Below are 54,669 nucleotides of genomic sequence, written 5' to 3'. Positions count from 1 at the left end.
TGCTCAGGAATATGGGCGCGCTGCAGGCGCGGCTGGCCGGACCGCTCCTGGCCGAGGAACGTACCGCGCACTGGCAGGACGGCCGGGTCGTCGGCAGGCTGCGGCGCGGGATCGGGGCGATCACGCTCTCCGAGACGCCCGTCACCCCGGACCGGGCGCAGGGGCGGGCCGCCGTCGTCCGGATGCTGCGCACCGAGGGTCTGGGGCCACTGGGGGTCTCAGAGGCGGCCGACACCCTGCGCCGGCGGCTGGCCCTGGTGCACCGGGTGCTGGGTGAGCCGTGGCCGGACGTCTCGGACGCGGCCCTGGCCGAGGACTGGGAGGCGTGGCTGGCGCCCGAGGTGGAGAGGCTGGCCGTCGGGGCGAGGACCGGTTCCGTGCACCTGGCCGAGGCCCTGCGGCGTCTGCTGCCGTGGCCCGATGCCGTCCGCCTCGACGAGCTCGTCCCCGAGCGGCTCCCGGTGCCCAGCGGCCGGACCGCCGCCGTGCGGTACCCGGCGGTGGGCGCCGGCGGGGAGGACGGTGACTCCGGCGCGCCCGTGGTGGCGGTCAAGCTGCAGGAGTGCTTCGGGCTGGCCGAGACCCCGCGGCTCGTGGACGGGCGGGTGCCGGTGGTGTTCCACCTGCTCTCCCCGGCGGGCCGGCCGCTGGCGGTGACCGGGGACCTGGCCTCGTTCTGGTCCGGACCCTACGCCCAGGTGAGGGCCGAGATGCGCGGACGGTACCCCAAGCATCCCTGGCCCGAGGACCCGTGGACGGCACCGGCCACCGCCAGGACGCGGAACCGCGGTTGAGGGCCCCCCGTGCCGTACCCTGTGGACTGATGAGTTTCGAACTCCCCTCCTCCGTGGACGTCCTCGTGGTGGGCGGCGGCCCGGCCGGGCTGTCCGCGGCCCTGTGGCTGGGCCGCTACCAGCGCTCCACCCTCGTGGTGGACGCGGGCCGGCCCCGGAACCGCCGTGCCGACCTGGCCCACGGGATCCCGGGCCGGGACCCGGTGGCCCCGGACGAGCTGCTGGCCGACATGCGCGCCGAGGTGGAACGGTATCCGGAGGTGTGCCTGCGATCCGGCACGGTCACCGACCTGCGGGGGAGTGCCGAGGCCGGGTTCACCGCCGTGATCGACGGGGCCCACCGGGTGACGGCCTCCCGGGTGGTACTGGCCGCCGGGGTGAGCGACCGGTTCCCCCGGGTGGAGGGGTTCGAGGAGCACTACGCGATCGACGTCCACCACTGCCCGGCCTGTGACGGGTTCGAGATCCGGGGCCAGGACGTCGTGGTGCTCGGCGCCGGGGACCAGGTGCCGGCCTTCGCCTCCGAGCTGCTGGACTGGGCGGCCACCGTGCGGATCGTCACCGACACCGCCGGTGAGTCCTTCGGCACCGACCAGCGCCGCAGCCTGGCGGAGCACGGCATCGAGGTGTTCGACGGGCCGGCGAGCGCCTTGGTCGGCGAGCCCGGCGAACTGGCCGGCGTGCTGCTGGAGGACGGGACGTGCGTGCCCGGGGCGTCGGTGTTCTTCTCCTACGCCCACCGCCCGCACCACGACCTCGCCGTGGGACTGGGATGCGAACTGGACGACGGCGGGCACCTGGTCGTCAATGGCTTCCAGCTCACCACCGTGGACGGGGTCTACGCCGCCGGTGACCTCACTCCGGGACTGCAGCTCGTGGTCATCGCCATGGGCCAGGGTGTCTCCGCCGGCGTCGCGTGCGCCACCTCGTTGCGAGGTATCGCCACCGAGGCCGGGCCGTGTCCGGCACCTCCCACGCGTCGATTCGCCCCCTTGCCCTAGCCGAGGACCGCAGCCACACACAGCCCCCCGCAGGGGGCCGCGGCCTCATCGGTGCTCGGTGGGCGGAACCGTTTCAGTCCCGCCCCGGGCCCGGGGCGGCCGTCCGTGGCCGGGGGTCCTGGGCACCCGAGTCGATCCAGTACCGCCGGATCCGGCGCTCGCCGACCGTCCGGATGTCCTCGAGCACGCCGCCGTTGGCCTCGATCACGGCCGCCGACCCGGCGTTGTCCTCGTCGCAGGTCACCAGGACGCGCTCCACCCCGAGCCCGGCCAGCCGCCGCACGGACTGGCGCAGGATCTCCGTGGCGTGACCGCGGCGGCGGTGCTCCGGGGCGACCGCGTAACCCACGTGGCCGTTGATCTCGAGCAGCTGCTCGTTCAGCTCGTGCCGAATGGACACCCGGCCCACCGGCACCCCGTCCACCTCGGCCACGAGGAAGTCCGAGCGCACCCACCCGGGCCTCAGGTCCTCCCCGGCGGCCTCCTTGCGCAGCGTCTCCAGCACCTCGTCCCAGGTGCCCTCCACCAACAGGATCTCGAAGCCGTCCGGCAGCACCTGCCCGTGCATCCGGCGCAGGGCCGCCTCGTCGTCGTGCCGCGGGGGCCGGAGGATCAGTGGCATGGCACCGATTCTCCCACCCGGGCCCGACCCTCGTGCCGCGCGTCCGGTCCTGGCCACGGGGCGCGGGCGGGACACCCGGATTGAAGCGGGACACGGGCGATGGCTACGCTCACCCCATGACCCGCTCCCGCGCCTTCGCCCAGGTCGACGTCTTCTCCGCCACGCCCTATGGGGGCAACCCCGTGGCCGTGATCCTCGAGGCCGACGGCCTCGGCGAGGAGGAGATGGCGCGGATCGCCCGCTGGACCAACCTGTCCGAGACCACCTTCGTCCTGCCGCCGACCGCGCCGGGTGCCGACTACCGCCTCCGGATCTTCACCCCCGGAGGGGAGCTGCCCTTCGCCGGACACCCCACGCTGGGCTCGGCCCACGCCTGGCTGGAGCACGGCGGCACGCCGCAGGACCCCGGCCGGATCGTCCAGGAGTGCGCCGCCGGCCTGGTCACCCTGAGGAACGACGGCGGCACGCTCGCCTTCCAGGCGCCGCCCACCCTCCGCTCCGGTGATCTCGACCCGGCGGACCTGGAGCGCGCCACCGCGGCCCTCGGGGTCGGCCCGGACCAGGTGCTCGCCCACCAGTGGGTGGACAACGGACCGGGCTGGGCCGTCGTCGTGCTCCCGGACGCGCAGGCCGTGCTGGGGATCGAACCGGATCTGAGCCTGATCCCGGACCTCAAGCTCGGGGTCATCGGCGCGTACCCGGCCGGGTCCCGGTGCGCCTTCGAGATCCGGGCGTTCGTCCCGGACATCGGCGTGAGCGAGGACCCGGTGACCGGCAGCCTCAACGCCTCGGTGGCCCAGTGGATGCTCCGCACCGGGGCGGTCAGCGGGCGCTACCGGGTCTCGCAGGGCACCGTGCTGGGACGCACGGGCGAGGTGGAGATCACCTGCACCGAGGACGGCGAGGTCTGGGTCGGCGGGGCGACCGCCACGTGCTTCGCCGGCACCGCGCTCGCCTGAGGCTCCCGGACGCCGGGGACCGTCAGGCCACCGGCTAGCCCTCCGGCAGCACCCAGGTGTGCACCGGGTGACCGGTCCGCATGTGCCTGCCGTACTCCTGCACCAGCCGCGCCAGGGCCTTGCCCCGGGACAGCCCGGACTCCTCGAACCGGCCCAGCGAGCGGGTCATCCAGGTGGCGCCGTTCTGGCCGGTGCGGATCCGCCCGGTCAGCACCTCCAGGTACCGGTCCGCCACCGCGGGGTCCACGTCCAGCATCTCCAGGCCCCGACGGGCGGAGGGCAGCAGGTACCGGTCCAGCAGCTCGGTCACCGGCACGTCCCCGTAGCCGGGCCAGTAGACCGAGGCGTTGAGCCCGTGCCGGGCGCAGTCGTAGAAGTTGGTCCGTGCCACCGAGAAGGACATCCGCTCCCAGGGGGACTCCTCGGTGTCCACGAGGTACTTGACCAGGCCGAAGAAGAACGCCGCGTTGGCCACCATGTCCACCACCGTGGGACCGGCCGGCAGCAACCGGTTCTCCACCCGCAGGTTGGCCGGCCGCGCGGGCACGGTGCCGGCCTCCGTGGTCGACTCGTCGCGGCCCGGGTCGTAGATGGGGCGGTTCCAGCGGTACACGGTGCCGTTGTGCAGCAGCATCTCCGGCAGGGCCGGCGCCCCCGAGTCCAGCGGGCCGGTGTCCGACGCCCGCTCCGGCAGCAGGGCGGGGAAGAAGGCGATGTTCTCCTCGAACAGGTCCTCGATCCCGTCGATCCAGCGCTCCCCGAACCAGACCCGGGGGCGCACGCCCTGCCGGGCCAGCTCCGGTGCCCGGGTGTCCACGGCCTGCTGGAACACCGGGATCCGGCTCTCCGTCCACAGCTTGGCGCCCAGGAACAGCGGCGAGTTCGCGGAGAGCGCCACCTGCGGACCGGCCATGGCCTGGGCGGCGTTCCACACCGGCCCGAACTTCTCCCGGGTCACCTCCAGGTGCAGCTGCATGGAGGTGCAGGTCGACTCGGCGGCGATGTCCTTGGCGTAGTAGGAGAGGTGCTCGGGACCGTCGATGTCGATCAGGATGTCCTCGCCGCGGGCCTCGAGCACCGCGGTGTTCAGCGCCGCGTAGCGGTTGCCCTCGCTGATCCAGCGCTCACCGGAGAGGTCGTCGCCGTCGATGGTGGGCAGGATCCCCACGGTGTACAGGTGCGCCCCGGCACGCACGGCCCGGTCGTCCGCCCGGACCAGCTCCGCCCGCAGGGACTCCTCCAGGTCCGTGAGCCCGTGGCCGTGGATGGTCAGGGAGGGGTGGTTCAGCTCGATGTTGTAGCGGCCCAGCTCGGTCTGGAAGGCCGGGTCGTCGATGGCCGCGAGCACCTCGTGGTTGAGCGGTGCCGGCTGGAACTCCTCGTCCACGAGGTTCAGCTCCAGCTCCAGGCCGATGCGCCCGGCCCCCGCGAAGTCCTCCGTGGCCAGATAGGCCTTCAGCTCCTCGAGGGACGCCTCCAGGCGCTCCCGGTAGCGCGTCCGATCGGAACGGGTGTACGTACTCGACTCGACCTCGGTGCCCATGCCCTGAAGCGTAGGGCATCGGCCCCGCGCCAGCACCGCCACCACACCACCGGTGCGCCGGACGCCCGCCCCGGCCGGGGGAGGAGCCGGCCGTTCCGCGGGGCCGGCGCGCGCCCGCGTGGCCACGGACATGCCATGTGGGACGGGGGTCGGTGGGCGGGTGCTCGCGGAGCATGTCTTGGGAAAACTCCCAGTTCATGCATAGGCTTCCCTCCAGACGGTCCCCCGTGGCACGGTGGAACCGGTTCCCCCTGGGAGCCCTTCCGCTCAGCCGGGTGAGCCGTAGAGGTGGAACCGGACCGGAGGTGCGCGACTGATGAGGCAGGCCCGAGGGAATGGCGGTGCCGCCCGCCGAACGGCGGGGATGGCGATGATGGCCTCGGCGGCGCTGCTGCTCGCAGGGTGCGGCCCGGCGGAGGAGACCCCGGTCCTGACCTGGTACACGAACCCGGACGACGGCGGCCAGGCCGCGATCGCGCAGAAGTGCTCCGATGCGGCCGGAGGCGCCTACCGGATCGAGACCTCCATCCTGCCCAACGACGCCGCCTCCCAGCGCGAGCAGCTGACCCGCCGCCTGGCGGCCGGCGACACCTCGATGGACATCATGTCCCTGGACCCGCCGTTCATCCCGGAACTGGCCGAGCCCGGTTTCCTGGCGGTGCCGCCGTCGGAGGTGGCCGAGGCGACCACGCAGGACACCCTCGAGGGGGCCCTGGCCGGGGCCACGTGGCGGGACACCTTGGTGACCGTCCCGTTCTGGGCCAACACCCAGTTGCTCTGGTACCGCAAGTCGGTGGTCGAGGAGGCCGGGCTGGACATGGACGGCCCCGTGACCTGGGACCAGATGCTCCAGGTCGCCCGGGACCAGGACAAGGAACTGGGCGTGCAGGGCGCCCGGGCCGAGGCCATGACGGTCTGGCTCAACGCCTTGATCGAGTCCGGCGGCGGGCAGATCATCGAGAACCCGGAGGCGCCGGCGGACGAGGTCGAGATCGGCCTGGACAGCGACGCCGGCCGGAAGGCCGCCGAGATCATCTCCACCATCGGCACGGAGGGCCTGGGCGGCCCGGGCCTGGCCACCCAGCAGGAGAACGAGGCCATGCTGCTGTTCCAGGGGGACAGCGGCTCGTTCATGGTGAACTGGCCGTTCGTCTGGCCCGCCACCAACGCCTCGGCGGAGGACGGGTCGGTCCCGGCCGACCTGCCGGAGGACATCGGCTGGGCCGTCTACCCGAGGACGTCCGAGGACACGGAACCCGCCCCGCCGCTGGGAGGCATCAACCTGGGCGTGGGCGCCGCCTCGCAGCAGCAGGACCTGGCCTGGGACGCGATCGAGTGCATCGTCTCACCGGAGAACCAGACCGAGTACTTCGTCACCAACGGCAACCCGCCCTCCAGCGCGAGCGCGTTCGACGACCCCTCCGTGCGGGAGCGGTTCCCCATGGCGGAGACCATCCGTGAGTCACTGGAACTGGCCGCGCCCCGGCCGCAGACGCCGTACTACAACGAGGTCTCCACCGCGATCCAGCAGCGGTACACGCCGCCGGCCAGCGTGGACCCGGAGACCACCCCGGCCGAGACCGGCCAATTCATCCAGGAAGTGCTGCGAGGGGAGTCGCTGCTGTGAGCTCTATTCCCACGACCGTGCCCGCCGTCGACACCGAGGCGCCCGGCGACACGTCCACCGGCCGGGGGCGGCGGAAGGCCCCCAGGTCGGAACGGGCCAGGGCCGAGGCCCGGTTGGGCTGGTGGCTGGCCGGGCCCGCGTTCTTCATCATGGTCGCCGTCATCTTCTACCCGGTCCTCCAGGCCTTCTGGGACTCGTTGTTCAGCTACCGCCTCACGGCGCCCGAGGAACGCGAGTTCGTGGGCCTGTCCAACTACGGGGTCATCTTCAGCGACCCGGTGTTCTGGAGCGCCCTGGGCGTCACGACGCTGATCACCGTGGTCACCGTGTTCGTCGAGCTGATCCTGGGCTTCATCCTGGCCATGGTCATGCACAAGGCGATCAAGTCCACCCGTGGCCTGGTCCGCACCGTGATCCTGGTGCCCTACGGCATCATCACCGTGGTCTCGGCCTTCGCCTGGTACTACATGTTCAGCATCGACTCCGGCTACATCAACAACTGGTTCAGCTGGGTGCCCGGTTTCGACGGCCAGCTCAACTGGTTCGCCCAGGGCGGTTCGGCGCTGTTCGTCATCATGTTCTCGGAGATCTGGAAGACCACCCCGTTCATCTCGCTGCTGCTGCTGGCCGGCCTGGCCCAGGTCCCCGACGACCTCTCCGAGGCGGCCGCGGTGGACGGGGCCAGCTGGTGGCAGCGGTTGTGGCGGGTCATCCTGCCGAACATGAAGGCGGCCATCATGGTGGCCGTGCTCTTCCGGGCGCTGGACGCGTTCCGGGTCTTCGACTCGATCTTCATCATGACCAATGGCGCCTATGGTACCGAGGTCCTCTCCCTGCTCGCCTATCGCACCTCGATCGGGCGACTCGAGATCGGCCTCGGTTCGGCCATCTCGGTCGTGCTGTTCCTCCTGGTCGGACTGCTGGCACTGATCGCAGTGAAGGGCTTCAACGTTGACCTGGCAGGCGGACGGGGAGGACGCAAGTGAGCACCGAGACACTCACCCCGGAAGAGGTCGAGGGGCAGCGGCGTGCCCGGCGGGCCAAGCGCAACACCTCCATCGGCTGGTGGGTCATCACCATCGTCGTGGCCGTGTGGTGCCTGTTCCCGGTGGCCTCCATCCTGGCGACCAGCTTCAAGACCCCGGGGGAGTTGTCCAACGGGAAGTTCCTGCCGGACAACCCCTCGACCAGCAACTACGAGGAGATCCTGGTGGGTGACTCTCAGGAGCTGTTCCTGAGCGCCCTGTGGAACTCGATCGGCATCTCGATCATCGCCACCCTGATCGCCGTGGTCCTGGCCACCCTGTGCGCCTACGCGATCGCCCGGCTCGACTTCCCCGGCAAGAAGATCGTCCTGACGGTCTCCCTGATGGTGTCCATGTTCCCGGTGATCTCGCTGGTCACCCCGCTGTTCAACCTGTGGCGCAGCATCGGGCTGTACGACACCTGGCCCGGCCTGATCATCCCCTACCTGTCCCTGACGCTGCCGATCGCCATCTGGACCCTGGCGGCGTTCTTCCAGCAGATCCCCTGGGAGCTGGAGCAGGCGGCCCAGGTGGACGGGGCCACCCCGCTGCAGGCGTTCCGCAAGGTGATCGTGCCGCTGGCGGCGCCGGGGGTGTTCACGACGGCGATCATCGCGTTCTTCATCGCCTGGAACGACTTCGTCTACGGCATCTCACTGACCTCCACGGAAGCGGCCCGTCCGGTTCCGGCGGCACTGGCGTTCTTCACCGGTGCCTCGCAGTTCGAATCGCCCACCGGTGCGATCTCGGCTGCGGCAATCATCGTCACCATTCCCGTGGTGCTGCTGGTCATGCTCTTCCAGAAGCAGATCGTCGCAGGCCTGACCTCGGGCGCGGTCAAGGGCTGAGCGCAGGAAACGAAAGGGAATCCACATGGCCTCCATCACCCTCAAGAACATCGTCAAGAAGTATGACGACGGCTTCCCGGCCGTGAACAACGTGTCCCTGGACATCGCCGACGGGGAGTTCGTCATCCTCGTGGGCCCGTCCGGTTGCGGGAAGTCGACCCTGCTGCGGATGATCGTCGGGCTGGAGGACATCACCTCCGGCGAACTGCAGATCAACGGCCGGCGGATGAACGAGGCCGCCCCCAAGGACCGCAACCTGGCGATGGTGTTCCAGAACTACGCGCTCTACCCGCACCTGACGGTGTACGAGAACATCGCCTTCCCGCTGCGCCTGGCCAAGGACACCAACGGTGGGGGATCGGTGGACGAGAAGGTCCAGCGGGCGGCCAAGATGCTCGAACTCACCGAGCACCTGGACCGCAAGCCGGCGAACCTCTCCGGCGGCCAGCGCCAGCGCGTGGCGATGGGACGGGCGATCGTGCGGGAGGCGGACGCGTTCCTGTTCGACGAGCCGCTGTCCAACCTCGATGCCAAGCTCCGCGGCCAGATGCGGGCCGAGATCGCCCAGCTGCAGCGCTCGCTCGGTGTCACGAGCGTCTACGTCACGCACGACCAGACGGAGGCGATGACCCTGGGGGACCGGGTGGCGGTGCTTAAGAAGGGCATCCTGCAGCAGGTCGCCAGCCCGCGCGAGCTGTACGAACAGCCGGTCAACCTCTTCGTGGCCGGTTTCATCGGGTCCCCGTCCATGAACTTCCTGCCTGCCACGATCACGGAGGGCTCCGGCGGGACCGTGCTCTCGACCCCGATCGGTGACATCCCCATCCCGGCCGACCGGGCGGCCGTGGCCCAGGGCAAGGACCTGGTCCTGGTCGGCGTCCGGCCCGAGTTCTTCGAGGACGCGACGCTGGTGGACGAGGCCAAGATGTCCAAGGGCTCTGTGTTCACCGCTGAACTGTCGCACCTGGAGTGGCTGGGACACGAGCAGTACGGGTACATCGAGTTCGAGCCCGACGAGAAGGTGCGCCGCCTGCTGTCCGACCTGGCCGCGGACATGGACGCCGACGAATTGCGCCCGCAGGTCGTCACGACCCTCTCCGCCGAGTCGAGGGTGCGACCGGGGCGGCCCGTCGAGCTCTGGGTGGACACCTCGCGGATCCACATCTTCGACCCCGAGTCCGGGGAGAACCTCACCCGGGACGCGGAGGCCGGCGCGGAACTCACGCGGATGGCGGCCGAGGAACGCGAGCGGGAGTTGGCGGCCGCGAGGGAGCGGGACGCGCAGAAGGCCTGACCGGCCTGCCGGGGCCGCGGATCGCGTCCCCGGCAGGTCCCTGGCCCCGAGGGCCTGGGCCCGCCAGGACCGGTTCGGTGGGGCCCCGTCAGGCGGTGGCGTCGCGGTGCTTCGCCGCCAGTTCCACGTAGGTGGCGGAGTTGGTGCCCAGGGAGGCGACCTCCTCGTCCGTCAGTTCGCGGCGGACCTTGGCGGGCACTCCGGCCACGAGTGAGCGCGGGGGGACCACGGTCCCCTCGAGCACCAGGGCGCCGGCGGCCACCAGCGACTGGGTGCCGATGACCGACCCGTTCATGATGGTGGCGGACATGCCCACCAGGCAGCCGTCCTCGACCGTGGCCCCGTGGACGACGGCGGAGTGGCCCACCGAGATGTCGTGGCCCAGCGTGCAGGGGAAGCCGGCGTCGGCGTGCAGGACCACGTTGTCCTGCAGGTTCGTCCTCTCGCCCACGCGGATCGGGGCGCTGTCCCCGCGGGCGGACACGCCGTAGAAGGCGGAGGACTGCGGACCCATCGCCACGTCCCCGGAGAGGGTGGCGGTGGGGGCCAGGAAGACGGACTCGTGGACGGACGGCGTGGCGCCGGCGATCGTGATCAGGTGTGCCATGTCACCAGAGTAACCATGTCGTCCCCGCCGGGGGCGCCGAGGGGCCACGCCCCCCAGCGCCGCACGGACCGGGTCATTGTCTCTGGTCAGTCGAAGACGACGGTGCGGTTGCCGTCGAGCAGGACGCGGTGCTCGGCGTGCCAGCGCACGGCCCGGCACAGCGTGGAGCCCTCGACCTCGCGGCCGAGGTTGACGAAGTCGCGGGCGGACTGGGCGTGGGTGACGCGCTGGACCGTCTGGTCGATGATGGGGCCCTCGTCCAGGTCCGGGGTGACGTAGTGGGCGGTGGCGCCGATGAGCTTGACGCCGCGTTCGTGGGCCTGGTGGTAGGGCCGGGCGCCCTTGAAGGAGGGCAGGAAGGAGTGGTGGATGTTGATGGCCTTGCCGCCGAGCCGGCGGCACAGGTCGTCGGAGAGCACCTGCATGTAGCGGGCCAGCACCACGAGCTCGATGTCGTAGATGCGCACGAGCTCCATGAGCTTGCGCTCGGCCTCGGCCTTGTTGTCCGTCCCGTCCTCGTTCTTCACCAGCGGGATGTGCACGTAGGGGATGCCGTAGAAGTACGCCATCGGCTGCAGTTCGAGGTGGTTGGAGACGATCACCGGGATGTCGATCGGCAGCGTGCCGGTCCGGTGCTGGAACAGCAGGTCGTTGAGGGTGCGCCCGTCCTTGGAGCACATGACCAGGGTGCGGGTCTTCCGGGAGGCCTCCCACAGGCCCAGCTCCATGTCGAACTGCTCCTCGACGGGCGCCAGGGCCTCGCGGACCCGCTCCAGCGGCTCGCCGGTGTTGAACTCCACCCGCATGAAGAAGCTGCCGGACTCGGGGGAGTCGAACTGCTTGGACTCGGTGATGTCAGCATCCACCGACAACAGGGCGCCCGAGACGGCGTGGACGATGCCTCGGGTGTTGGTGCAGGACAGCGTCAACACCATCTTGCTCGGGGACGCAGTCGACTGAGAAGCGCTCATGCTCGGATCCTATACCTATCGTCATAGTGGTGTACACCACATATCGGCGTGTAGGGGAAGGGTACTCCGGACGGGGAGGACGCGAAGGCAACGCCCGAGTAGGGGCGGGTCTGTGGCGGGAGAGGAGGGGAAGCGCTCAGGCATGGGGCTGGGCTGCCGCCTGTGGCACAGTGGGCCGCATGAGGTCACCGACGGCCCCGCCGCGGTGACGGACGCCGGGCGGAGGCCCTGCCCGGTGTCGTCCCGGCCCCTGCAGAAGGACACGTCATGAACGACCAGCAGATCCTCTGGCTCATCATCGCCCTGGTGGTGCTCATCCTGATCGTGGTGATCGTCGTCATCGCGGGGAACCGCCGGCGCGCCCGCAAGCGCCAGGCTGACCGGCAGGAGGCGGAGCGGATCCGCCAGCAGGCCGTGCGCCAACAGGAACTGGCGGCAGCGGAGGCGCGCGCGGCGGAGTCCGTGCAGCGCGAGGCCGAGACCGCCGAGGAACGCGCGCGCCAGTTGCGTGCCGAGGCCGAGGAGCGGCAGCAGGAGGCCGATTCCGCGGCCAGCGCGCTGGAGGCGCAGCTGCGGGAGGCGGACCGGAAGGACCCGTCCGTGGACACCGATCGGGAGGGCCGGCGCCGGGATGGCTCGGACCCGCTCGAGGAGCTGGGGGAGCGGGACCGGCCCGGCTCGCACGCCGGCGTCCTGCCGGCGGAGCACGACGACGCCCGCGTGCCGGACGCGGACGGCGAGCCCCCGGCGAGGCGGGACGACGTCGCGGGAGACCCCGTGACCGCACCGCCGCAGGGTCGCCACGCTGCCCCCGTGGCGGCGGATCGGCCCACCCAGTCGCAGCCCGACGTCGTACAGGACGTGGACAACTGGTCTGCGGGAGACGGGGAGACGGTCGTCGACCGCCCGGCCGAGGAGCCGCGATCGGTCGAGGACGCCCGCCCGGAGGCGGACACCCGCCCGGAGGCGGACGCCCGCCCGGAGGTGGACACCCGCCCGGAGGTGGACACGCGCCCGGTCGAGGACGTCCGGCCGGAGGCGGACACGCGCCCGGGTGAGGAGGCTCCCCCGGTCGAGGAGACGCGCCCGAGGGGTGAGGCAGGCCGCGCCGACGAGCCCGTGAGCGGTGAGGAGGGCCAGGCCGGCGACGCGCACGAAGCGGACGAGGCCGACGCGCGCGACGACGGTCGCGGCGGGAGCCACGCCGCCGGACGGTGAGCCGCTGACGGATCGTAGACCGTCCCGGGCCGCCGGGCGACCGCCGAGGAACGACCGCCAAGGAGCACGGCGGGGCATGCCACCGACCGTCGGTCCACGACGAAGGGCTGGCACCTGCCCACGGCAGGTACCAGCCCTTGTCTTGTACGGCTCATGTCCGGCCCGGCGGGACCGTCCGGTCCCGGTGGGTCACGCCGGCGATGCCGTCCCGGGCCGCCGCGGCGCCCCGGGGGTCAGCGGTGACCGCGGGATCAGCGCGCGGAGGCCCCGACCGTCTCGCCCGCGTCGACGCCCATGCCCGGGACGGTGGCCCCGTCCAGGTTCGACTTGACGGCGTCCTCGATGCGCTGGCCGATGGTGGCGTCCACGTTCTTCCAGTACTGGAAGGCGTTGGACAGCACGGGCTCCTGGACGCCGTCCAGGGCTCCGGCGACGGTCTGCACGAAGCGGTCGCGCTGGGCGTCGTCGAACACCTCGTTCAGCAGGGTCCGGGGCTGGCCGAAGTCGTCGTCCTCGGTGTGCAGGGCGTAGGCCGACCGGACGAGCTCGCCGTCGTTCTCCCAGCTGACGTCCACGGCACCGGTCTCGTCCGACCACGAGCTGCCGAAGGAGTTCGGGGCGTACACCGGGCGGGCGCCGGAGTGGTCGTACCACATGTTGCCCTCGAAGTTGTAGGTGTGCACCTCGTTGACCGGCTTGTTGACCGGCAGCTGCTGGAAGTTGGTGCCGATGCGGTAGCGCTGTGCGTCCTGGTAGGCGAAGTTGCGGCCCAGCAGCATCTTGTCCGGGCTCATGCCCATGCCCGGCACCATGTTGGCCGGGGAGAACGCCGCCTGCTCGATCTCGGCGAAGTGGTTCGTCGGGTTCTCGTTCAGGGTCATGGTGCCGACCTTGATCCGCGGGTAGTCCTTCTTGGACCAGGTCTTGGTCAGGTCGAAGGGGTTGAACCGGTAGGTCTTGGCCTCCTCGTACGGCATGACCTGGACGTACAGGTCCCACTGCGGGAACTCGCCGCGCTTGATGGCCTCGAACAGGTCCTGGCGGTGGTACTCGGCGTTGGCGCCGGCCAGCTGCTCGGCCTCCTCGTTCGAGAGGGACTCCACGCCCTGGCGGGACTCGAAGTGGTACTTCACCCAGAACTTCTCACCGGCCTCGTTGACCCACATGTAGGTGTGGGAGCCGTAGCCGTTCATGTGGCGCCAGGTGCTGGGCAGGCCGCGGTCGCCCATGAGGTAGGTGACCTGGTGGGCCGACTCCGGGTTGTTGGTCCAGAAGTCCCACTGCATGGTGCCGTCGCGCAGGCCGGAGTCCGGCAGGCGCTTCTGCGAGCGGATGAAGTGCGGGAACTTCATGGGGTCGCGCACGAAGAAGACCGGGGTGTTGTTGCCGACGAGGTCGAAGTTGCCCTCCTCGGTGTAGAACTTCAGGGCGAAGCCGCGCACATCACGCCAGGTGTCCGGGGAGCCCAGCTCGCCGGCGACGGTGGAGAAGCGGGCCAGCATGCGGACCTTGGCGCCCTTCTGGAACAGGGCTGCCTTGGTGTAGCCGCTGACGTCCTCGGTGGTCTCGAAGACACCGAAGGCGCCGGAGCCCTTGGCGTGCGGCCGACGCTCGGGCACGTTCATCCGGTTGAAGTGCTGCAGCGTCTCCACGAGGTGGCTGTCGTGCAGCACGATGGGGCCGTTGCTGCCGACGGTCAGCGAGTTGCGGTCGCTGACGGCGGGGATGCCGGCCTGGGTGGTCGAACCCGTTGCATGCGGAGTGGTTTCCGTCATCACGTTCTCCTTGGTCGGGGATGGTGGGTTGGGTGGGTGAAGGTCCGGTCAGCCCTGGTGGGCGTCCCGGGGGCTTGGGGTGCCGGCGGCACCGGCGTCCTGGGCGGCGCAGTCGGCGCAGAGTCCCTGGTAGACGACGTCGGCCACCCGGATGGCCATGCCGTGCGCGTCCGCGGGGGTCAGGCACGGTGCGTGCCCGACGGCGCAGGCGACGTCCTCGATGCGACCGCACCCCGTGCACACGGCATGGTGGTGGTTGTCCGCCACCCGGGTCTCGTAGCGCGCCGGGGAGTTGGCCAGGTCCAGCTGGCGCAGCAGTCCCGCGTCCGTCAGGGAGTGCAGCACGGTGTAGACCGACTGCACGGTGATCTCCGGCAGGGACTGCCGCACGGCCGCCAGCACCTGGTCCGCCGTGGCGTGCGGGGTACGCTCCAGGGCGTCCAGGACGGCCAGTCGCTGCTTGGTGACCCGCAGGCCGGACGAGCGCACCCGCCCAGCCCAGGGCAGGGAGGCGGCACCGTGTGCGGTGCTCTCCTCCGGTGCCCGGACAGGCTCTCGCCGGCTCGCTGAACTCATGGCCCCCACTATGCCATATTCTGAGTTACTCATAAATAGGACCGCCGGTGAACCGGTGATGAACGGCCGGGACGCCCTCAGAGACAGGCCGCGGCCTGGACCGCCGCACGGCGGCCGGCCCGGGTGGCGCCGATCGTGGAGGCCGACGCGCCGTAACCGACCAGGAACAGCCCGGGCATCTTCGCCACCGTCACGCCGTCGCGCTCCATCCGCACGCCTCCGCCGCGCTCGCGGACGTGCAGCGGGGACAGGTGATCCAGGGAGGCGCGGAACCCCGTGGCCCACAGGATCGTGTCCACCGACGTCTCCCAGGTGGTCAGCGGGTCCTCCGCGGACACGGCCGTGCAGGCCCGGCCGGTCAGCGCGGGCACCCGGTCCAGCCCACCGGAGGCCAAGCCCCCGGGCGCCAGCAGGCGGTCGGCGACGTCGCCCTGGGAGGGGACCCGGCCGCCGTCGGGACCCGGCCCGTCCAGCACGGCGCCACCCGGGGTGATGCGGCGCAACGGTCCCCGGCTGACGAGCACGCCCGCGGCGATCCCCGCCAGGTACTGGTCGGTGACGGGCAGCCCGGTCGCGGCGACCACGGACAGCGGCGGCAGGCCCATGGTGGTGCGGGCGGACACGGAGGACTCCACGTCCACGCCCCACGAGGCGTCGAGGAACCGGTCCGTCCAGTCCGGGGCGCGGCGCGTGGTCCAGACCGTGGTGGCGCCGGCCTCGTGCAACTGCAGCAGGAACTGCAGGGCCGAGGTGCCACCACCGACCACCAGCACGCTCCGGCCGGTGAAGTCCTGGGCCGCCGTGAACCCGCGCGTGTGCAGTTGACGGCCGGTGAACTCGGCGATGCCCGGGTAGTAGGGCACGTACGGGCTGTCCCAGGTGCCGGTCGCATTGATCACGGTCCGGGCGCGCCACTGCCGTCCGTCGGCCGCGGTGACGGTGAAGACCCCCTGGAGGTGGTCCACGCTCCGCACGTCCACCGGCCGGATCACGGGCAGCGCCAGCTGTTGCTCGTAGGCGCCGTAGTACCGGGACACCACGCGACTGGCCGGTTCCCGGGGATCGGGCGTGCCCAGCGGCATCCCGGGCAGGTCATGGATCCCGTGTGCGGCGTCGAAGGTCAGTGCGTCCCAGCGGTGTCGCCACGCCCCTCCCGGACCGTCGTTGGCGTCCAGCACCACGAACCCGGTGCCGGGCTCCACCCGCTTGCGGAGCAGCTGCCCGGCCGCGCTCAGGCCCGCCTGGCCGGCTCCGATCACGACGGCGTCGAGCAGCTCTTCGGTGGAGGTCACGTCCCGCAGTATTGCAGGCGGTCAGCGCCCGTCACCACGCTACGATGGGGCGCAGGCCGCGACTGGCGCAGGTGGACCACCACCGGGAAGCGGCGCTGCGTGGTGCCGACGCCGTCGGCCCCGACCGGCGACCGGACCGCCCGCCTGGGTCCGGGCGCCAGACCAGAATCCCCAGACCATGCCAGCAGGAGCTTCTCGTGACCCAGCCGAACACCACGACGTCCGCGTCCCTCAGCAACCGTCCCCTGACCGACGTCGACCCCGAGATCGCGGCCGTCCTGGACCAGGAGCTGGGCCGCCAGCGGGACACCCTGGAGATGATCGCCTCCGAGAACTTCGTGCCGCGCGCCATCCTCGAGACCCAGGGCTCGGTGCTGACGAACAAGTACGCCGAGGGGTACCCCGGACGGCGGTACTACGGCGGCTGTGAGTACGTGGACGTGGCCGAGAACCTGGCGATCGAGCGGGCCAAGGCCCTCTTCGGCGCCGAGCACGTCAACGTCCAGCCGCACGCCGGCGCCCAAGCCAACGTGGCCCTGATGACCGCCCTCATGCAGCCCGGGGACACCCTGATGGGCCTGTCGCTGGCCCACGGCGGCCACCTGACCCACGGGATGAAGCTGAACTTCTCCGGCAAGAACTACAACATCGCCGCCTACGAGGTGGAACCGGACACCTACCGGATCGACATGGACAAGGTCCGCGAGAAGGCGATCGAGGCCAAGCCGGCCGTCATCGTGGCGGGCTGGTCCGCCTACTCCCGCCAGCTGGACTTCGAGGCGTTCCGCTCCATCGCGGACGAGGTGGGGGCCAAGCTCTGGGTGGACATGGCCCACTTCGCCGGGCTGGTCGCCGCGGGACTGCACCCGAACCCGGTGCCCCACGCCGACGTCGTGACCTCCACCGCGCACAAGACCCTCGCCGGGCCCCGCTCGGGCTTCATCCTCTGCAGGGAGGAGTACCGCAAGAAGATCGACTCGGCCGTGTTCCCGGGTCAGCAGGGCGGCCCGCTGATGCACGCGATCGCGGGCAAGGCCGTGGCCTTCAAGATCGCCGCCTCCGAGGAGTTCGCCGAGCGCCAGCGCCGCACCATCGAGGGCGCCCAGATCCTGGCCGAGCGCCTGATGGGGGCCGACGTCACCGAGCACGGGGTCTCCGTGCTGACCGGTGGCACCGACGTGCACCTGATCCTGGTGGACCTGCGCCACGCAGAGCTCGACGGCCGCCAGGCCGAGGACCTGCTCCACGAGGTCGGCATCACCGTCAACCGCAACTCCATCCCGTGGGACCCGCGCCCGCCGATGACCACCTCCGGCCTGCGCATCGGCACCCCGGCCCTGGCCACCCGCGGCTTCGGGACCGAGGAGTTCGCCGAGGTGGCGGACATCGTCGCCCAGGCCCTCAAGCCGGGCCCGGACCTGGAGGCCCTGAAGGCCCGCGTGCAGAAGCTCGCCACCGACTTCCCCCTGTACGAGGGCCTCGAAGGCTGGTGACACGTCCCCACCGCATCACTATGGTGATAGATATATCTTCGGCCGACCCCCGCAAGGAAGCGTGATCCAGCCATGACCGCACAGAAGCTCGACGGCCGCGCCACGGCCGCCGCCATCAAGGAGGACCTCACCCGGCGGGTGGAGGTCCTGCGCGGGCAGGGCATCGTGCCCGGTCTGGGCACCATCCTGGTGGGCGAGGACCCGGGTTCCCAGTCCTACGTGGGGGGCAAGCACCGCGACTGCGCCGAGGTGGGCGTGGCCTCCATCCGGAAGGACCTGCCCGCCTCGACCACCGAGGAGGAGCTCCTGGCCGTGGTCGAGGAACTCAACGCGGACGAGGCCTGCACCGGGTACATCGTGCAGCTGCCGCTGCCCAAGCACATCGACACCGACCGCATCCTCGAGGCGATCGACCCGGCCAAGGACGCCGACGGGCTGCATCCGATGAACCTGGGGCGCCTGGTGGCCTCGGTCGGCGGGGAGCTGGACTCGCCGTTGCCGTGCACCCCCAAGGGCTGCGTGGAGCTGCTGAAGCACTACGGCATCGATCTCAACGGCAAGGTGGTCCTGGTGATCGGCCGCGGTGTGACCATCGGCCGACCCGCCGGGCTCGTGCTGACCCGCCGTGACGTCAACGCCACCGTGGTGCTGGCCCACACCGGCACGAAGGACCTCAAGGCCGAACTGGCCCGCGCGGACGTCATCATCGCCGCGGCCGGGGTGGCCCACATGGTCCGGCCGGAGGACGTCAAGGACGGGGTGATCGTGCTGGACGTGGGCGTCTCCCGCGTCGAGGGCGAGGACGGCAAGGCCCGGATCACCGGCGACGTGGACCCCGGCGTGGCCGAGAAGGCGTCCTGGATGGCCCCGAACCCCGGCGGTGTCGGCCCGATGACCCGGGTGATGCTGCTGGCCAACGTGGTCGAGGCCGCCGAGCGCGCCGCGGCCGCCGGCGGCTGGACGGAGCCCGAGCGGGACTGAACCGCGCGGGGCGCCGGCGGGAGCATTCTTCATGCCCCGATGGACTGGTCATCCCGGCAGGACATGGTGATGCGTCCATCCTGCGATGAATCCGGGCGAACACGCCGAAGGCCGGCCCACCCCTGACGGGGAGGGCCGGCCTTCGGCGTCGTCCCGGCCGGGCCGGGGGGCGGGTTCAGGCGGAGACCTTCTGCGGCGCCGGAGCCGGGCCGAAGACCGTGGCGCCGGTCTCCTGCTCGGCCTGGTTGTGGATGGACAGGTCGATGCCCCGGCGGTCGCGCACGAGGCTCACGGCCGCCAGCGCCACAAGGACCGCCACCAGGAGGTAGACGGAGATCGCCGTGGAGCCGCCCGTCCGTTCCAGGAGGGCCTGGGCGATCATCGGGGCGAAGGCGCCACCGAGGATCGCGCCGATCGCATACGAGATGGACACCCCGGAGAAGCGCACCGAGGCCGGGAACAGCTCGGAGTACAGCGCCGCCTGGGGGCCGTAGGTCAGGCCGGTGCCGATGCAGACCAGGAACAGGGCCAGGTACAGCATGCCCAGCTCGCCGGTGTTGATCAGCCAGAACAGCGGGAAGACGCACAGGGCCAGCCACGCGTAGCCGATCTGGTAGGTCAGCTTGCGGCCGATCCGGTCCGAGAGCAGGCCGGCTGCCAGGGTCGAGCAGAACCACACGGCGGCGGCGAACGTCATCGCCACCAGCACGTCGGTGGAGTCCAGGCCGACGGCCTCGCCCGTCGCGTAGGACGGGATGAACCCGCCCGTCGACATGTAGCCGACGGCGTTGTTCCCGACGAAGACCAGGGCCGCGATGAGCACCAGGTGCCAGTGCTTGCGGAACAGCTCGACGACGGGCACGGACTCGCGCTGCTTGGCCTCGGCGATCTCCTGGAACACGGGGGACTCGTCCACGGCGACCCGCACCAGGTAGCCGACGGCGATGAGCACGATCGAGGCGATGAACGGCCAGCGCCAGCCCCATTCCACGAAGGCAGCACCGGGGGAGACCACACCGGTCATCAGCGCCGTCACGCCGGTGGCCAGGAGCAGGCCCAGGGGCACGCCGAGCTGCGGGACGGCACCGGCCAGGCCGCGACGCTCGGCGGGGGCGTGCTCCACGGCCATGAGGACCGCACCGCCCCATTCGCCGCCGGCGGAGATGCCCTGCAGGACGCGCAGCAACAGGAGCAGCAGCGGCGCGGCGATGCCGATCGCCTCGAAGGTGGGCAGCAGGCCGATCAGCGTGGTGGCCCCGCCCATCATGACCAGGGTGACCACGAGGATCACCTTCCGGCCGAGCTTGTCCCCGTAGTGGCCCGCCAGGAACGCCCCGAGGGGACGGAAGAGGAAGGAGATGCCGACCGAGGCGAAGGTGATGATCTGGCTGAAGCCCGCGCCCGCAGGGGCGAAGAACAGGTCACCGAACACCAGCGCGGCGATGGTGGCGTAGATGAAGAAGTCGTACCACTCGACGGTGGTGCCGACCAGGGTGGCCGCGGCGACCCGCCGCTGATTGGCACGGGGCCTGGTCATGGTGCTGGAAGCTGTCACGTCTGGAAACCTCGGTGGTGGATGTTCAGGTGGCCGGCCTCGTGGACCGGTGGCGGGGGCCGTGAGACCCGTCACGCCGACCCACAGATCGTATATGATCCTGGTCTCGCAGGAGTGAGACCCCTGTCACCGTCGTGTCATGAGGCCGCGATGCAGGACCGCGGCGCGTTGGGCCGCCGCCCCGGCGCCCGGGACGATGCCGAGCGGCCACCCGCTGGTCTAGGATCGCGCAGGTGAGACGTGAGTCCCGTGACGCCCGTCGCGCGGGGTCGGTGGCGGTGACCGGCGTGCCCGCGGGGCCTCCTGCCGCCGTGATCGAGGCCCGGGGGCTGGTCAAGCGCTACGGGGACTTCACCGCCGTGGACGGCATCGACTTCGCCGTGCGCCCGGGGGAGTCCTTCGGACTGCTCGGCCCCAACGGGGCGGGCAAGTCCACGGTCATGCGGATGATCGGCGGCGTCTCCCAGCGCACGGCCGGGACCCTGTCCATCATGGGCCTGGACCCGGAGCGCAAGGGCCCGGAGGTGCGGGCGCACCTGGGTGTGGTGCCGCAGCGGGACAACCTGGACGAGGAGCTCACGGTCCGGGACAACCTGATCGTCTACGGCCGGTACTTCGGCCTGCCGTACTCCTACCTGCGGCCCAAGGCCATGGAGCTGCTGGAGTTCGCCCAGCTCACGGACCGTGCGGACACGAAGGTCGACGACCTCTCCGGCGGCATGAAGCGCCGCCTGGTGATCGCCCGCGGACTGGTCAACGAGCCGCGGATCCTGCTGCTGGACGAACCCACCACCGGACTGGACCCGCAGGCACGGCACATCCTCTGGGACCGGCTGTTCCGGCTCAAGGAGCAGGGCACCACGCTGGTGCTCACCACGCACTACATGGACGAGGCCGAGCAGCTGTGCGACCGGCTGATCGTGGTGGACCGGGGGCGGATCATGGCCGAGGGGTCCCCGGCCCAGCTCATCCGCCGGCACTCCAGCCGGGAGGTGCTCGAGGTGCGGTTCGGCGCGGACCGCAACGCCGCGGTCGCGGCCCGGCTGGAGCGCGAACTGCCCGGCCGCCCCACCGTGACGGGTGCCCCGCTGGCGGACCGGATCGAGTCCCTGCCGGACCGGGTCCTGGTCTACGCCCGCGATGGCGAGGCGGCGCTGGAGGCGGTCGCCGGCCTGGGCCTGGAACCGGTCACCTCCCTGGTGCGCCGGTCCTCCCTGGAGGACGTGTTCCTCACCCTGACAGGTCGGAGCCTCGTTGACTGAGCCGCCCGCCCCGGTACGGCAGCCCGGGGGGACGGCGGACCCCGAGGCCGTCCTCGTGGAACGGGTCCATCGCAGCGGGAGGCTGCCCCTGACACCGGCCGAGTCCGCCGCCCGGGCGCGCCGGACCGGGCCCTGGTACTACGCCGAGCACTACCTGCGGACCATGCGCAAGTACGGCGCGGTGATCGTGTTCGAGGCGCTGGGCGAGCCGCTGGTCTACCTGCTCGCCATGGGCGTGGGCCTGGCCTCGCTGATCGACGGGGGCGAGCAGGTCCTGGACGGCGTCGGCTACGCGGCGTTCATCGCCCCGGCCCTACTGGCCGCGGGCACCCTGATGGCCGCCGCGGTCGAGTTCACCTACCCGGTCATGGACGGCTTCACGTGGCACCGGCTCTACTACGCCCCGCAGGCCTCGCCGCTGCAGCCCTGGCAGATCGCGGCCGGCCACGTCCTCGCCGTGCTGCTGCGCTTCGTGGTCCAGTCGGCGCTGTTCCTGGTGGTCATGCTCGCCTTCGGGGTGGTGAGCAGTCCCTGGGGCTGGGTCCAGGTCATCACCGGCACGCTCGGCGGGCTGGCCATCGGCCTGCCCATCATGGCCTTCTCCGCCTCCCTGAAGCGGGACGCCGGCCAGTACGCCCTGCTCCAGCGGTTCCTGATCATGCCGCTGTTCCTGTTCTCCGGGACGTTCTACCCCCTGGCCACGCTGCCACCGGTGCTGCAGTGGATCGGCTGGCTCTCCCCGCAGTGGCACGCCGCCCAGCTGGGCCGGGTGGCCTCGTACGGCCTGGACGAACCCGTCTGGCTGACCGTGCTGCACGTGGCCTACCTGCTCGTGCTCACGGCCACCGGATGGGCGCTCGTGCACAGGATCTACACCCGCCGGCTGGGATGGGTGCCGGGCCGGGAGGATCCCGACGCCGTCCCCGCCGGCCGGCGCGGGATCGCCCACCTGCGTGCCGGGTGGGCACGGATCCGGACCGCGGACAGCGCCACCCCGGCGGAGGACACGGGCGCGGACCGGACCGTCCCGGCGATGCCCCCGATCCGGGTGCGCACCGGACCCGGGGCCGGGATGTACGGCGGCAACGTCCGGGCCGTGCTGGAGCGAGGCTTCCGGGCGTTGAAGACCTCCAACTGGGCGATCTTCGCCTCCGGCTTCTTCGAACCGGTGCTGTACCTTCTCAGCCTGGGCCTGGGGCTGGGCGGGCTGGTCGGGCAGGTCGAGGGGCCGGGCGGGCCGGTCGGCTACGGGCAGTACATCGCCCCGGCACTGCTGGCCGTCTCCGCCATGAACGGGGCGATCTACGACTCCACCTGGAACGTGTTCTTCCGGATGCGGATGTCCAAGCTCTACCAGACCATGCTCAACACCTCCCTCGGCCCGGTGGACGTGGCGCTGGGGGAGATCACCATGGCCCTGATCCGGGGCGGGCTGTACTCGGTGGCGTTCCTGGTGGTGATGGCCGGCCTGGGGCTGGTGGCCAGCTGGTGGGCGGTACTGCTGATCCCGGCCGCGGTGCTGATCGCCTTCGCGTTCGCGGCGGTCGGCATGGCCGTGACCAGCTACCTGACGACCTTCCAGCAGATGGACTGGATCATGCTGGTGCTGATGCCGATGTTCCTGTTCTCGGCCACGTTCTTCCCGCTGTCCGTCTACCCGCAGGCGGTGCAGTGGCTGATCCAGGCCCTCCCCCTGTGGCACGGGGTGGAGCTGATGCGCCAGCTGAGCGTGGGGGTCCTCACCCCGTTCACGGCCGTGCACGTGCTGTACTTCGCGGTGATGATCGTCCTCGGCCTGGTGTTCACCTCGCACCGGCTGCGGGCGCTGTTCCTGCGCTGAACCGGTCAGCCGGCGGGGGAGTCGTCCGGCAGGGACAGGGTCCCGTTGCGCCGGCGCCGGAGCAGGTCGACGACGCCCGCGAGCAGCGTGACGGACAGGAAGCCGGCCACCACCGCCACGGCGGCCACGGCGGCCTCCCCGTAGACCAGCTGTCCCGGTTCCGCCCCGTCGCCCCGGACGCCGAGCGCGGCGTAGAAGGCCGCGGTCACGGCGGACAGGCCGATGGCCGTCATCACGCGCTGGGCGGTCTGGGAGACCCCGCCGGCCGCTCCGGCCGCGCGCAGCGGGACGTCGTGCATGGTCAGCACCTGGGTGCTGGTCATCACCAGCGCCTGGGCAGGGCCCAGCAGCGCCAGGGCGGCGGCCAGGGTCCAGTACGGCCACTCACCGGCGGCGATCCGCTGGAAGGCCGTCCCGCCCAGGGCCATGGCCACCAGGGACAGGAGCGAACCGGCCACCACGAACACCGGACCGAGGCGGTGGACGAATCCGCCGATGGTGGGGGAGAGCACCATGATCAGCAGGGACGCGGGCAGGCTGGTCAGGCCCGCGGCCAGGGCCGGCAGTCCCAGGCCCTGCTGGGTGACCATGGCCTGGACGGCCCAGAGCCCGGGGGTCGCGGCCAGGAAGGCCGCCGTGGCCACCGTGCCGATCGTGAACGAGGGGATGCGGAACAGCGAGGGGTCCACCATGGGAGCGCGGCCCGTGACCGCCTGACGGGACTTCATCCGCGCCTCCCACCACCACCAGAGCCCGGCGAAGGCGGCCGAGGCGGCCAGCAGGTACCAGGTGCCCGGCAGGATGAACGGCACCATGATCCCGACGACGGCCGCGGCCAGCAGCAGCGCGCCCACCGGATCGAGGGCGGCCAGGGAGCGGTCCGCCTCCGCCGACCGAGGCCGCGCCGGCGGGTGCAGCCAGTACGCCGTCAGGGCGGCCGCGAGTAGCCCGATGGGCACGTTGACCAGGAAGGTGGCGCGCCAGCCCCACTCCGGGCCGAGCACGTCGACGAAGACCCCGCCCAGCGTGGGACCGATGCTCACCCCGAGCCCCACGATGGTGCCGAGCATCCCGTAGGCCCGTCCGCGCGCGCGGCCGTGGAAGACGTTCTGGATGATCCCGATGATCTGGGGGTTGAGCAACCCCGATCCCAGGCCCATCAGGATCCGGGCGAGGTTCAGCACCAGCGGGTCACCGGCCAGTCCCGAGGCCAGGGAACCGGTGACGAAGACGAGGATCCCGCCGATGAAGAGTGGCTTGCGCCCCCAGAGGTCGCCCGCCCGGCCGGCGGGCACCATGGACACCCCGAAGGCCAGCGAGTATCCGGCCAGCACCCACTGCAGGTCGGCGGCGCTCGCGCCCAGGTCCTGCTCGATCGCCGGCAGGGCGACGTTGACGATGCTCACGCTCATCAGGGACATGAACAGCGGCACCAGCAGCACCGTGAGGATCCGTGCCCCGCCCGGGGGCAGGGCGGCGCCGGCGCCGGGGCCGCGGGCGGGTGGCGGGCCGGCGGGCGGTGTGGTCACGGATTCTCCTGGGACGGTGCAGGTGGGGGTGCGGCGGCTGAGGCGGGTGCCGGCGGCGGGGGCGGCGCAACGGGGACGGCGGGGCGGCGCAGGCGGCGGCCCTGGACGAGCCAGTACACCGGGACCAGGACCAGCAGGAAGGCCGCGAGGGTCCAGTACAACCCGGCGGTTCCCTGCCCCTGGACGAGGATACCGGCCAGTAGCGGGCCCAGGCCCATGCCGGCGTCGATTCCCAGGAAGAAGGTCGAGGCGCCCATGCCGGCCCTCTCGCGGGGCACCTGGGTGACGCAGATGACCTGACCCGCGGACAGGAGCTGGCCGTAGCCCAGCCCCACGAGCACGGCGGCCAGCAGCAGCACCGCGACGTTCGGGGCGACGGCGATGACGGCCAGGCCCGCGGCGAACAGCACGAACGCCGGCAGCATCACCACGTTGGCGCCCCGGCGGTCCATGAGCGTTCCGGTGAACAGGCGGGAGACCAGCACCGTCACCGCGTACACGCCGAAGAACAGGCTGGCCGAGGCCCCGAAGCCGCGCTCCTGGGTGAGGGAGGCCAGGAAGGTGACGATGCCGGCATAGCCCAGGGAGTACAGGGCGCCGATCAGCGCGGCGGGCAGCGCGCCGGGCTCCACGAACCGCGCCCAGCCGGGCCGGGGCCGGCCACCCTCCGCAGCGGCCCGGGCCTCGGTGCCGGCAGGGTGGTCCGTGCCGGAGGGCTCCCGCGCGCCGGCATGGGCATCCCTGGGGCTGTAGTCCATGGCCAGCGCGATGAGCAGGCCGAGCAGGGACACTGCGGAGGCGGTGACGGCCATGACGCCGAAGTCGGTCCCGGACAGCGCCAGGCCGATCATCGGGCCGGCCGCGACACCGATCAGCGTGGAGGAGGAATAGTGGCTGGTGCCCTCGGACAACCGCGTCCCGGGGATCCGGTTGACGGCGGTGGCCGCGATCACCGACGAGCCCACGCCGAACGTCACGCCGTGGACCGTGCGCACCAGCAGCAACAGGCCGACGGTGGGCGAGGCCCAGTACAGCAGGGGAGCGGCCACGAACGCCGCGAAGGAGACCAGCAGCAGCGGCCGGGCGCCGAACCTCTCGATGAGGGGGCCCGCGAAGAACCGGGAGACGAGCGTGCCCACGATGAACACGGAGGCCACGGCCCCGCCGACCGAGTCGCCCACCAGGAACCGGCCCACCACGAAGCCGGCCACCGTGGAGAGCAGGAAGTGGATGTTGAAGAACATCATCACGTTGGCCAGGCAGGCCAGCACGAACCCCCGGTTCCAGAGGGGCATCCCCGCTGGCGGGGCCGGGGCCGGCCCGGAACCGGGCGTCGAGGGGATGCGGGACATACCTCACAGGATAGGCATTGGGGCGCCGGGCCGGGGCGGTCGGCCACGGGATGCGACGGCGGTGCCACGGGTGCGGGATAATCGGGGCATGCAAGCAGTGGAGAGTGGATCCCCCCGTCATGACAGCAGGCCGGGCAGCCGGACCCGGAACTGGGCCTCGAAGGGCAGCGGCATCACGTTCGCCGTGATGGTGGGCGTCCTGCTCGTGGCGTTGCTGTTCGCGGCCAACCAGAACGACGTCATCGGCTGGCTGCTCGTGGTCATCTCCGCCGGCTGGCTGCTGCTGGCGGTCCTGGTGGTGCTGGGCGTGCGCCGCGGTGCCAAGTCCGTGGACCGGCGGATGAAGGACATGTCCGCCTCCCTGGCCCCGCGGATCCCCGAGGCTCCCACCACCCGGGTGGATGCCGGCCGGGCCGCCGCGGACCCGATGCGGGACACCAAGCTGGACCACTCCTTCAAGATCGTCCAGGTGCAGGTGCGCGTGGTCACCGAGGAGATGGACAAGGGCGAGGCCGCCGACACGGACATGGTCGCCCGCGCCCTGGAGACCATCCACATCACCGCCTCCAACGCGCGCGACATGCTCAAGGAGTCCGGTGCCGGCACCGCCGGACCCGGGCGGCCGGCGTCGGGCTCCGGTTCCGGACGCGGCCCCGGCGCGGGGCCCGAGGGCCCGATCTCCGGCGAGGTCATCAACTGAACCGGCGCCGCCGGCCCGCGGCCTCGCCGCTGCGCGGTCGGCGATAGGCTGGAACGCGTGACTTCCTCCGCTGCCGCACCGAGCCAGACCGAACCCACCGGGACCGAGACGAGCGACGCCGCGCCCGTGGTCCACGCCAACGCCAACGCCCCCAAGGCGCCCGGCGCGCTGCGCGTGGCCACCGTGAACGTCAACGGCATCCGCGCCGCCCACCGCAAGGGGATGGGCGCGTGGTTCGCCGGACGCGGCGTCGACGTGCTGACCCTGCAGGAGGTCCGCGCCCCGCGCCAGATCGTGGAGGACCTGCTGGAGGACATCACCGGCCAGGACTGGCACGTGGTGGAGACCGAGGCCGCCGCCAAGGGCCGGGCCGGAGTCGCCATCGCCTCCGTCCTGGAACCGCAGGAGGTGCGCGTCGGGATCGGGGACCCGTACTTCCACGATGCCGGCCGGTGGATCGAGGCCGACCTGACGGCCCCGGACGGCAAGGTCCTCACCGTGGTCTCCGCCTACGTGCACTCCGGTGACGTGGGCACGCCCAAACAGGTGGACAAGTACCGGTTCCTCGAGGAGATGATCCGGCACCTGCCCGAACTGCGCTCCGAGAAGGACTACGCCCTCATCACCGGTGACCTGAACGTCGGCCACACCGAGCGGGACATCAAGAACTGGAAGGGCAACGTCAAGAAGGCCGGTTTTCTCCCGGAGGAGCGCGCCTACTTCGACCGCTTCTTCGGCGAGGAGATCGGCTACCGGGACGTGCACCGCGACCTCGCCGGAGACGTGGACGGGCCCTACACGTGGTGGTCCATGCGCGGCCAGGCCTTCGACAACGACGCCGGCTGGCGCATCGACTACCACATGGCCACCCCCGAGCTGGCCGCCAGGGCGACCACCGCGGTCGTGGACCGCGCCCCCAGCTGGGACACCCGCTTCTCCGACCACGCCCCGCTCGTGGTCGACTACCAGTTCTGAGCACTCAGGAGCCGAGATGACCGAGACGACCACTCCCCGTACCCCCGCCCGCCCGACGCCCGCCGACGTCCTGGCCCGGGACACCGCCTCCACGGCCCACCTCGCGGGCGCCGGAACCCGGCACCGCGTGCTGTCCGGCATGCAGCCGTCCGCTGACTCGCTGCACCTGGGCAACTACCTGGGCGCCCTGGTCAACTGGGTTAAGGTCCAGGACGACTTCGACGCCTACTTCTTCATCCCGGACCTGCACGCCATCACGGTGCCCCAGGATCCCGAGGCCCTGGTGAAGCGCACCCGGGTGGCCGCCGCCCAGTACATCGCCGCCGGCATCGACCCCGAGCGCTCCACCCTGTTCGTCCAGTCCCAGGTGCCCGAGCACGCCCAGCTGGCCTGGGTGCTGATGTGCATGACCGGCATGGGCGAGGCCCAGCGGATGACCCAGTTCAAGGACAAGGCCTCCAAGCAGGGGGCCGAGGCGGCCGGCGTCGGGCTGCTGGCCTATCCCATGCTCATGGCCGCGGACATCCTGCTGTACCAGCCGCACGGCGTGCCCGTGGGGGACGACCAGCGCCAGCACGTGGAACTCACCCGCGACCTGGCCCAGCGGTTCAACTCCCGCTACGGGGAGACCTTCGTGGTGCCGGAGGGCTTCTACCCGGTCAACGGGGCCCGGATCTACGACCTGCAGAACCCGCTGGCGAAGATGTCCAAGTCCGCGGAGTCCCAGAACGGGCTGATCAACATCCTCGACGAGCCCAAGGTCATCGCCAAGCGGATCAAGTCCGCCGTCACCGACGACGGCACGGAGATCCGCTTCGACCGCGAGGCCAAGCCCGGGGTGTCCAACCTGCTGTCCATCCTGGCAGCGGTGTCCGAACGGTCCGTGCCGGAACTGGAGGAGGCCTACGCCGGCAGGATGTACGGCCACCTGAAGGTCGACCTGGCCGAGGCCGTGGTGGAGCGACTGGCCCCCATCCGCACCCGGGCCCTGGCCCTGATGGACGACCCGGCCGAGCTGGACCGGCTGCTGGACCGCGGGGCCGCCAAGGCCCGCGAGGTGGCCTCCCCGGTGCTGGCCGACGTCTACGCCAAGGTCGGTTTCCTGCCTCCGGCGCACTGAGGCTTCACGGGACGTTCATCCCGACCGGCCCGACGCCGGCCGGGAGCGGGGTTCCGCCCGTGGATAATGAGAACGGCAAGGTGCCGGAAACCACGGAGGGAATCCCATGTCAGCTGCCGTTCTCGAGACCGAGAACCTGGTCAAGGTCTACGGCCGGGGGGAGTCCCGCTTCGATGCTCTCAAGGGGTTGACCTTCGAGATCCGGCAGGGTGAGTCGGTGGCGATCGTCGGCAAGTCCGGTTCGGGCAAGTCGACCCTGATGCACCTGCTGGCCCTGCTGGACGAGCCGACGGCCGGTGTCGTGGCCATGAACGGCCGCCCGGTCAGCCAGCTCAAGCCTGCCCAGGTCTCAGAACTGCGCAATGAGACCTTCGGCTTCGTCTTTCAGCAGTTCTTTCTCAACGCCAACCAGACCGTGCTGGAGAACGTCATCCTGCCGCTGAAGATCGCCGGCGTGGGCCCGGCCGAGCGCAGGCGGCGCGGCATGGAGGTCCTGGAGCAGCTGGACATGGCGGACAAGGCCAGGAACAGGGCCACGGACCTCTCCGGCGGCCAGAAGCAGCGCGCGTGCATCGCCCGCGCCCTGGTCAACAACCCGTCCGTGCTCTTCGCGGACGAACCCACCGGAAACCTGGACACCGCCACGGGCGAGGTCGTGGAGGACATCCTCTTCGGGCTGCACCGGGATCGGGGCATCACCCTCGTGATCGTCACGCACGACGACGACCTCGCCGCGCGCTGCCAGCGTCGCCTGCTGATGCAGGACGGGATGATCGTGGCCGATGACTCGGGTGAGGCCGTGCGCTCCGCCGGGGCAGGCGTCGGACAGTCGTCCCGGGAGGGCTCCCGCCGGGCGGGCGGGCACGGGAAGCACGCGGCCCCGGTCGTCGTGGACGGGCCGGGACTCAACGAGCCGGGGCCGGACAGATCGGGACCGGACGGACCGGATGCCGGGCCGACGGCGCCGGGCGCCGGGACGGCCGGCAGGGCCGGCCAGGACGATAACGCGGGGGAGGAGCGGGCATGAGGGCCGTCGACATCGCGGGGACCGCGCTCGGCAACACGATGCGGTCCAAGACCCGGACCTTCCTGACGGTCATCGCGATCGTCATCGGCGCCTTCACCCTCACCCTCACCTCGGGTCTCGGGGCGGGCATCAACAAGTACGTGGACACCATGGTGTCCGGTTTCGGCGAGATCGACCAGATCTCCATCATGCCCGGGGTCGACGCCACCGCCCAGATGCCCGGCAGCTCCGGTCCGGTGGCCTACGATCCCGCGGAGGCACAGGCCACCGGTGAGTTCGGGATGACGATGCTGACCGATGAGGACATCGAGACGATCGCCCGGGTCGAGCACCTCTCCAACGTGGAGCCGGTCGTGTTCGTGGCCGCCGAGTACCTGGAGACGGCCGACGGGGACCAGTTCACGCTGCAGTCGATGGACCTGCCGGCCAACGCCGCCGCCCTCGAGCTCGCCGCCGGGGTGAAACCGGCCCGGGACGCCATGGAGATCACCATCCCGGAGACCTGGCTCAAGATCTACGGCACCGAGGACCCGGAGGCAGCGCTCGGGGAGACCGTGACCCTCGGGATCAAGGACCTGGCCCAGCGGGTGCAGACCGTGGACGCGGAGATCGTGGGCGTCTCCCAGGCCGCGATCTCGGGCGTGGGGGCCAGCCCCATGCCCTCCAGCGCGCTCAACGAGGAACTCCACGGACTGCAGACCTCCGGGCTCGAGGTCGAGCAGCCGCAGGCCTACGTGCAGGCCGTGGCCGACGTCGAGGACATGGCCGCCAACGAACAGTCCGTCAAGGCCGCGCTGAGCGAGGAGGGCTTCATGGCGATGACCGTGGAGGACCAGCTCGGCGTCATCACCGGCATCATCGACACCGTCACCTGGGTGCTCAACGGCTTCGCGCTGATCGCCCTGCTGGCGGCCAGCTTCGGCATCGTCAACACCCTTCTGATGTCCGTGCAGGAACGCACCCGGGAGATCGGCCTGATGAAGGCCCTGGGCATGAGCGGCGGCAAGGTGTTCGGGCTGTTCTCCATGGAGGCCGTCATGCTCGGGATCATGGGCTCGGTGATCGGCGTGGGGCTGGGGGTCGTGGTCGGCCTGGCCGGCAACGCCGCCCTCGTCAGCGGCCCGCTGAGCGGGGTGGCCGGGCTGTCCCTGTTCGCCGTGGACCCGATGGCCATCGTGCTGATCGTGCTCCTGATCCTGGCGATCGCCTTCCTGGCCGGCACCATGCCTGCGGCCCGGGCCGCGAAGAAGGATCCGATCGAGGCACTGCGGTACGAGTGACGATCGGGTACGGCCCGGCGTCCGGGCCACAGCACGCATCATTCATCACGTGAGAGGGGAACACCCATGACCGAGAACCCACCCCAGCACCCCGGAGCGGGCGGAACGGACAGCCGGCAGGCCCAGGGCCAGCCACCGTTCGGCGCGCCCCAGCCACCGTTCGGCGCGCCCCAGCCGCCGTTCGGCGCGCCCCAGCCGCCCTACGGTGCGGCCGAGCAGCAGCCGTACCCCGCACCCGGCGGCCCGGGCTCCAGGTACGGCACCACCGCCTACGACCCCGGGGCGGTGGGCCAGGAGATGGCCGAGCCCAAGGGCTGGGCCCGGCTGAAGACGCTGACCCTGGTGTCCTTCGGGATCCACCTGGTCTCCGGCATCGTCGGCCTCGCGGGCCTCAACGAGGACCTGATCCGTGAGACGGCGGCCGCGGAGCTGGAGGCCCAGGGGATGGCGGCGTCCGAGGAGATCATCGAGCAGTCCGTCCAGCTGGGCATGGCCTTCGGCATGGCCACGATGATCGTGAGCATCGTGCTGGGGATCATCCTGTACCTGCTGGTGTTCCTCGGCCTGCGTGGCGGTAAGAACTGGGCACGCATCCTGGGCACGGTGCTGGCAGCGGTCGGTACGCTGTACACGCTCGTCGGCCTGGCCGGAATCGGAATCACCCTGGCGATCTCCCCGGTCATCGGGACCCTGACGCTGATCCTCAGCGTCCTGTTCGTCCTCGTGAACATCTGGTGGATCGTCACGGCGTTCTCCAAGGACGTCAACGCCTACATGCGGGCGCGCTCCGGCCGCTGACGGCACGGTACGCGAAAGCCCCCCGGGACAATCCCGGGGGGCTTTCGCGTGGTGGGGGAGCGGGGTCCCCGGCCCTGTACCGCTAAGGGTTCAGGATGATCAGAACGAACCGGCCAGGACGGCCTGCTTGACCTCGGCGATCGCCTTGGTCACCTGGATGCCGCGCGGGCAGGCCTCGGTGCAGTTGAAGGTGGTGCGGCAGCGCCACACGCCCTCCTTGTCGTTGAGGATCTCCAGGCGCAGGTCCCCGGCATCATCGCGCGAGTCGAAGATGAACCGGTGGGCGTTGACGATGGCCGCCGGGCCGAAGTACTGGCCGTCGGTCCAGAACACCGGGCAGGAGGACGTGCACGCGGCGCACAGGATGCACTTGGTGGTGTCGTCGAACCGCTCGCGGTCCTCTGCGGACTGCAGGCGCTCCTTCGTCGGCTCCGGGCCCTTGTTGATCAGGAACGGCATGATCTCGCGGTAGGACTGGAAGAACGGGTCCATGTCCACGATCAGGTCCTTCTCGACCGGCAGGCCCTTGATGGGCTCCACGAGGATCGGCTTGGACAGGTCCAGGTCCTTCAGCAGGGTCTTGCAGGCCAGGCGGTTGCGGCCGTTGATGCGCATGGCATCGGAACCGCAGATGCCGTGCGCGCAGGAGCGGCGGAAGGACAGGGTGCCGTCCAGCTCCCACTTGACCTTGTGCAGGGCGTCCAGCACGCGGTCGGTGCCGTACATGGTGACCCGCCACTCGTCCCAGTAGGAGTCCTCGGTGGTCTCCGGCAGGTAGCGGCGCACCTTCAGGGTGACCTCGAAGCTCTCGATCTCCCCGGCGCTGCCCTGTTCGCCCAGGTCGACCTTCGAGGGGCCCTCTGCAGGTTCGGTTGCTGTGGTGCTCATCAGTACTTACGCTCCATCGGCTGGTAACGGGTAACGACGACCGGCTTGGTCTCGAAGCGGATGCCCTTGACCCCCTCCATCTCGGAGTTCGGGTCCCGGTACAGCATGGTGTGCTTCATCCACTCTTCGTCGCTTCGGTCCGGGTAGTCCTCGCGATAGTGACCACCGCGGGACTCCTTGCGGTGCAGGGCCGCCACGGTCATGGCCTCGGCCATGTCCAGCAGGTAGCCCAGCTCGAGGCCCTCGAGCAGGTCCAGGTTGAACCGCTTGCCCTTGTCCTGCACCGAGACGTTCTCGTAGCGCTGGCGCAGCGACTCGATCGTGGCGAGGGCGCGGCGGATCGACTCGTCGGTCCGGAACACCTGCATGTCGGCGTCCATGACCTCCTGCAGCTCGGACCGCAGCTCGGACACGCGCTCGGTGCCGGTGGCGGAACGCAGGCTCTCGATGTGCTCGACGGTCGGGGCCTCGCCGTTCTCCGGGAGCTCGACGAACTCGGCGGTGGCGGCGTACTCGGCGGCGTAGATGCCGGCACGACGGCCGAAGACGTTGATGTCGAGCAGGGAGTTGGTGCCCAGGCGGTTCGAGCCGTGCACGGACACGCAGGCCACCTCGCCGGCGGCGTACAGGCCCGGGACCACGGTGTCGTTGTCCTGGAGGACCTCGGCCTTGACGTTGGTGGGGATCCCGCCCATGACGTAGTGGCACGTCGGGAACACCGGCACCGGCTCCGTGTAGGGCTCCACGCCCAGGTAGGTCCGGGCGAACTCGGTGATGTCCGGGAGCTTGGCGTCGATGTGCGCCGGCTCCAGGTGGGTCAGGTCCAGCAGGACGTAGTCCTTGTTCGGGCCGCAACCGCGGCCCTGGCGGACCTCCTCGGCCATCGAACGGGCCACGATGTCACGCGGGGCCAGGTCCTTGATGGTGGGGGCGTAGCGCTCCATGAAGCGCTCACCGTCCGAGTTGCGCAGGATGCCACCCTCACCGCGGGCGGCCTCGGAGAGGAGGATGCCCAGGCCGGCCAGGCCGGTCGGGTGGAACTGGATGAACTCCATGTCCTCCAGCGGCAGACCGTTGCGGTAGGCGATCGCCATGCCGTCACCCGTGAGGGTGTGGGCGTTGGAGGTGGTCTTGAAGACCTTGCCGGCACCGCCCGTGGCGAAGACCACGGACTTGGCCTGGAAGACGTGCAGCTCACCGGTGGCCAGCTCGTAGGAGACGACGCCGGCCACGCGCTTCTGGGTGAACGGGGTGCCGTCGGGGCGGGTGCCGGGCTCGTCGACCAGCAGCAGGTCCAGCACGTAGAACTCGTTGTAGAACTCGACGTCGTGCTTGACGCAGTTCTGGTAGAGCGTCTGGAGGATCATGTGGCCGGTGCGGTCGGCCGCGTAGCAGGCGCGGCGGACCGGGGCCTTGCCGTGATCGCGGGTGTGACCGCCGAAACGGCGCTGGTCGATCCGGCCCTCCGGGGTGCGGTTGAAGGGCAGGCCCATCTTCTCCAGGTCGAGCACCGCGTCGATGGCCTCCTTGGCCATCACCTCGGCGGCGTCCTGGTCCACCAGGTAGTCACCGCCCTTGACGGTGTCGAAGGTGTGCCACTCCCAGTTGTCCTCTTCCACGTTGGCCAGGGCGGCGCACATGCCGCCCTGGGCTGCGCCGGTGTGGGAGCGGGTGGGGTAGAGCTTGGTCAGCACTGCGGTGCGGGCGCGCTGTCCGGCCTCGATCGCCGCGCGCATGCCGGCGCCGCCGGCACCGACGATCACGACGTCGTACTTGTGTACCTGCATTCGTTTGGGATTCTTTCTTCTCGAGAAGTCTCGGGTGTTCTGGGGACGGCCGGGGTCAGAGCGTTGCGCAGAACGCGGGGGAGGCCTCGAGCAGGTTCCCCGCTGCGTCCGTCAGGCACGGCTCGAAGGTGAAGATCACCAGGGTGCCGAGCACGATGATGACGGTGGTCGCCGCGTACAGCACCATCTTCAGCCAGAACCGCACGCCGTCGCGTTCGGCGTAGTCGTTGATGATGGTGCGCACGCCGTTGGTGCCGTGCAGCATCGCCAGCCACAGCAGGGCCAGGTCCCAGAACTGCCAGAACGGGTCGGCCCACTTGCCGGCCACGAATCCGAAGTCCAGCCCGTTGATGCCGTCACCGACCATCAGGTTGGAGAACAGGTGCACGAAGATCAGCACCACGAGGACGATGCCGGACAGGCGCATGAACAGCCAGGTCAGCATCTCGAAATTGCCGGACGTGGTCCGGTCCCGGGTGTACTTCGGGTCGATGCGCCCGCTACGGGGCGCCGCAATGGTGGAATCAGCGGTGGCGCTCATGGCTCAGTGACCTCCGAAGGCGAGCATCAGGTGACGGATGGCGAAGGCGGCGAGGGTGATGACCCACAGGACCACCACGGTCCAGAGCATCGCCTTGTGGTGCTTGGTGCCGCCCTTCCAGAAGTCGACCAGGATGATCCGCAGCCCGTTGAAGGCGTGGAACATGATGGCCCCCACGAGGCCGACCTCACCGATCGCCATCAGCGGGTTCTTGTAGGTGCCGAGCACCGCGTTGTAGGCCTCCGGCGAGACCCTCACCAGTGAGGTGTCCAGCACGTGGACCAGTAGGAAGAAGAAGATGACCACGCCGGTGATCCGGTGGATCACCCAGGACCACATGCCCTCGTTGCCGCGGTAGAGGGTCCCACGGCCGGACTTCGCCGGGGCCTGCGCGGATGTCGCAGTTGACACTGTAAAAACCTCCCAGGGATTGCAAGGGCGCCTGTGCCACGTCCGGTGCGCACAGAGAGAACGCCGGTGCGAGTGCATTCCTCCTAGACAGAGTAGTCCCTCCAGCGCGGCAGGTCTCGACTTTTGACGCGGCATCGCGCGGGTGTGCGGTGGATCACTTGCGGCCCCCGAGGTGCGCGGCGCTGGCCGGGTGCGCCGGGCGGGAGACCTATGCTGGCCGGGTGACCATTGACTCTGAACAGCACGACCCGACCGCCCGGGACCGGGTGGCTGGCCCCGGGCTGGACCGCTTCTACGGCGTGATCCCCGCCGGTGGCGTGGGCACCCGGCTGTGGCCGCTGTCCCGTGCCGCGGCCCCGAAGTTCCTGCACGACCTGACCGGATCCGGACAGACCCTGATCCGGGCGACCTACGACCGCCTGGCCCCGCTGGCCGGGGACCGGATGATGGTCGTCACGGGCGAGGCCCATCAGGACGCCGTCTGGGCGCAGCTGCCGGACCTGGACCGGACGGACATGGTCCTGGAACCGGAGCCCAAGGACTCGGCGGCCGCCATCGGGCTGGCCGCCGCCATCCTGTACCGGCGCGACCCGGAGACGATCATGGGATCGTTCGCCGCCGACCAGGTGATCGGCCCGGTGGAGGTCTTCCAGGCCGCGGTGGTCGAGGCCGTGGCGACGGCGGCCACCGGGCGGATCGTGACGATCGGCATCACCCCGACCCACCCGGCCACCGGTTTCGGCTACATCCGGCAGGGCCAGGCCCTGGACGTGGCCGGGGCGCCGAACGCCAAGGACGTCGCCGCCTTCGTGGAGAAGCCGTCCGAGGACGTGGCCCGGGAGTACGTGGACTCCGGGGAGTACCTGTGGAACGCCGGCATGTTCGTGGCCCCGGTGTCCCTGCTGCTGCAGCACCTGCAGGCGAACGAGCCGGAGCTGCACGCCGGGCTCACCGAGATCGCCACGGCGTGGGGCAGCGCGCAGCAGGACGAGGTGATGGCCCGGGTCTGGCCGACGCTGAAGAAGACCGCGATCGACTACGCGGTGGCCGAGCCGGCCGCCGCGGCGGGCGACGTGGCCGTGATCCCGGGTGACTTCACCTGGGACGACGTGGGCGACTTCGCGGCGATCGCGCGGCTGAACCCCGCCCGGGACTCCTCCGGGATCACCGTGATCGGGGAGACCCCGCGGGTGTACTCCTCGAAGGCCTCCGGCGTGGTGGTCACCGACACCCAGCGGGTGATCGCGCTGATCGGCGTGGAGGACATCGTCGTGGTGGACACCCCGGACGCCCTGCTGGTCACCACCACGGAACACGCGCAGTCGGTGAAGCAGGCCGTCGAGTCGCTCAAGGCGCACGGGGACCACGACGTCCTCTGACGCCGCCCGGCGGTAACATCACTGGGATGACCGCTCGCCATCCTGCCACCGGGGCCATCCCCGTCCTGGACGATCCCGGACTGCCCAGGGTCGCCCCCCTCGTGGACCGCCTCGAGCCGGTCGCGGTGGGGCTGCGGCGTGACCTGCACGCCCACCCGGAGCTGTCCTACGACGAGCACCGCACCACCGCCAGGATCCTGGAGGTCCTCTCCGGCGCCGGGCTCTCGCCGGTGAAGCTCGAGGACACGGGCGCCTACGTCGACATCGGGGAGGGCCCCCTCGTGCTCGGCCTGCGGGCGGACATCGACGCGCTGCCGCTCACCGAGCGCACCGGACTGGACTACGCCTCCCGGGTCGACGGCGTCGCCCATGCCTGCGGGCACGACGTCCACACCGCCGTGATGGCCGGAACGGCAGTGGCCCTGCACGAGATCCTCGCGGGCACCTCCGGTCTGGACCTGGACCCCTCCGCCCTGGGCGGCCGCGTCCGGGTGATCTTCCAGCCGGCCGAGGAGCGGCTGCCCGGCGGTTCCCTGACGGTCATCCGCCAGGGGGTCCTCGAGGGCCTGCCGCGCATCCTGGCCGCCCACTGCGAACCCCGGTTCGACGTCGGCACCCTCGGTACCCGCATCGGGGCCATCACCTCGGCCTCGGACACGATCAAGATCAGCCTGTCCGGACGCGGCGGCCACACCTCGCGGCCGCACGTGACCGAGGACCTCGTCTTCGCGCTGGCGGAGATCGCGGTCAACGTCCCGGCGGTGCTGATGCGGCGCATCGACGTGCGCTCGGCCGTCTCGGTGGTCTGGGGCCAGGTCAACGCCGGGGCCGCGCCGAACGCGATCCCCTCGACCGGTTACCTCGCCGGGACCATGCGGTGCCTGGACGCGGACGTGTGGGAGTCGGCCGGTGACCTGCTGGACGAGGTCGTGCACCAGGTGGCCCGCCCCTTCGGCGTCGACGTGCACCTGGAGCACGTCCGCGGGGTGCCCCCGGTGGTCAACACGGAGGCCGAGACGGACCTGATCGAGGACGCGGCCCGGTTCGAGCTGGGATCCCGCGCCATCCAGCTGACCGAGCAGTCGATGGGCGGGGAGGACTTCGCCTGGATGACCCAGCAGGTCCCCGGGGCCATGCTCCGGCTCGGGACCCGGACCCCGGGCGGCCCGGTGTACGACCTGCACATGGGGGACTACGCGCCGGACGAGCGGGCGATCGGGGTCGGCATGCGGATCTTCACCGCCGCCGCCCTGCGGGCCCTCGCGGGGGCCCAGTAGCGGGGGCGTGACGGTGCAGGCCACCGGCACTGGAATTCTGAAACGATTCCTCCCAAGTTTGGGTAAACTTCCGGGTAACTGTCCGCATCAGGGCACGGACACCACTGTGAGGGCCATCGGTCGGCCCGGAGCAGCACCGGCCAGCCCGGCTGCCCTCCCGCCTCATCACTCGCACCAAAGGATCATCATGGGCACTGCATCTGATCTGTCCCGCAAGGCACTCCTGCCGGCGGCCGTCCTCGGCCTCTCCGGCCTCCTGCTGGCCGGCTGCGGCGCGGCCCCCGAGGAGGAGGCCCCCGGCGCCGGCTCCGAGACCGGGACGGAGAGCGCGAGCACCTCGGCGGTCGGCACCGAGAACTCCGACTACACCGGATGCATCGTGTCCGACCAGGGCGGCTTCGACGACCGCTCCTTCAACCAGTCCTCGTACGAGGGACTGAAGTCGGCCGAGGAGGACTTCGGCATCAAGGTCCGCGAGGCCGAGTCCACGAGCCCCACGGACTTCACCCCGAACGTCAACTCCATGCTCCAGGCCGGTTGCGACACCATCATCGGCGTGGGCTTCCTGCTGGGTGACACCATCAAGCCGATCGCGGCCGCGAACGAGGACACCCACTTCGTGGGCGTGGACGTCACGGACCCGGAGTTCCCGGACAACGTCCAGCGCATCATCTACGACACGGCCCAGGGCGCCTTCCTGGCCGGCTACCTGTCCGCCGGGGTCTCCGAGACGGGCAAGGTCGCCACCTACGGCGGGGCGGAGATCCCCACCGTGACGATCTTCATGGACGGTTTCGCCGCCGGGGTCGAGTACTACAACGAGCAGAAGGACGCAGACGTCCAGGTCCTCGGCTGGAACCGCGAGGCCAAGACCGGCTCGTTCACCGGCGACTTCGAGAACCAGGCCGCCGGCAAGACCAACACGACCAACTTCATCAACGAGGGCGCGGACATCATCATGCCCGTGGCCGGCCCCGTGGGCCTGGGCACCCTGGACGCGGTGACCGAGGCCAACGCCGCGGGCAAGGACGCCAAGGTCGTCTGGGTCGACTCCGACGGTTACCTGACCACGGACCAGGGCGAGGTCATCCTCACCTCGGTGATGAAGCTGATGGGCGAGGCGGTCCACGACGTCATCGAGGCCGACCTGGCCGGCGAGTTCTCCTCCGAGCCCTACGTCGGCACCCTGGAGAACGGCGGCGTCGCGCTCGCCCCGTTCCACGATCTCGACTCCGCGGTCTCCGAGGAGCTCAAGACCGAGCTGGAGGAGATCAAGGCAGGCATCATCGACGGCTCGATCACGGTGGACTCGGACTACTCGCCCGAGTCCTGATACCGTTCCGACAGCCCAGGCGGGGCGGCCCACCACGGCCGCTCCGCCCCCTGTCCGACATCCCTTCACGCAACGGTCCTCGTCAGGACAGATTGGCTGGAGCACGGTGAAACTCGAGCTGCGCGGCATCACCAAGAAATTCGGCGCCTTCACGGCCAATGACTCGATCGACCTCACGGTGGAGTCCGGACAGGTGCACTCCCTCCTCGGGGAGAACGGCGCCGGCAAGTCCACCCTGATGAACGTGCTGTTCGGGCTCTACGAGCCCACGGCCGGAGAGATCCTCGTGGACGGCACCCCGGTCCGGTTCAGCGGCCCCGGGGAGGCCATGGCCGCCGGGATCGGCATGGTGCACCAGCACTTCATGCTGATCCCCGTCTTCACGGTGGCCGAGAACGTCGCCCTGGGTGACGAGCACACCCGCGCCGGTGGCATCCTCGACCTCGAGACCACCCGGCGGCGCATCCGCGAGATCTCGGACCGCTTCGGTTTCCACGTGGACCCCGACGCCCTGGTCGAGGACCTGCCGGTGGGCGTCCAGCAGCGCGTCGAGATCATCAAGGCCCTGGTCCGGGACGCCCGGGTGCTGATCCTCGACGAGCCCACGGCCGTGCTCACGCCGCAGGAGACCGACGAGCTGCTGGACATCATCCGCCAGCTGCGGGACAGCGGCACGGCCATCGTCTTCATCTCCCACAAGCTCCGCGAGGTCAAGGCGATCTCCACCCAGATCACCGTGCTGCGCCGCGGCCGGGTGGTCGGCACCGCGGACCCCGGCGCCGACCAGTCCGAGCTGGCCGCGCTGATGGTCGGCCGTGACGTCGTCCTGAACCGGGCGAAGTCCGCCCCGACCCTGGGGGAGGAGACGTTCACCGTCTCGAACCTCACGGTGCTCAGCCCGGACGGCGTCCGGCTCGTGGACGACGTCTCCTTCGGGATCCGCCAGGGCGAGGTGCTCGCGGTCGCCGGCGTCCAGGGCAACGGCCAGACCGAGCTGACCGAGGCCATCATGGGACTGCACAAGGCCCAGGGCTCGATCCGTCTCGACGGCGAGGAACTGCTCGGCCGCACAACCCGCCAGGTCATCCGGGCCGGCGTCGGGTACGTGCCCGAGGACCGGTCCACCGACGGGCTGGTCGGGCCGTTCACGGTGGCCGAGAACCTCGTGCTCAACCGCTATGACCGGCCCCCGGCCGGCAACGGACTCCAGCTCGACCCGAAGGCGATCCGCCGGCTGGCCGAGAAGCGGGTCCAGGAGTTCGACATCCGCACCCAGGGCGTGGACCTGCCGGTCGGCACCCTGTCCGGCGGCAACCAGCAGAAGGTCGTCATGGCCCGGGAACTGGTGGACGACCTCAAGCTGTTCATCGCCTCCCAGCCGACCCGCGGGGTCGACGTCGGCTCCATCGAGTTCCTGCACGAGCGCATCATCCGCGAGCGGGACTCCGGGACACCGGTCATGATCGTCTCCACGGAACTGGACGAGGTCCTGGACCTGGCCGACCGGATCGCGGTGATGTACCACGGTCGGATCATCGGCATCGTGCCGGGGGACACCTCGCGCGACGACCTCGGCCTGATGATGGCCGGAATCGACCCCGCGGCCAGTCCGCAGGACACCACCCCGAAGGGAGCGACGGCATGAGCGCCGTGACCACGCAGGCCGGTCCGAAGCCCGGCGCGTCCGGGCCGGCGGCCGGCCGGCCGGACGGGGGTTCCGCACTGCGCCACATGATGGCCGGCAACGGCATGGTCACCGTGCTGGCGATCGTGCTGTCCCTGGTCCTCAGCGCCGTGCTGATCATCCTCACCGACGAGGAGGTCCTGGAGGCCCTCGGGTACTTCTTCGCCCGGCCGCAGGACACCCTCGTGGCCGCCTGGGAGGCCGTGGCCGCGGCCTATGCCGCCCTGTTCCGCGGGGCGGTGTTCAACTACCAGGCCGAGGACTTCACGGGCATGATCTACCCGTTCATGGAGTCGCTGACCCTCTCGACGCCGCTGATCATCATCTCGCTGGGCATCGCGATCTCCTTCCGCTCCGGCCTGTTCAACATCGGCGGCCAGGGACAGATGATCTTCGGTGCCATGTTCGCCACCTACTTCGGCGTGCACCTGCAGCTGCCCTTCGGGGTGCACCTGCTGCTGGTGGTCATCATGGGCATCCTCGGCGGTGCCCTGTGGGGCTCGATCGTGGGCATCCTCAAGGCCGCCACCGGCGCCCACGAGGTCATCCTGACCATCATGCTCAACTACATCGCGGTCTACCTCGTGGCGTACCTGCTGCAGACCCCGGTGCTGCAGCGCGAGGGGTCCACGAACCCGGTCTCGGACTTCCTCGAGCCCACCGCCGTGTTCCCGCCGCTGCTGGGGGACTCCTTCCGCCTCCACTGGGGCTTCGTGGTCGCGATCCTCACCACCGTCTTCGCGTGGTGGCTGATCCAGCGCTCGACGATCGGCTTCCAGCTGCGGGCCGTGGGCGCCAACCCGGCGGCGGCCCGCACGGCCGGTGTCTCGGTGAAGCGGATGTACGTGGTGGCGATGGTCATCTCGGGCGGCCTGGCCGGCCTGGCCGGCGTGAGCCAGGTCTCCGGCACCGAGAAGGTCCTCAACACGGACGTGGCCGGCTCCTTCGGCTTCGACGCCATCACCGTGGCCCTGCTGGGCCGGTCCAACCCGGTCGGCGTCTTCTTCGCCGGGCTGCTCTTCGGTGCCCTGCGCGCGGGCGGGGTGACCATGCAGACGGAGACCGGCGTGCCGATCGACATCGTGCTGATCATCCAGTCGCTGATCGTGCTGTTCATCGCCGCCCCGCCGCTGGTGCGCACCATCTTCCGGTTGCCGGCGCCCAGTGCCCTGGAGGCCCGCACCGCGGCGGACCCGGTCACCCAGCCGGCGCTGGCCGGCGCCGCGGCCGCCACCACGACCACCGCCGGCGGCACCGCTCCCGCCGCGGAGTCCGCCGTCGTCGGTGACGCCGTGGGCGTGGCCGCCGGGGACGCGGCGTCCCCGCCCTCCCCGGCCGAGAGCGCCTCCCCGGCCGAAGCGGCCCCCGCCGGCGTCCGGCGGGACGCACCCGACGCCGGCCCGCCACCGGGCGGACGGGGCACGGCATCCCCGACGCAGGACACCACCGGTGAGGAAGGCGAGCAGCGATGAGCACCACCGTCACCGTCCCGTCCGGTTCCGGCGCCTCGCCGGCCGCCGGCCCTGCGCCGCAACCGCAGCGCGAGATCGTCCGGCACTGGGCCACCCCCATCACCTTCGCCGTGCTCACGGTCATCTCCCTGCTGGTGTTCGCCCTGGGCGCCTCGGGCGAGTCCGCCACCTTCCGCATCTCCACCGAGGCCGACGCGGTCCAGATCCCGGACATCGTGGCACCGACCGTGCCCGTGGGCTGGATCATCACCCTCCTGCTGGCCGCACTGACCGTGTGGGGGCTGCTGTCCGTGCGCCGCCGGGGCACGGTCCCCGGCTGGGGCTCGGCGGCGTTCGCGGTGCTGTTCGTGGCCGGTTTCCTGGTGTGGGTGGTCGGTGCCGCCAACACCACCACGGTGTTCCTGACCGGCCTGATCGCCGGCGCCTTCGTCCTGGCCGTCCCGCTGATCTTCGGCTCGATGGCCGGGGTGCTCTCGGAACGGGCCGGCGTGGTCAACATCGCCATCGAGGGCCAGCTGCTGGCCGGTGCGTTCACCGCCGCGGTGACCGGTTCGGTCACCGGCTCGGTCTGGGCCGGCCTGCTGGCCGCGGTCGTGGCGGGCGCACTGGTCTCGGCCCTGCTGGCGGTGTTCTCCATCCGCTACCTCGTCAACCAGGTGATCGTGGGCGTGGTGCTCAACGTCCTCGTGGCCGGGCTGACCAGTTTCCTGTTCTCCACCCTGCTGAGCTCGGACTCGTCCCGCTTCAACTCCCCGCCCCACTTCGAGAGCATCCGGATCCCGGTCCTGGCGGACATCCCGGTCATCGGTCCGATCCTCTTCGACCAGACCGTGCTCGGCTACGGGATGTACCTGATCGTGGCGGCGCTGTACGTGGGGTTGTTCCGCACCCGGTGGGGACTGCGCGTGCGGGCCGTCGGCGAGCACCCCAAGGCCGCGGACACCGTGGGCATCAACGTCCTGCGCACGCGCTACGCCAACGTGCTGCTGGCCGGGGCGATCGCGGGGATGGGCGGTGCGTTCTTCACGCTGGTGAACTCCTCTTCCTTCTCCAAGGAGATGACCGCCGGGCAGGGCTTCATCGCCCTGGCCGCGGTGATCTTCGGTCGGTGGAACCCGATCGGGGCGTTCTTCGCCGCCCTGCTGTTCGGCTTCGCCACCAACATGCAGTTCGTCCTGGCCATCCTCGGCACACCGGTGCCCAGCCAGTTCATGGCGATGCTGCCCTACCTCGTGACCATCCTGGTGGTGGCCGGTCTGGTGGGCAGGTCGCGAGGTCCGGCGGCCGCCGGCACACCCTACGTGAAGGAGTAGCCGTGACCGATTTCTGCAACGACAACCTCGACGAGGCCTTCGCGGACGACATCCCGCTGACCGCCTCCCTCCCGCGACTGACCGGCGTCGGTTCGGGAGTGGACTGGAAGCGCCTGGAGTCCGCGGCGCGTGCGGCGATGACCCGGGCCTACGTGCCCTACTCCTCGTTCCCCGTCGGGGCGGCCGCCATGGTCGAGGACGGCCGGATCGTCACCGGCTGCAACATCGAGAACGCCTCGCTCGGGCTGACCCTGTGTGCCGAGTGCTCCCTGGTGTCCCAGCTGCAGATGACCGGCGGAGGCCGGTTGGTGGCGTTCTACTGCGTCAACGGACAGGGTGAGGTCCTCATGCCCTGCGGCCGGTGCCGACAGCTGCTCTTCGAGTTCCACGCCCCGGGCATGCTGCTGATGGGCCCCGAGGGCGAGCTGACCATGGACCAGGTCCTGCCCTCGGCGTTCGGCCCCGCGGACATGGCGGACATGGCGGACCGCCGTGGGCGCCGTGCCTGATCCGGCCCCGTCGCCGACGTGACGGGACCGGGCCCGGACAGGGTCGTCACGTCCGGACGGGCACGTCCGGTCGGTACGCTGAGGCCGTGGAGGCAAGGGTGAGCGGCGGGGACCGCATCGAGTCGAACGTGCTGTCGATGGTGAGCCGGCTGAAGACCCCCGATGCCGCGGCGCCCCTGTCCCACCAGGTGGAGCACCGTCTGGCTGCCGGCATCGCCATCGGGCTGCTCCAGCAGGGCCAGCGGCTCCCGTCCGAGACCATCGTGGCCAGGATCTTCGGCGTCTCACCGGTGACCCTGCGGCAGGCGCTGGACCGGCTCCGGGCCCGCGGACTGGTGCGGACGCGCACGGGACGGCATGGGGGCACGGTCTTCACCCCGGACCCGCATCAACTCGACACCATGGCGCGGGAGGAACTGACGGCGATGTCCCTGGGGGACATCGCCGACCTGGGTGGGCAGGTCGCCACGGTCCTGGCCGCCTGTGCCCGGCGTGCGGCCGCCACCTGCGACGAGCACGAGATCGAGGCGCTGGGCGAGGCGGCCCGGGCGACGCTGGCCGTTGATCCCATGGGCGTGCGCAGGGCGCACATGCTCCTGGCCGTGAAACTCGCCTCCACCTCGCGCTCGGAGGGCCTGATGGAGATGGCGCTGCCCCTGGCCGGTGAGCTGCAGGCCCTGTCCTGGCACGGGCCCCAGTCTGCGGCGTTCGCCGAGCAGCTGTCCGCGACCTGCGGGGAACTGGTCGCGGCCATCGCGGCCGCCGACGTGACCCGCGCGCAGGAGATCACCCATCGGTACGCCGAGTCGCTGCGCTCCGCGCTGATGACCGCCCGGGCACGGCTCTACGCGGAGGCCGCCGCGACCGGGGACGGGGGTGTTCCCGGCATGACCCGTCGCCTCGAGGGCCTGCACCGACGCCTGGGGGCGGTGCGGGAGGCCCTGGACGGACTCGACCCCGCCGAGGCCACCGGGGAGTCCGGCCCTGGCGTGGTGGACCAGCTGCTGAGGACGGCCGCGGAGGAGGACGCGGAACTGGTGCGGGGAGCCGGGATCGCCTTCGCCCCCGGACTGTTGCGAGACCAGCCGCTGTGGCTGAACTGGTGGGACGGGGAGGAGCCCCGGGAACTCAGGTTCAAGGCCCACACGTTCAACGTCGCGGCACTGCGCTACTACGACTACACGCGGATGCCGTGGTTCCGGCAACCGCTGGCCCTCGGGCGTCTCTGCGCCTACGGCCCCTACCTCGACCAGGGGGGCATCGACCGGGTCACGGTGACCGTGGGCATACCGGTCTCGGGGACGGTCTTCCGGGGGAGCGTCATCGGGGCCGACCTGAGGATGGACGGCCTCGAGGCGGCCCTGTTCTCCGGCCGGGAGGCGGTGGACCCGCGTGCGGGTGCGGCCCTGGTCAACGCCGAGGGCAGGGTGATCGTCAGTTCGCTCCCGGGGGGTGTCCCCGGCACGCGCCTGCCGGTCGGGGAGGCGTTCACGCGGGAGCCGTTGAGGGGTGCGGACCCGGGGGTCGAGGCCCTGGGGTGGTCGGTGTGGAGGACGGCCGACTGAGCCGTGTCCCGGTGAGGCCGGCGGAGGAGGCTCCCGCCGGGGCGCCACGAGGAGACACGACGACGGGACGCCGGGGGCTTGTAACCCGATACTCCTATTGTTTATAGTGTAGTGACATGCATCACACCAGGAAGGTCTGCGACATGTCTCATCCCCACCTCTCCGTGCTTCGCGCCGAGAACGCCCAGGACATCGCGCTCCCGGAGCTCGGCCACGTGATCGGGGGCCGGGTCACGCAGGGTGACGCCGGTGGCTCCGCGGCGGTGATGGACCCGTCTCGTGGCACCCGGATCGGGAACATCGGCCTCGGATCCGCGGCGGACGTGGACGCAGCGGTCGCCGCCGCGCGCTCCGCACAGCCGGAGTGGGCGGCGCTGACCCCGCGCCGGCGCGCCGACCGGCTCCTGGCGCTGGCCCGTGCCCTGGCCGACGACGCCCAGGCCTTCCAGGCGCTCGAGTCCCTGAACTGCGGCAAGCCCGCGGAGGTCGCGGAGGACGACGTCGCCAGCGCCGTGGACACCCTCTCCTTCATGGCGGGCGCCGGGCGGACGGCGACCGCGCCGGCCCCGGATGAGTACGTCGAGGGAGTCACCTCGTTGATCCGGCGGGAGCCGGTCGGGGTGGTCGGGGCCATCACCCCGTGGAACTACCCGTTGCTCATGGCCGTCTGGAAGCTGGCGCCGGCGCTCATGGCCGGCAACGCCGTGGTGCTCAAGCCCAGTGAGATCACCCCCCTCACCCTGCTGCGCTTCGCCCAGCTCTCCGCCGGCATCCTCCCGCCCGGGGTCCTGAACGTGGTGCTGGGTGACGGGCCGGGGGTTGGGGAGGCGCTCAGTGGCCATCCGGGCGTGGACCTCGTGGCGCTCACCGGGAGCGTGCGGGCCGGGACCGCCGTGGCGCGCAACGCTGCGGGCACCCTGAAGAGGGTCCACCTGGAGCTCGGCGGCAAGGCGCCCGTGGTGATCCTGCCGGACGCCGACCTGGACCTCGCCGCCACCACGGTGGCGGAGGCCGGGTACTGGAATTCCGGGCAGGAGTGCGGCGCCGCGTGCCGGGTGCTGGTGCACTCCTCCATCGTGGAGGCCTTCGGTGAGCTGCTGGTCGGCAAGGTCTCCGAGTACGTCCTGGCCGAGCCGGGAGCCCCGACGCCGGCACGCTCCCTGGGGCCGATGATCTCCCAGGCGCATTTCGGCAGGGTCCGGCAGAAGATCGCCGAGGCCGTCGGGGAAGGGGCGGAGGTGCTGCTGGGCGGCGGCTCGGACGACTCCCGCGGGTACTGGGTCGAGCCGACGGTCCTGAAGGTCCCCCAGGGGGCGGCCGTCACCCGGGACGAGGTCTTCGGGCCGGTGGTCTCGATCGAGGAGTTCGACCACGAGGCGGAGGCCGTCTCCCGCGCCAACGACACGGACTACGGGCTGACGGCGTCCGTGTTCACCCGCGACCTCGCGGCGGGGATGTCCGTGATGGGTGCGCTCGACTTCGGCAGCGTCAACGTCAACACCCACCTGGCCCTGCCGACCGAGATGCCCTGGGGCGGCTTCAAGAGGAGCGGCTATGGCCGCGACCTGTCCGCCTACGCCCTGGACGACTTCAGCCGCACCAAGCACGTGGCGCTGAATGTCGCGCGCTGATCCCGGGCCGTCACCTGCCCCCGCCCTCACGCGGCGATCCCTCTCCCGACCATCCCCCGTCCCGTTCCGGACGGTTTCACCTCCCAGGAGCACTCATGAAGACCACCAGCACGGCGCTTCCCTCCGCCCGGCATCAGCAGCAATGGACCAACTGGGGCGGCAACCAGGTGTGCACGCCCGCGCTGACCGTCAGGCCGACCACGGAGGCCGAAGCCGTGGCCGCCGTCCGGCACGCCATCAAGGAGGGCCTCGGGGTCCGCGTGGCGGGATCCGGTCACTCCTTCACGCCCGTGGTGCAGACCGGGGGGATGCTGCTGGACCTGTCCGGCCTGCAGGGCATCACGGGCATCGACGCGTCGACCCGGCGCGTCCGTGCGCTCGGCGGGACGACCATCGACAGGTTCGGTGATCCGCTCTGGGAGCACGGCCTGGCCCTGGCCAACCAGGGGGACATCGACAAGCAGGCGATCGCCGGGGCCGTATCCACGGCGACGCACGGATCCGGCCTCGGGCTGGGGTCGTTCTCCTCGACGGTGCGGTGGATGCGGCTGCTGACCGGACAGGGCGAGATCGTCGAGATCGACGAGACGGATCCCGAGCGGCTGCACGCGGTCCAGGTCGCCGTGGGCACGGCGGGCGTCATCCTGGAGCTCGAGCTGCAGGCCGTGGAGGCCTACCACCTCCGGGAGCAGATCACCTACGAGACGACGGAGGAGCTCCTGGCGAACTGGGAGCGCAACCCCGCAGAGTCCCGGCACTTCTCGTTCCTGTGGTGCCAGGCCCCGGAATCCGCCGGCCTGTACGAACTGCCCACGCCGGAGGGGCTGGACATGGTCGGCCGCGCCTACACGAAGCGCTACTGGGCGGAGTCCCTCGACGAGTCGGACGGCCAGGCGCTGAGCTCCGAGGAGGGGCGGCGCCGCGACCGTTCCTACCGGATCTACCCCGGCGGGTTCATGCTGCCGTTCCACGAACTGGAGTACTACGTCGGGGTGGGCCGGGCGAAGGAGGCCTGGGTCGCCTTGAAGGACCTCATCGTGGAGGACTTCCCCGATCAGCACTATCCGATCGAGACCCGCTGGACCCGGGGTGACGAGGCCTTCATCTCACCGTTCCACGCCGAGGACAAGGTCAGCCTCTCGGTGTCCGGCGCGCCCGGGACCGATTACTGGCCCTACCTCCAGGCGGTGGACGCCCTGCTCGACGGCTTTGACGCGACGGTGCACTGGGGCAAGATCCACCTGCTGACCCGCGAGCGTGCCGAACGGCTGTTCCCCCGCCTGCCGGACTTCCTGGCCGTGCGCCGGGAACTCGACCCCCACGGGGTCTTCCTCAACGACCACACCCGGGCACTGTTCCAGTGAACGGCCACCCGGACCCCTCCAGAGCCTAAGGACCCCTGTCATGGAACTCGTCGGCAACATCGTCATCTGGATCATGATGGTCTTCGTCGTCATCGGCGCGGTGGGGGCCGTGCGGGACGACTCGAAGGGCATCGGCAAGGAATTCAAGGAGGGGCTGCACTCGATCGGCCCGATCTTCCTGCCCGTGGCCGGGATCATGGCCTCGGTCCCGTACCTGTCGCTCTTCGTCGAGTTCATCACCGGCAGGATCTTCGACGCCGTCGGGGCCGACCCGTCGATGGCGGCCGGTGCGCTGATCGCCGGGGACATGGGAGGCTACAACCTGGCCGCGGTGACGGCCGAGTCCCACGGCGCCTGGATCATGGCGGCGGCCACGGCGTTCATGTCCGGGTCCACCATCGTCTTCTCCATCCCCGTGGGGCTGGCCATGCTGCAGCGGGTCCACCACCGGTACCTGGCGCTGGGCGTCATGTCCGGGGTGCTGACCATTCCCCTGGGCGTGCTGGTGACGACGAGCATCCTGATCCTGACGAACACCAGCCTCCGCAGCGACGTCTCCACCTCCTCGCCCGCGGACACCCCCATGGACCTGGGCTGGGGACAGGTCCTGGCCAACCTCCTGCCCATCCTCGTCTTCGTGGTGGTGCTGGCGCTGCTGCTGCGCTTCGCGACGCGGTTCATGATCGCCGCGTTCCTGGTCTTCGGCCGGGTCCTGGACGCCGCGCTGAAGATCGTGCTCGCGCTCGTCATCGTCGAGTACTTCACCGGCGCGCTGTCCACGCTGTGGACCGGCTGGGGCTTCGATCCCATCATCGCGGACGAGGAGGACCAGTTCCGCGCCCTGGAGATCGCGGGGTACATCGGCATCATGCTGGCCGGTGCGTTCCCCCTGGTCTACGTCATCCGGACCACGCTGGCCCGTCCGCTCGAGGCCGTGGGCGGCCGCGTGGGGATCAGCAAGGAGGGGATCGCCGCCATCCTGGCGGCCGCCGCCAACATCCTGGCCATGTTCCGGCTGATCCCGGTGATGCCCCCGAAGGACCGCGTCATCGTCATCGCGTTCTCGGTCTGCGCGGCGTTCACGTTCGGCGACCACCTGGCGTTCATGGCGAACTTCCAGCCCAACATGGTCGTCCCCCTGACCATCGGCAAGCTCACGGCCGGGGTGGTCGCGATGCTGCTCGCCGTGTGGCTGGCGGTGCCCACGGTGCGGAAGATGCAGGACCAGGACCAGTCCGCGCACCAGGACCGGCACGAGCACCCGGACCAGGAGCAGGACGAGACCGTGGACCAGGACGCCCGGGAGGCGGCGGCCGGCACCACGGGGTCCCCGTCCGGGTCCACCGAGGCCCCGGTCCCGGCACGTCGCGAGGCGGCGGGGGAGGCCTGACGGCGAGCGGGAGGCGGCACTCAGGGGCCCGGCGGGCATGGACCGGGCCCCTGACGTGCCGCGATATCCTGAGGCGATGACCGACCCGTCTCCCGCCCCGACGCCCCACGAACCCTTCGACGCCGTCGAGGTCATCCGCGCCAAGCGCGACCGCCACACGCTGACCGGTGAACAGATCGACTGGGTGGTGGACGCCTACACCCGCGGGGTGGTGGCGCACGAGCAGATGTCCGCCCTGGCCATGGCCATCCTGCTCAACGGCATGGACCGCTCCGAGATCGCCCGGTGGACCGCCGCGATGATCGCCTCGGGCGAGCGCATGGACTTCTCCGGGCTGCGTGCGCCCGACGGCGGCGTGAAGCCGACCGCTGACAAGCACTCCACCGGAGGGGTGGGGGACAAGATCACGCTCCCGCTGGCCCCGCTGGTCGCCGTGTACGGCGTGGCGGTGCCCCAGTTGTCCGGCCGCGGCCTCGGCCACACCGGAGGCACCCTGGACAAGCTCGAGTCGATCCCCGGCTGGCGGGCCGACCTGACCAACCAGGCCATGATGGACCAGCTCCAGGACGTCGGCGCCGTCATCTGCGCGGCCGGCGCCGGCCTGGCCCCGGCGGACAAGAAGCTCTACGCCCTGCGGGACGTGACCGGCACCGTGGAGGCGATCCCGTTGATCGCCTCCTCGATCATGTCCAAGAAGATCGCCGAGGGCACCGGCACCCTCGTGCTCGACGTCAAGTGCGGCTCCGGCGCGTTCATGAAGGACGAGGCGCAGGCCCGGGAGCTGGCCCGCACCATGGTCGACCTGGGCCGGGACGCCGGTGTCACCACCACGGCGCTGCTGACGGACATGTCCACCCCGCTGGGACTGACCGCGGGCAATGCCATCGAGGTCGAGGAGTCCGTCGAGGTCCTGGCCGGGGGAGGACCGGCCGACGTCGTGGAACTGACCGTGGCGCTGGCCCGCGCCATGCTGGCCGGGGCCGGGGTCACCGGTGTGGACCCGGCCGAGGCGCTGGCCGACGGCCGGGCCATGGACGTCTGGCGGCGGATGATCGCCGCCCAGGGCGGGGACCCGGACGCGGCCCTGCCCCGGGCCCGGCAGTCCCACGTGCTCACCGCCCCGGAGCCGGGGGTGCTGACGCGCCTGGACGCCATGGCCGTGGGCCTGGCCGCGTGGCGCCTCGGGGCCGGACGCGCGCGCCGCGAGGACCCCGTCCAGGCCGGGGCCGGCGTGCGGATGCACGCCAAGCCCGGGGACACCGTGCAGGCCGGGCAGCCGCTGCTGACCCTGTTGACGGACACCCCGGAGCAGTTCGACCGGGCCCTGGCCGCGCTGGAGGGCGGCTTCGACATCGCCCCCGCGGGGTCCGGGGAGGCAGCGTCCTTCTCGCCGCGGCCGCTGCTCATCGACCGCATCGACTGAGGAACCGCGCCGATAGGCTGGAACCGTGCTGCAGCTGATCGAGGACATCGTCCTCCACGCCGCCGGCCAGTGGTGGGTGCTGCTTGCCGTCTACCTGCTGTGCACCATCGACGGCTTCTTCCCCGTCGTGCCCTCCGAGTCGGTCCTGGTGGCGCTGGCCTCGGTCTCCGGCCAGGAACAGACCGTGTCCCTGTGGTGGGTCTGGCTGGCCGGCGCCCTCGGGGCCATCACCGGGGACCAGATCGCCTACACCCTGGGCCGGCGGATCGGTGTCGACCGGTTCCGGTGGATGCGCACCCGTTCGGCCCGGCGGGCGGTCGGCTCGGCCCGCAGGGCCCTGGACGGTCACGGCGCCCTGGTCATCTGCACCGCCCGGTACATCCCCGGCGGCCGGGTCGCCGTGAACTACACCGCCGGGGCCACCGGGTACCCGAGGACGCGCTTCACCGTGCTGGACACCGTCGCCGCGGTGCTGTGGTCGGCCTATTCGATCGGCATCGCCCGGGCCACGGCCGGTTGGCTGGACAACACGCTGCTGCAGATCCTGGTCGCCCTGGTGGCGGCCGCCGTCGCCGGCTGGCTCCTCGACGTGCTCTTCAAGCGGGTGTACGCCCGGCTCGCCGGCCGGGGGCCGACGGTGCCTCCCGTAGACTCGCCCCGTGACTGACGCGATCGAATTCACCGCCCCCTCCCCGCTCGACATCGACCTGGCGGCCCTGCCCAAGATCAGCCTCCACGACCACCTGGACGGCGGCCTGCGCCCGGCCACCATCCTCGAGCTGGCCGCCTCGGCCGGGCACGCCCTGCCCGCCGACACCGCCGATGACCTGGCCCACTGGTTCGCGGAGTCCGCGAACTCGGGCACGCTGGAGCGCTACCTGGAGACCTTCGACCACACGATCGCCGTGATGCAGACCGCGGAGCACCTGCACCGCGTGGCCCGTGAGTTCGTCGAGGACCTCGTGGAGGACGGCGTCGTGTACGCCGAGGTCCGCTGGGCCCCCGAGCAGCACCTGGCGGGCGGGCTCACCCTGGACCAGGCGGTCGAGGCCGTGCAGGCGGGCCTCGACGAGGGCGTGGCCAACGCCGAGGACGCCGGTGCCACCATCCGGGTCGGCCAGCTCATCACCGCCATGCGCCAGAACGACCGCTCGATGGAGATCGCCGAGCTGGCCGTGCGCCACCGCCAGGCCGGGGCCGTCGGCTTCGACATCGCCGGACCGGAGACGGGTTTCCCCCCGGCCCGCTTCACCGAGGCCTTCACCTGGCTGGCCGCCCAGCACTTCCCGACCACCGTCCACGCCGGGGAGTCGGACGGCGTGGACTCCATCCGCGACGCCCTGCTCAACGGCCGGGCCCTGCGCCTGGGCCACGGCGTGCGGATCGCGGACGACATCACCGTGGAGTTCGACGCGGTGGACGAGGACGGGGAGCGGGTCGGCGCGGACTCCGCGCTCGTGGATCTCGGTGAGACGGCCGCGTGGGTGCGGGACCGGGGGATCGCCCTGGAGGTCTGCCCCTCGTCCAACCTGCAGACCGGCGCCGTGGAGGCCTACGGCGGGACCGTCTCCACGCACCCGATCGACATGCTCCACCAGCTGGGCTTCCGGGTGACCATCAACCCGGACAACCGGTTGATGAGCGGGGTGTCCCTCACCGACGAGCTCTACCTGCTGGCCGAGGTCTTCGGCTACTCGCTGGAGGAACTGCTGGACTTCCAGCTCAACGCCGCCGAGGCGGCCTTCCTGCCGCTCGAGGAGCGCGAGGTCCTGGCCGAGCTGCTCGTGGAGACCTGGGGGGAGGTCATCTCCACCGGGGCCACCTCCGAGGGCCCGGTGATCCTGGAGGCGTTCGTCGACGAGGACGGGGACGAGGGCCCCGGCGCGGACGACGACCGCGCGTGAGCGAGACCGTCGACCGGCTGGTCTGGGTGGTTGCCCGCCTCCGGGAGCACTGCCCCTGGACCCGCCGGCTGACGCACGACGCCCTGACCGAGTACCTCGTCGAGGAGGCCTATGAGGCCGTCGAGGTGATCGAGTCCGGGCCCGCCGGGGCCTGGGGAGCCGGCGCCGTGGCGGACGGCACCTACGAGCGGCTGCGGCTGGAGCTCGGGGACGTGCTGTTCCAGGTGGTCCTGCACGCCGCGATCGCCACGGACGCCGGGGGCTTCGACCTCGACGGCGCCGCCGAGGCCATCACCGCCAAGATGATCCGCCGCAACCCCCACGTCTTCCACGCCGACGGCCGGCTGCGGGACCCGGAGGACCTGGCCGCGGCCACGATCGCGGACATCGAGCGCACCTGGGAGCGGATCAAGCGCGCCGAGCGCGAGGCCGCCGGGGCCGGGCCGGCACCGCAGGGCACGACGCCGGCCCCCGCCGGGGCCTTCGCCGACCTCCCGGCCGCGCTGCGTGACCCCGAGATCGACCTGCCCAGCGGCATGGACGAGGCCGGCCTGCTGGAACACCTGCAAGGGCTGGCGGCCAAGAACGACGTGGCGGGCCCCAACTTCCTGGGCGGCGGCCCTAGGCGCCACTTCATGCCCGCCGTCACCGCCCACCTCGCCATGCAGAGCGAGTTCGTGACCTCCTACACGCCCTACCAGCCCGAGGTGGCGCAAGGACTCCTGCAGGCCACC

At 71.0% G+C, this 54,669-nt stretch carries 47 protein-coding genes; 33 read left to right on the top strand and 14 right to left on the bottom strand.

Annotation, left to right across the window (positions count from 1 at the left end; genetic code table 11):
* Both Q0283_RS01045 and Q0283_RS01040 read left to right on the top strand, forming a co-directional pair.
* Positions 1 to 794: ATP-dependent helicase C-terminal domain-containing protein (locus Q0283_RS01045; RefSeq protein ID WP_298042043.1), on the top strand; the 794-nt coding region annotated here is incomplete at its 5' end.
* A 29-nt stretch (positions 795 to 823) separates the two neighbouring features.
* Positions 824 to 1,795, top strand: a complete 972-nt coding sequence (locus Q0283_RS01040) for an NAD(P)/FAD-dependent oxidoreductase (RefSeq protein ID WP_183523484.1) — start codon at positions 824 to 826, stop codon at positions 1,793 to 1,795.
* Positions 1,796 to 1,868: 73 nt separating this feature from the next.
* Here the strand turns inward: Q0283_RS01040 and Q0283_RS01035 are convergent, their stop codons facing one another.
* Positions 1,869 to 2,417, bottom strand: a complete 549-nt coding sequence (locus Q0283_RS01035) for a GNAT family N-acetyltransferase (RefSeq protein WP_183523486.1) — start codon at positions 2,415 to 2,417, stop codon at positions 1,869 to 1,871.
* A 116-nt stretch (positions 2,418 to 2,533) separates the two neighbouring features.
* On the opposite strand from Q0283_RS01035, the gene Q0283_RS01030 reads away from it, so the two are divergent.
* Complete coding sequence (locus tag Q0283_RS01030; RefSeq protein ID WP_183523488.1) at positions 2,534 to 3,376, top strand: PhzF family phenazine biosynthesis protein; 843 nt, start codon at positions 2,534 to 2,536, stop codon at positions 3,374 to 3,376.
* A gap of 34 nt (positions 3,377 to 3,410) precedes the next feature.
* On the opposite strand, the gene Q0283_RS01025 is transcribed toward Q0283_RS01030, so the two are convergent.
* The gene (locus Q0283_RS01025; RefSeq protein WP_183523490.1) at positions 3,411 to 4,919 is read right to left on the bottom strand and encodes a glutamate--cysteine ligase; all 1,509 of its coding nucleotides are present in this window, start codon (positions 4,917 to 4,919) and stop codon (positions 3,411 to 3,413) included.
* 316 nt (positions 4,920 to 5,235) lie between these two features.
* Between Q0283_RS01025 and Q0283_RS01020 the strand changes: the two genes are divergently transcribed.
* The 4 genes from Q0283_RS01020 (at position 5,236) to ugpC (ending at position 9,713) form a co-directional block, all read left to right on the top strand.
* Positions 5,236 to 6,546 carry an extracellular solute-binding protein gene (locus tag Q0283_RS01020; protein ID WP_298042039.1) on the top strand — a complete coding sequence of 437 codons (1,311 nt, stop codon included), beginning with the start codon at positions 5,236 to 5,238 and terminating at the stop codon, positions 6,544 to 6,546.
* Positions 6,547 to 6,563: 17 nt separating this feature from the next.
* Positions 6,564 to 7,532, top strand: coding sequence for a carbohydrate ABC transporter permease (locus Q0283_RS01015; RefSeq protein WP_183528122.1), 969 nt, complete (start codon positions 6,564 to 6,566; stop codon positions 7,530 to 7,532).
* Between the two features lie 71 nt (positions 7,533 to 7,603).
* Positions 7,604 to 8,419 (top strand): carbohydrate ABC transporter permease, encoded by an 816-nt coding sequence (locus tag Q0283_RS01010; protein WP_029139356.1) that lies wholly within the window; start codon positions 7,604 to 7,606, stop codon positions 8,417 to 8,419.
* A 25-nt stretch (positions 8,420 to 8,444) separates the two neighbouring features.
* Positions 8,445 to 9,713, top strand: coding sequence for an ABC transporter ATP-binding protein (gene ugpC / locus Q0283_RS01005; RefSeq protein ID WP_183523494.1), 1,269 nt, complete (start codon positions 8,445 to 8,447; stop codon positions 9,711 to 9,713).
* 88 nt (positions 9,714 to 9,801) lie between these two features.
* Here ugpC and Q0283_RS01000 read toward each other — a convergent pair whose 3' ends face one another.
* Positions 9,802 to 10,320, bottom strand: a complete 519-nt coding sequence (locus tag Q0283_RS01000) for a gamma carbonic anhydrase family protein (protein ID WP_183523496.1) — start codon at positions 10,318 to 10,320, stop codon at positions 9,802 to 9,804.
* An 86-nt stretch (positions 10,321 to 10,406) separates the two neighbouring features.
* Positions 10,407 to 11,291, bottom strand: coding sequence for a formyltetrahydrofolate deformylase (purU, locus tag Q0283_RS00995; RefSeq protein ID WP_298042037.1), 885 nt, complete (start codon positions 11,289 to 11,291; stop codon positions 10,407 to 10,409).
* A 267-nt stretch (positions 11,292 to 11,558) separates the two neighbouring features.
* Between purU and Q0283_RS00990 the strand changes: the two genes are divergently transcribed.
* Complete coding sequence (locus Q0283_RS00990; RefSeq protein WP_298042035.1) at positions 11,559 to 12,509, top strand: hypothetical protein; 951 nt, start codon at positions 11,559 to 11,561, stop codon at positions 12,507 to 12,509.
* A gap of 251 nt (positions 12,510 to 12,760) precedes the next feature.
* On the opposite strand, the gene Q0283_RS00985 is transcribed toward Q0283_RS00990, so the two are convergent.
* The 3 genes from Q0283_RS00985 to Q0283_RS00975 all read right to left on the bottom strand — a co-directional run bounded on the left by Q0283_RS00985 (position 12,761) and on the right by Q0283_RS00975 (position 16,152).
* Positions 12,761 to 14,284, bottom strand: coding sequence for a catalase (locus tag Q0283_RS00985; RefSeq protein ID WP_183523500.1), 1,524 nt, complete (start codon positions 14,282 to 14,284; stop codon positions 12,761 to 12,763).
* 48 nt (positions 14,285 to 14,332) lie between these two features.
* Complete coding sequence (locus Q0283_RS00980; protein ID WP_298042033.1) at positions 14,333 to 14,860, bottom strand: Fur family transcriptional regulator; 528 nt, start codon at positions 14,858 to 14,860, stop codon at positions 14,333 to 14,335.
* A 77-nt stretch (positions 14,861 to 14,937) separates the two neighbouring features.
* Positions 14,938 to 16,152: an NAD(P)-binding domain-containing protein gene (locus Q0283_RS00975; protein WP_298042031.1), complete on the bottom strand. Its 1,215-nt coding sequence runs from the start codon at positions 16,150 to 16,152 to the stop codon at positions 14,938 to 14,940.
* A 197-nt stretch (positions 16,153 to 16,349) separates the two neighbouring features.
* Here Q0283_RS00975 and glyA point away from each other — a divergent pair, with 197 nt between their 5' ends.
* Positions 16,350 to 17,645, top strand: a complete 1,296-nt coding sequence (glyA, locus tag Q0283_RS00970) for a serine hydroxymethyltransferase (RefSeq protein WP_183523504.1) — start codon at positions 16,350 to 16,352, stop codon at positions 17,643 to 17,645.
* Between the two features lie 72 nt (positions 17,646 to 17,717).
* Positions 17,718 to 18,626: a bifunctional methylenetetrahydrofolate dehydrogenase/methenyltetrahydrofolate cyclohydrolase gene (locus tag Q0283_RS00965; protein ID WP_183523506.1), complete on the top strand. Its 909-nt coding sequence runs from the start codon at positions 17,718 to 17,720 to the stop codon at positions 18,624 to 18,626.
* Between the two features lie 175 nt (positions 18,627 to 18,801).
* Here the strand turns inward: Q0283_RS00965 and Q0283_RS00960 are convergent, their stop codons facing one another.
* Positions 18,802 to 20,163: an MFS transporter gene (locus tag Q0283_RS00960; protein ID WP_183523508.1), complete on the bottom strand. Its 1,362-nt coding sequence runs from the start codon at positions 20,161 to 20,163 to the stop codon at positions 18,802 to 18,804.
* Positions 20,164 to 20,453: 290 nt separating this feature from the next.
* On the opposite strand from Q0283_RS00960, the gene Q0283_RS00955 reads away from it, so the two are divergent.
* On the top strand, positions 20,454 to 21,443 hold the full coding sequence (locus tag Q0283_RS00955) for an ABC transporter ATP-binding protein (RefSeq protein ID WP_183528126.1): 990 nt from the start codon (positions 20,454 to 20,456) through the stop codon (positions 21,441 to 21,443).
* Complete coding sequence (locus tag Q0283_RS17590; RefSeq protein ID WP_183523510.1) at positions 21,436 to 23,283, top strand: ABC transporter permease; 1,848 nt, start codon at positions 21,436 to 21,438, stop codon at positions 23,281 to 23,283. Before Q0283_RS00955 ends, Q0283_RS17590 begins: the two co-directional genes overlap by 8 nt.
* Before the next feature lie 5 nt (positions 23,284 to 23,288).
* Here Q0283_RS17590 and Q0283_RS00940 read toward each other — a convergent pair whose 3' ends face one another.
* A complete protein-coding gene (locus tag Q0283_RS00940) occupies positions 23,289 to 24,812 on the bottom strand; it encodes an MFS transporter (protein WP_183523512.1) in 1,524 nt (507 codons plus the stop codon).
* Entirely contained in the window at positions 24,809 to 26,164 is a 1,356-nt protein-coding gene (locus Q0283_RS00935) for an MFS transporter (RefSeq protein ID WP_183523514.1), read from the bottom strand. Before Q0283_RS00935 ends, Q0283_RS00940 begins: the two co-directional genes overlap by 4 nt.
* 88 nt (positions 26,165 to 26,252) lie before the next feature.
* On the opposite strand from Q0283_RS00935, the gene Q0283_RS00930 reads away from it, so the two are divergent.
* The 6 genes from Q0283_RS00930 (at position 26,253) to Q0283_RS00905 (ending at position 32,064) form a co-directional block, all read left to right on the top strand.
* Positions 26,253 to 26,864 carry a hypothetical protein gene (locus tag Q0283_RS00930; RefSeq protein ID WP_255459372.1) on the top strand — a complete coding sequence of 204 codons (612 nt, stop codon included), beginning with the start codon at positions 26,253 to 26,255 and terminating at the stop codon, positions 26,862 to 26,864.
* 126 nt (positions 26,865 to 26,990) lie between these two features.
* Positions 26,991 to 27,839: an exodeoxyribonuclease III gene (locus Q0283_RS00925; RefSeq protein WP_183528129.1), complete on the top strand. Its 849-nt coding sequence runs from the start codon at positions 26,991 to 26,993 to the stop codon at positions 27,837 to 27,839.
* 16 nt (positions 27,840 to 27,855) lie between these two features.
* Positions 27,856 to 28,959: a tryptophan--tRNA ligase gene (gene trpS, locus Q0283_RS00920; protein ID WP_010145542.1), complete on the top strand. Its 1,104-nt coding sequence runs from the start codon at positions 27,856 to 27,858 to the stop codon at positions 28,957 to 28,959.
* Positions 28,960 to 29,065: 106 nt separating this feature from the next.
* Positions 29,066 to 29,986: an ABC transporter ATP-binding protein gene (locus Q0283_RS00915; protein WP_183523516.1), complete on the top strand. Its 921-nt coding sequence runs from the start codon at positions 29,066 to 29,068 to the stop codon at positions 29,984 to 29,986.
* A complete protein-coding gene (locus Q0283_RS00910; protein ID WP_183523518.1) occupies positions 29,983 to 31,266 on the top strand; it encodes an ABC transporter permease in 1,284 nt (427 codons plus the stop codon). Before Q0283_RS00915 ends, Q0283_RS00910 begins: the two co-directional genes overlap by 4 nt.
* A 66-nt stretch (positions 31,267 to 31,332) precedes the next feature.
* On the top strand, positions 31,333 to 32,064 hold the full coding sequence (locus tag Q0283_RS00905) for a hypothetical protein (protein ID WP_298042024.1): 732 nt from the start codon (positions 31,333 to 31,335) through the stop codon (positions 32,062 to 32,064).
* 99 nt (positions 32,065 to 32,163) lie between these two features.
* On the opposite strand, the gene Q0283_RS00900 is transcribed toward Q0283_RS00905, so the two are convergent.
* From Q0283_RS00900 to sdhC, 4 genes are read right to left on the bottom strand one after another with little or no spacing between them, the layout of a single operon-like run.
* Positions 32,164 to 32,952, bottom strand: a complete 789-nt coding sequence (locus tag Q0283_RS00900) for a succinate dehydrogenase iron-sulfur subunit (protein WP_183523522.1) — start codon at positions 32,950 to 32,952, stop codon at positions 32,164 to 32,166.
* Positions 32,952 to 34,739, bottom strand: a complete 1,788-nt coding sequence (gene sdhA, locus Q0283_RS00895; protein WP_183523524.1) for a succinate dehydrogenase flavoprotein subunit — start codon at positions 34,737 to 34,739, stop codon at positions 32,952 to 32,954. The genes Q0283_RS00900 and sdhA overlap by 1 nt, the downstream gene beginning before the upstream one ends.
* 55 nt (positions 34,740 to 34,794) lie before the next feature.
* On the bottom strand, positions 34,795 to 35,280 hold the full coding sequence (locus tag Q0283_RS00890; protein WP_183523526.1) for a succinate dehydrogenase hydrophobic membrane anchor subunit: 486 nt from the start codon (positions 35,278 to 35,280) through the stop codon (positions 34,795 to 34,797).
* Positions 35,281 to 35,283: 3 nt separating this feature from the next.
* Complete coding sequence (gene sdhC / locus Q0283_RS00885) at positions 35,284 to 35,691, bottom strand: succinate dehydrogenase, cytochrome b556 subunit (protein WP_298042019.1); 408 nt, start codon at positions 35,689 to 35,691, stop codon at positions 35,284 to 35,286.
* A 227-nt stretch (positions 35,692 to 35,918) separates the two neighbouring features.
* On the opposite strand from sdhC, the gene Q0283_RS00880 reads away from it, so the two are divergent.
* From Q0283_RS00880 to Q0283_RS00810, 15 genes are all read left to right on the top strand, one after another.
* Complete coding sequence (locus Q0283_RS00880; protein ID WP_298042045.1) at positions 35,919 to 37,070, top strand: mannose-1-phosphate guanylyltransferase; 1,152 nt, start codon at positions 35,919 to 35,921, stop codon at positions 37,068 to 37,070.
* 26 nt (positions 37,071 to 37,096) lie between these two features.
* Positions 37,097 to 38,347: an amidohydrolase gene (locus tag Q0283_RS00875; protein ID WP_298042017.1), complete on the top strand. Its 1,251-nt coding sequence runs from the start codon at positions 37,097 to 37,099 to the stop codon at positions 38,345 to 38,347.
* A gap of 187 nt (positions 38,348 to 38,534) precedes the next feature.
* Positions 38,535 to 39,680 carry a BMP family protein gene (locus Q0283_RS00870; RefSeq protein ID WP_298042015.1) on the top strand — a complete coding sequence of 382 codons (1,146 nt, stop codon included), beginning with the start codon at positions 38,535 to 38,537 and terminating at the stop codon, positions 39,678 to 39,680.
* 106 nt (positions 39,681 to 39,786) lie between these two features.
* The gene (locus Q0283_RS00865) at positions 39,787 to 41,325 is read left to right on the top strand and encodes an ABC transporter ATP-binding protein (RefSeq protein ID WP_298042013.1); all 1,539 of its coding nucleotides are present in this window, start codon (positions 39,787 to 39,789) and stop codon (positions 41,323 to 41,325) included.
* Positions 41,322 to 42,836: an ABC transporter permease gene (locus tag Q0283_RS00860; RefSeq protein ID WP_298042011.1), complete on the top strand. Its 1,515-nt coding sequence runs from the start codon at positions 41,322 to 41,324 to the stop codon at positions 42,834 to 42,836. Before Q0283_RS00865 ends, Q0283_RS00860 begins: the two co-directional genes overlap by 4 nt.
* On the top strand, positions 42,833 to 44,149 hold the full coding sequence (locus Q0283_RS00855; RefSeq protein ID WP_298042009.1) for an ABC transporter permease: 1,317 nt from the start codon (positions 42,833 to 42,835) through the stop codon (positions 44,147 to 44,149). Before Q0283_RS00860 ends, Q0283_RS00855 begins: the two co-directional genes overlap by 4 nt.
* Positions 44,150 to 44,226: 77 nt before the next feature.
* Positions 44,227 to 44,658 carry a cytidine deaminase gene (locus Q0283_RS00850; protein WP_183528133.1) on the top strand — a complete coding sequence of 144 codons (432 nt, stop codon included), beginning with the start codon at positions 44,227 to 44,229 and terminating at the stop codon, positions 44,656 to 44,658.
* A gap of 86 nt (positions 44,659 to 44,744) precedes the next feature.
* A complete protein-coding gene (locus Q0283_RS00845) occupies positions 44,745 to 46,223 on the top strand; it encodes a GntR family transcriptional regulator (RefSeq protein ID WP_298042007.1) in 1,479 nt (492 codons plus the stop codon).
* A gap of 143 nt (positions 46,224 to 46,366) precedes the next feature.
* Positions 46,367 to 47,854, top strand: a complete 1,488-nt coding sequence (locus Q0283_RS00840; RefSeq protein WP_183523540.1) for an aldehyde dehydrogenase family protein — start codon at positions 46,367 to 46,369, stop codon at positions 47,852 to 47,854.
* A gap of 95 nt (positions 47,855 to 47,949) precedes the next feature.
* Positions 47,950 to 49,218 carry a D-arabinono-1,4-lactone oxidase gene (locus tag Q0283_RS00835; RefSeq protein ID WP_183523542.1) on the top strand — a complete coding sequence of 423 codons (1,269 nt, stop codon included), beginning with the start codon at positions 47,950 to 47,952 and terminating at the stop codon, positions 49,216 to 49,218.
* Positions 49,219 to 49,258: 40 nt separating this feature from the next.
* Positions 49,259 to 50,608 carry an ethanolamine utilization protein EutH gene (locus Q0283_RS00830; RefSeq protein WP_298042005.1) on the top strand — a complete coding sequence of 450 codons (1,350 nt, stop codon included), beginning with the start codon at positions 49,259 to 49,261 and terminating at the stop codon, positions 50,606 to 50,608.
* Between the two features lie 76 nt (positions 50,609 to 50,684).
* A complete protein-coding gene (locus Q0283_RS00825) occupies positions 50,685 to 52,031 on the top strand; it encodes a thymidine phosphorylase (RefSeq protein ID WP_298042004.1) in 1,347 nt (448 codons plus the stop codon).
* Positions 52,032 to 52,056: 25 nt separating this feature from the next.
* Positions 52,057 to 52,698 (top strand): DedA family protein, encoded by a 642-nt coding sequence (locus tag Q0283_RS00820; protein ID WP_183523548.1) that lies wholly within the window; start codon positions 52,057 to 52,059, stop codon positions 52,696 to 52,698.
* A complete protein-coding gene (locus Q0283_RS00815; RefSeq protein WP_298042003.1) occupies positions 52,691 to 53,935 on the top strand; it encodes an adenosine deaminase in 1,245 nt (414 codons plus the stop codon). Before Q0283_RS00820 ends, Q0283_RS00815 begins: the two co-directional genes overlap by 8 nt.
* The coding region (locus Q0283_RS00810) for a MazG nucleotide pyrophosphohydrolase domain-containing protein (RefSeq protein ID WP_298042002.1) at positions 53,932 to 54,669 on the top strand (738 nt) is incomplete at its 3' end. The genes Q0283_RS00815 and Q0283_RS00810, both read left to right, overlap by 4 nt.

Origin of the sequence: uncultured Citricoccus sp. (genome assembly GCF_937871995.1) — a bacterium.
Classification (GTDB): domain Bacteria; phylum Actinomycetota; class Actinomycetes; order Actinomycetales; family Micrococcaceae; genus Citricoccus.
The sequence above is the reverse complement of the archived record's forward strand: the minus strand, read 5'-3'. Positions and strand labels throughout refer to the sequence as shown.

What these genes read in the sequence shown, in the direction of transcription:
- Q0283_RS01040 (WP_183523484.1), top strand. Translation starts at nt 824, where the DNA reads ATGAGTTTCGAACTCCCCTCCTCCGTGGACGTCCTCGTGGTGGGCGGC.
- Q0283_RS01035 (WP_183523486.1), bottom strand. Translation starts at nt 2,417, where the DNA reads ATGCCACTGATCCTCCGGCCCCCGCGGCACGACGACGAGGCGGCCCTG.
- Q0283_RS01030 (WP_183523488.1), top strand. Translation starts at nt 2,534, where the DNA reads ATGACCCGCTCCCGCGCCTTCGCCCAGGTCGACGTCTTCTCCGCCACG.
- Q0283_RS01025 (WP_183523490.1), bottom strand. Translation starts at nt 4,919, where the DNA reads ATGGGCACCGAGGTCGAGTCGAGTACGTACACCCGTTCCGATCGGACG.
- Q0283_RS01020 (WP_298042039.1), top strand. Translation starts at nt 5,236, where the DNA reads ATGAGGCAGGCCCGAGGGAATGGCGGTGCCGCCCGCCGAACGGCGGGG.
- ugpC (WP_183523494.1), top strand. Translation starts at nt 8,445, where the DNA reads ATGGCCTCCATCACCCTCAAGAACATCGTCAAGAAGTATGACGACGGC.
- Q0283_RS01000 (WP_183523496.1), bottom strand. Translation starts at nt 10,320, where the DNA reads ATGGCACACCTGATCACGATCGCCGGCGCCACGCCGTCCGTCCACGAG.
- purU (WP_298042037.1), bottom strand. Translation starts at nt 11,291, where the DNA reads ATGAGCGCTTCTCAGTCGACTGCGTCCCCGAGCAAGATGGTGTTGACG.
- Q0283_RS00990 (WP_298042035.1), top strand. Translation starts at nt 11,559, where the DNA reads ATGAACGACCAGCAGATCCTCTGGCTCATCATCGCCCTGGTGGTGCTC.
- Q0283_RS00985 (WP_183523500.1), bottom strand. Translation starts at nt 14,284, where the DNA reads ATGACGGAAACCACTCCGCATGCAACGGGTTCGACCACCCAGGCCGGC.
- Q0283_RS00980 (WP_298042033.1), bottom strand. Translation starts at nt 14,860, where the DNA reads ATGAGTTCAGCGAGCCGGCGAGAGCCTGTCCGGGCACCGGAGGAGAGC.
- Q0283_RS00965 (WP_183523506.1), top strand. Translation starts at nt 17,718, where the DNA reads ATGACCGCACAGAAGCTCGACGGCCGCGCCACGGCCGCCGCCATCAAG.
- Q0283_RS00960 (WP_183523508.1), bottom strand. Translation starts at nt 20,163, where the DNA reads ATGACCAGGCCCCGTGCCAATCAGCGGCGGGTCGCCGCGGCCACCCTG.
- Q0283_RS00935 (WP_183523514.1), bottom strand. Translation starts at nt 26,164, where the DNA reads ATGTCCCGCATCCCCTCGACGCCCGGTTCCGGGCCGGCCCCGGCCCCG.
- Q0283_RS00930 (WP_255459372.1), top strand. Translation starts at nt 26,253, where the DNA reads ATGCAAGCAGTGGAGAGTGGATCCCCCCGTCATGACAGCAGGCCGGGC.
- trpS (WP_010145542.1), top strand. Translation starts at nt 27,856, where the DNA reads ATGACCGAGACGACCACTCCCCGTACCCCCGCCCGCCCGACGCCCGCC.
- Q0283_RS00915 (WP_183523516.1), top strand. Translation starts at nt 29,066, where the DNA reads ATGTCAGCTGCCGTTCTCGAGACCGAGAACCTGGTCAAGGTCTACGGC.
- Q0283_RS00910 (WP_183523518.1), top strand. Translation starts at nt 29,983, where the DNA reads ATGAGGGCCGTCGACATCGCGGGGACCGCGCTCGGCAACACGATGCGG.
- Q0283_RS00905 (WP_298042024.1), top strand. Translation starts at nt 31,333, where the DNA reads ATGACCGAGAACCCACCCCAGCACCCCGGAGCGGGCGGAACGGACAGC.
- Q0283_RS00900 (WP_183523522.1), bottom strand. Translation starts at nt 32,952, where the DNA reads ATGAGCACCACAGCAACCGAACCTGCAGAGGGCCCCTCGAAGGTCGAC.
- sdhA (WP_183523524.1), bottom strand. Translation starts at nt 34,739, where the DNA reads ATGCAGGTACACAAGTACGACGTCGTGATCGTCGGTGCCGGCGGCGCC.
- Q0283_RS00890 (WP_183523526.1), bottom strand. Translation starts at nt 35,280, where the DNA reads ATGAGCGCCACCGCTGATTCCACCATTGCGGCGCCCCGTAGCGGGCGC.
- Q0283_RS00875 (WP_298042017.1), top strand. Translation starts at nt 37,097, where the DNA reads ATGACCGCTCGCCATCCTGCCACCGGGGCCATCCCCGTCCTGGACGAT.
- Q0283_RS00870 (WP_298042015.1), top strand. Translation starts at nt 38,535, where the DNA reads ATGGGCACTGCATCTGATCTGTCCCGCAAGGCACTCCTGCCGGCGGCC.
- Q0283_RS00860 (WP_298042011.1), top strand. Translation starts at nt 41,322, where the DNA reads ATGAGCGCCGTGACCACGCAGGCCGGTCCGAAGCCCGGCGCGTCCGGG.
- Q0283_RS00855 (WP_298042009.1), top strand. Translation starts at nt 42,833, where the DNA reads ATGAGCACCACCGTCACCGTCCCGTCCGGTTCCGGCGCCTCGCCGGCC.
- Q0283_RS00840 (WP_183523540.1), top strand. Translation starts at nt 46,367, where the DNA reads ATGTCTCATCCCCACCTCTCCGTGCTTCGCGCCGAGAACGCCCAGGAC.
- Q0283_RS00835 (WP_183523542.1), top strand. Translation starts at nt 47,950, where the DNA reads ATGAAGACCACCAGCACGGCGCTTCCCTCCGCCCGGCATCAGCAGCAA.
- Q0283_RS00830 (WP_298042005.1), top strand. Translation starts at nt 49,259, where the DNA reads ATGGAACTCGTCGGCAACATCGTCATCTGGATCATGATGGTCTTCGTC.
- Q0283_RS00825 (WP_298042004.1), top strand. Translation starts at nt 50,685, where the DNA reads ATGACCGACCCGTCTCCCGCCCCGACGCCCCACGAACCCTTCGACGCC.